Here is a 55,837-nt window from a genome sequence, read left to right on the forward strand (position 1 = left end):
GCAGGCGTAATCGCTGCGACCTGACGTCAGTGATTGTGGGAGTTGGACTTTCGCCAGTTCAACGGCGAGGCGTCGAATCGTCGACGGAAGGCGCGGCTGAACGCGGCATCGGATTCGTAACCGACAGATATCGCAATGGTTCCGACCGGCTCGGTGGTTTGCACGAGTAGTTCGGCGGCACGGTCGAGTCGGCGCTCGGTGATGTAAGCGCCGGGCGTCTGGCCGACCAGTCGCGAGAAGCGCTCCGCAAAAGACGATCTCGACAGGGTGGACAGCGTCGCCAGTTCGTCGATGGTCCAGTTGCGTGACGGGTCGTTGTGGACGGCCTCGAGGGCCTGCCCGATTCGTGGATCCATTGCTGCGGTCAACCATCCGCCGTTCGATCCGTCCGCTCGAGCCCACGCTCTGAGGATCTGGACGAAGAGAAGGTCGAGAATCCGGGAAACCATCACGGAGGAACCAGGTTTCGGATCGTCCACCTCGGCGCCCAACAGTCGGCTGCTCACATCGAGCCACTCGACCGGGGTCCCTTGTGTCGCGCGCAGTTCGACGAAGTCCGGCAGAACGGACAGCAGTCGCTGCGCTGCGACGTCGTCGAGTGTGAAAGTACCGAAAAGCCAACATGTTTCGTTTTTCGGGGGCATCGGCATCGCATTCTCGATCGTATGAGCATGCCCATGGGGTAGCAGTACGAGTTCCCCGGGGCCGAGTTCGATCGGGGCTTTGCCCTGCGTTCTGATCACGATGTCACCGTGCTCGGCAATGTGAAGTGCTCGCACCCCCGTGGGTACCTCCACGGTGAAGTTCTCGCCATGGACGCAGCGATGAATCTGATCACCGCGAAGGTGGACGACTTCGAGAACGTGCGAGAGGGTGTCCCGGGTTCGAGTCTCGTCGGTGGTGGGTACGTACCGCTGTGATGATGTTGTCCTCATGGATCGATCACTCCGATGTCTCGAGCATTCGGCGTTTCTGCACAAAAACTTGGCAATCTGGTCATGGTTATTGATCCAGGATCCCCTTAACGTGGGTAACAGGCAAGGTCTGGGTTTCGAAGGCTTGCCGATCGTCGGAGTATTCGTCGCACTGCGTATCTGGAGGAGTTGGTCATGACAGAGAAGGTAAACATCGTTCTGGTGCATGGAGCCTGGGGAGACGGTTCTCATTGGCGTCACGTCATACCCACCCTGCACAACGCCGGGCATCGAGTGGTTGCGGTCCAGAATCCACTTACTTCGCTCGCCGACGACGTGGACCGGACCAGGAAGTTGGCCGAATCGATGGACGGCCCGACCCTGCTGGTCGGACACTCGTACGGCGGCGCGGTGATCACAGGCGCGGGTCATGCGGAAAACGTTGTGGGACTGGTATATATCGCTGCCTTCGCGCCGGACGAGGGTGACAGCCTGGGAAGTATCTTCGCCCGCACGGATCAGCCGGCGGGCGCGGCGAACATCGCGCCGGACGCCGAGGGCTTCTTGTGGATCGCCCCGGACAAGTTTCAGGAGAGTTTCAGTCAGGATCTCGACGACACGGAAGCATTGGTCATGGCGCTGACGCAGAAACCCATTGCGGGTCAGTGCTTCTCGGACCCGTCAGGGCCGCCGGCATGGCGTGGGAAGCCCAGTTGGTATCAGGTTTCAGGGCAGGACCGAATGATTCCGCCGGAAACCGAGCGATGGATGGCAGAGCGTATCGGTGCCCGCGAGATCGAGGAACTCGACGCAGGCCATGCATCCTTGGCGTCCCACCCGCACGAGGTCACCCAGTTGATCCTGCGTGCTGCTGCAGATTTGTCGTGACGGCGTAAATCGTCCGGCTGTTCGAGTGGGCTGCCCATCACGACTAATTTGTCGTCAGTCCTCGGAACTGCCCAGTCGGTGAAGCAGCGCTGTCAGCGTGGTGATGTCGTCCGTATCCCATTTCGCGAGTCGGGCGCGCCAGCGATCTATCTGGTGATTGCGGATGGTCGTGAGCTTCGTTCGCGCCTCAGGGGTCAGAGCTACCAACTTGGCGCGAGCGTCGTCGGGATCGGGGATTCGTTCCACCAGGCCGAGTCGAGCTGCGGCGTCGATTTGCCTGGTCAAGGTGGACTTCTCGATATCGAGGGTGCAGATCAGGTCGGACATCCGCACCGCATCCGAACGGTTCAGGATGACCAGAACCGGGTAGAGCGCCGGATCGAGTTTGGGATGAATTGCGCGCGCATAGGTGCGCGCCTGGGCGCGTCCTCGTTGCCACATGTCGGCAAGTTCCATCTCCAGGCCCGTGATCGGATCTGAAACCACTGTCGTTTCCCCTTTGGTGCGATTCGTTCGGTGTTCATCAAACCAGAAGGGGGGCCGAAGTGATTTGGGTGAAGTCACGCTGAGCGAAAGGTACGTTCGGCGTACTGAAGGCGCCGGGCGTACCTTTCGCTCGCAAGGTGGGTGGGTCAAGCCACCGCATACGCCCGCACACACGTGTTCAGGTCGCGGGTGAGATCGGCCGCGGTACTGGTCGGAGAACCGAATTTCACGACGGACCCGTCGCTCCCGTGGAACAACAGCGTCGGAAACGAAGTGGCGCCGAGCCTGCGTGCTCGGACGAAATCAGCGCGGGCGGCATCCTTCGAGGCGGCGGTGAACAGGGAAGACACCGCGGCAGATGGGTCGAGTTCGAGGGATTCCGCGATGGATCGGTATGTCTCGGGATCGGAAAGGCTGCGCCCGTCTCGGTAGAACGCGATCTGCATGGCCTCCGCGATGTCGAGGGCGCGTGTCGGATCTTGCGCGCGCAGTGCGGCGAGTCCGATCGCTGCATCCGTCGAATCCATGACGAACCGCCCATCAGTCACCAGTTGTGAATATCCGTCACCGAAGACAGCGCCGGTCTGGGCGGCGATGGTGGCGTTGGCTGATTTCAGGTACGGAGCCGAAGACATGGGCGCGACGCGCTCACCGGTGAACAGTCCGCCGCTGACCACGGACAAGTCGACGGAATCGGCATTTTGACGGACGAACTCCGTCAACGCAGGGCCGAAGCCGAAACACCACCCGCAATAGGCGTCGAAGACGTAGGTGAGTTGCGTCTTGCCTGCTGTTTCCGAGCGTGATGTCTGCACTGGAAGATTCCTATCCGAGCGTGAACTGATTGATACCCTGACGGTATGTCGCATTCGGGTATTCGGTCACGGTGAAGATGAGTCCCGGACTAGTGAAAAACAGACAAGTACCCGTCCGGGACGTCGGGTACGCATCGTCGGTGGCTGACGCGACCGAGATCGAAGTACTCAGCCTGGACACCATTCGCATCAACGGGGGAAGCGCAGAGTTCGTCGGCCCCCAACGTCCGCAATTTCACTTGCTCGCGCTGGTGACCGAGGGCTCGGCGCTACACACCATCGACTTCGTGAACTACGCGGTGAGCCCGGGGACCGTGTTCTGGGTCAGACCGGGGCAGGTGCAACAGTGGGGGCGAATCCAGGACTTCGAGGCGACGGTTGTTCTGTTCACACCCTCGTCGCTCGATGCCGTCAGCCAGCAGTTGTTGGACGGGAACGCTCGCAGTCGGCAGGCAGCGTGGCAGTTGTCCGGCGAGAACCTCGAGACCATCAGCACGGGTATGAAACACCTGAACCTGAACTACGGCTGCCCGGATACTTCCGCGCCGGTCGTTCGCGCGGCCATTCTGCGGCACACGCTGACAGCAATTCTGTTGAAACTGACCCATCTCGGTGGACAGGAACAGAGTTCCGTGCTGGCGCACAATGACGTGTTCGAAAGGTTTCATGCCGTTGTCGAACGTGACTTCGCCACGGTCCGTTCGGTTTCGGAGTACGCCAACAAGATCGGGTACTCCGAGAAGACTGTGCTGCGGGCCACCCGAGCCGCTGCCGGGATGACGGCAAAGCAGTACATCGATCAGCGTGTGGTTCTCGAAGCGAAACGTCTGCTGTCTTTCGGCACGGACACGGTCACCCAGGTGGCGTCGAAGTTGGGGTTCGACGATTCTGCGAACTTCACGAAGTTCTTCGCCACCCGGGTGGGTGTTTCTCCGCTGACCTTCCGTCAGGACGTCAGAGCGCGCTGAATGCCGCCCATCGCGCGTCGGCGCTGTCGAGGGTTCCGATACTGTTCTGCCCCTTGCCATGTGCGATGCCGTCCAGATCCTGGATGATCCAGTAGATGGCAAAAGGATGGCTGCCGAACCAGAGATCACCGCTGACGTCCAGAGCGTGCGCCGGATCGGGTGTCAGGTTGTCGAACAGTGGAGTGTTTCGCACGATGGATGCGTCGTACTGCTGCCCGGAAAGTACGGCGACGGTCTGCGCCGCATGCTCGGGTAGGAGTTCCGGCGAGACGGGGGAAATCGTGCCGGTGTCTTGATTGTTGGTCGCGTTGACTTCCGATGCCGGCCTGGTGAATCCGGCCTCGGTGACCAGTGTGGAGATGGGAGTGGTCGGTGGCACGGTGAACAGGTTTCCGCTGTAGCCGAGAAGGATCGCAAGGCTCTGGCCGGCAGCCGCGGACTTGACGCCTTCGAGGCCGGATTCCAGCTTTCCGATCATGGCGGTAGCTTCGCTGCCTCGATCGAGCTGTGCCCCAGCGTGTTCGAGCACATCACGCCACGGCGCCGAGTACGGGAGGACCAAGGTTGGCGCCACGGAATTGATCTGCGCGAACAGGCTCGGTAGTGGACCGGCATTGCTCATCAAGATCTCGTCGGGTTCGACGGACGCGATCTCCTCGACGGCGGGGTTGGCGAAGAAAGTCGGCTTGTCGAGAACTTCGACGCCCTGCTCGCGCAGAATCGACTTGGCGACGTCCGATCGCAGGGTGCTGTAGACGACGGTGGGCTTCACGCCGAGTGCGAGTGCACTCAACCCCGCGTACTCGTCGAGCGCGAGAATGCGCTGCGGTGAGGCCGGAACTTCGACGGTGCCGAGTTCGTGGGTGACGGAGCGAGTTGCAGAGGCGGTGTCGGACTCGGCGGAGCTGCTGCACGCGCTTGCGCCGGCGACGGTCAGGAGAAGCGCCGAGACGATGCCGAATGCGGTTCGGGTGGTGAACATCTGAGGTCAACGATCCATTCGTGGGAAGAAGAAGGACAGGAGGGTACCGGCCAGCAGTAGGCCGGAGCAGACGAAGAGGGCCTGGGAGTATCCGGAAACCAGTGCTTCGGTCGGCGCGCTGTCCGAACGTGCCGTCGAGGAAGCGGCGACGCTCACGAGAACGGCTAGTCCGAGTGAACCGCCGATCTGACGCGATGTACTCAGTAGCCCGGATGCCATGCCGACTTCTTCGGGGGGAGCGTCGGCGGTGGCGACGTTACTGAGCGGCATGAACGACAGACCGATGCCGATGCTCGCCAGAAGCGAAGGCACCAGGATGACGGCCCAGAAGGGACTGTCGAGGTTCATGGTCGAAAACATGAAAGTTCCGATTGCGGCGACTGCTGTCCCGACTACGAGCAGCGGTCGAACTCCGTAGCGCGGAAGGAGTTTGGTGGACCCGAGGATGCCGATCACCAGGCCGAAGCAGAAGGGCAGGAAAGCCAGACCGGTGGTGGTCGGTGAATAGCCCAGCCCGCGTTGCAGGAAGAGTGAGACGAAGAAGAACGCGCTGAACTGTGCCGCGCACACCAGGCACATGATGGCGTTGGCCAGTCCGATTCGGGGTCGAAGCAGGGTGGACAGTCGTACCAGTGGTGTGGCGCAGCGGCTTTCGACCACAACGAACGCAGTGAGCAGCGCGATCGTGAGCGCGAATCCACCCAGCACGTAACCCGAAGTCCAGGAATGTGATTCCGTGGCGATCACTGTGCCGACAAGGGCGGTGATTCCGGCCGTCGCCAAGATGGCTCCGGGGAGATCGAGGGAGCCGCCTCTGGCGGCTTGGCCGGCCGGCAGGCCACGGGCACCGGCAACTGCGGCGATCAGGGCCACTGGTGCGCCGGCGAACATCACCCATCGCCAACTGAGCCCTTCGGTCAAAATGCCGCTCAGGACGACACCGAGTGCGCCGCCCAGTGCTGACGACATTGCGCCGATGCCGAATGCCTTGGCCCTGGCGCGTCCGGTGGGAAAGGCCTGACTGAGTGCGGCGAGCCCGGCTGGCGCGATCAGTGCAGCGCCGACGCCTTGAAGCGCCCGAGTTCCGACAAGCATTTCGGCGGACACGGAGAAGGTGCCGACGATGCTGACGAGGGCGAACAGCAGAAGCCCGGAAACCAGAACTCGACGAGTGCCCATCACGTCGCACAGACGACCGCCGAGAAGCAGCAGTCCGCCGAAGGCGAGGGCGTACGCGTTGACGACCCAGGACAACCCGGCGTCGGAAAAGTTCAGCGATTCCTGAATGTCGGGCAGTGCGACGTTGATGACCGACATGTCGAAGGCCACCAGGAACTGCGCTGCCGCGGCGGCTGTGAGGACCAGAGCCGGTGCGGCTACCGCTCGAGTTGTTGTTGTCATTGCAGGTACCTAATTTGTATACGCGTTCTCATAAGTAGTTAGGTTTACCTTGCTGGCGACTGAGATGCAAGGGGTTCCCCGGGCGAGAGCGTCGTAGCAGGGGCGCGCACAATCGACGGATGGCCGAAAAGATGGAACCGAGATCACCGCGGCTCGGACGTCCCCCGACGATCACGTCGGAGCAGATAGTCGACGAGGCGAAACGGCAGCTTCAGACCGGCGGCGCCGACGCGTTGAGCATGCGCGCGTTGGCGAAGTCGCTCGGCACCACGCCGATGGCGCTGTACCGGCACGTGGGCGACAAGGAACAGCTGATCAGCGCGGTGCTCGATGTGTACTCACAAGATCTCGGCGCGCTGGTCCTGCCGCAGGATCAGGTCGAACGGCTTCGCACGATCTTCACCGCGATCTTCGAAAAGCTGGCGTCGGAGCGCTGGATCATCGAGTTGCTTCAGCGCGGTGGCCGTGGTGGGAGCGGCGCTGTGGTCTTGGTCGATCGGGCGATGGCCGCGTGTGTCGAACTCGGTATGTCACCTCGTCGCGCACTGTTGGTCTATCGAGCGCTGTGGAACTACACACTCGGCGCATTGCTCAACATCTACGACACCACTACGCGACCGGAAGGCAGCGTGTCACCTCTCGCGGTCAAGATCCGAGAAATCGGGCCCGAGAAACTGCCGGTGCTCAGTGAGGTGCTCGAGGACTGGCCGGGAGGGACGACGACTGAGAGCTACTTGGAAGGACTGGAAGTCTTGATCAGCGGATATATGAACTCCGACTGAGTGTGTTCACAGCAGCCCGTGCCGCGGTGGGATTGTCCCGGACAGTGTCCACCGGCCGATGTGCTGGACCTTCCACCTCGTCGGATCGTGCAGGGTGTGCGTGCGCGCGTCACGCCAGAACCGCGAGAGGTTCGCCGATTCGCCTGCGCTTCTGGTGCCACCGATCTCGAACAGCGTGCTCGTGGCCGCCAATGACGCCCTGGCGCCGACCACTTTGGCAGTTGCAGCGTCGATGGATGCTCGGGCCGTGGAGTCCTCGGTGGGATCACGACGCGCCACGTCGATCGATCGCGCTGCTTCCGCCAAGAGGGATCTGGCAGCGCGAACCTCGATTGCCGCTTCGCCGGCGAGTTGAACGAGCAGTGGATCCTCCACCGCTGTATCGACTTTCGCCTCGAAGAAGGGACGCGCCTTTGCTGCGAGTTTCACGGATTCACGCAGTGCAGCCGACGCGATGCCGGTGTCGATCGCGGCGTGCAGGATCTGGGCCTGTGCTCCGTAGGTGGTCGGGTGAGTGAAGAGCGACGTGAATGGTACGACATTGAACCGCGGCACCGAAACGGATTCCAGGGTCACAGTTCCGCTTGCAGTTGTCTTCTGTCCCATGCCGTCCCAGTCGTCGACGATCGACAGTCCGGGAGTATTCCGGGGTAGGTAGACCGCGGATTTCACCTGTGCGCCGGTCTCGGTGAATTGATCCGCATTGGCGGCACGCACCACGATCCAATCTGCGAAAAGCGCTCCTGTGCAATAGAATTTTCGACCTTCGAGCACAAAGTCTTCCCCGTCGGGGGTGAGAGTGGTGCCGTCGATGTCGATGGTCTTGTTGCCGCGCTCGCTCTGGGCGTTGGCGAACTGCTTGCCCGACAATGCTTCGGCGTAGAAGAACTGCTTCTGCTCGTTAGACCCCTGGTACCGGAGCGCTTCCAGGAAAGTGAAGTGGCTGTGCGGAATCTGCGCGATGCTGGGATCGCCCTCGGCGAGTAGGCGGAAGACCTCGGCCAACGTCTCGGTGCTTGCGTCGATGCCACCGAACTCCTTCGGCACCGAGAGTCCGAGCAAGCCGGACCGCGCCAGGGTGCGAACCTCGTCGTGGGGAAGGAGGCGCTGCGCATCGCGGACTCCGGCACCTGCCGCGAACTCGTCGGACAGCTGTGACGCCACCGAGAGCGCCTCGTCCTCGCTGGTGATGCGGTGCGCGATCTCCTGAATGTCCACAGCAGTCATGCTGCCACCGTTTCACAGTCGCAGCACCCACCCAACACTTACAACCTGTGTGATCGCTACCCTGGAAACCACTGGGAACTGCATGTTTGCTGGGTTTCATGTCTACTGAACGTATCGCCGACGAGATCAAGTTCGCCTACTGGGTGCCCAATGTCAGTGGTGGTCTGGTCACCTCCGACATCGAGCAGCGGACCAGCTGGGACTACGAGTACAACAAGAAGCTGGCACAGACCGCCGAGAACAACGGCTTCGAGTATGCCCTGAGCCAGGTACGTTACGAGGCGAGCTACGGGGCCGAATTCCAGCACGAATCCACGAGCTTCAGCCTTGCGCTTCTCCTGGCCACCGAGAAGCTCAAGGTGATCGCCGCGGTGCATCCGGGACTCTGGCAGCCGGCCGTGTTGGCGAAACTGGGCGCTACCGCCGATCACTTGTCGAACGGTCGTTTTGCCGTCAACGTCGTCAGTGGTTGGTTCAAGGACGAGTTCACACATCTAGGCGAGCCGTGGCTCGAGCACGACGAGCGTTATCGGCGTAGCGCCGAGTTCCTTCAGGTTCTTCGGAAGATCTGGACGGAGGACGACGTCGATTTCCGCGGCGACTTCTACCGCATCCACGACTTCACGTTGAAGCCGAAGCCTCTCAACACTCCGGAGCGCCCCAATCCCGAACTGTTCCAAGGTGGTAACTCGGCGGCAGCCCGTGAGAACGCGGGCCGGTATTCGGATTGGTACTTCAGTAACGGCAAGGACTACGACGGCGTCACCGAACAGTTGGTCGACGTTCGCCGTGTTGCTCGTGAGAACGATCGGGAGGTCAAGTTCGGGCTCAACGGATTCATCATCGCCCGCGACACCGAGGCGGAAGCAAAGGACACACTGCGCGAGATCATCGCCAAGGCCAACCGCCCTGCGGTCGAGGGATTCAAGAATGCAGTCCAACAGGCCGGCGCATCGACCGCGTCCAAGGACGGGATGTGGGCGGATTCGACGTTCGAGGACTTGGTTCAGTACAACGACGGTTTCCGCTCGCAACTGATCGGCACGCCGGAACAAATCGCGCATCGGATCGTCGAATATCGCCGTCGCGGTGTCGATCTGATTCTCGGCGGATTCCTGCATTTCCAGGAGGAGATCGAATACTTCGGGGCCAAGGTGCTTCCGCTGGTTCGTGAACTCGAAGCAGCCGACAGCGACGAGCAGGTGCTCGTCACCGCCGGCTGATCGCCTGATCTCTCAGGACTTCGCGTGGCGTTTCGCCAGCATCCAACGTGAGATCTTCATGTCCCTGGCTTTTCGCTCGATGGTCAGCAGGTCCAGTGGAGCGCTGAACTTCTGAACGGCCAGTGATTTCACACTGCTGAACTCACGCAGCCCATCGGCTCCGTGGATACGGCCGAATCCGGAATCGCCGACCCCGCCGAACGGCAGGGCGGCGATTCCGGCGAAACCGAGAACCGAATTAACCGTGACGACACCGCAGTCGAGCTTCTCGGCAATCGTTCGGCCCTTCGACGAACTCTTGGTGAACACCGAGGCGCCCAAGCCGTACTTCGACGCATTGGCGCGCTCGATCCCCTCGTTCATGTCGGCGACCTTGTTCACCACGACGCTCGGGCCGAACGTCTCCTCGGTGATCGCCGTGGAATCCTCCGGAACATCCGTCAGGATGATCGGATCGATGAACGGACCGTTGAACGAATCAAGTCCGCCGAGTACAGCTTTCGCGCCGCGACTGAGAGCGTCTTCGATCTGGCCCCGGACTATCCCAGTCTGCTTTCCCAGCGTCATCGGCCCGTAGGTCGAGCTGTCGGTGGCGCCGGCGTGGGCGTCTCGTAGCGCGGCGGTGAGCTTGGACAGGAAGGCGTCGTACACGGGCGCTGCGACGTAGATTCGTTCGACGCCGGCACAGGTTTGTCCGCCGTTGCCCACTGCCCCGAATGCCGCGAAGCTCACGGCCGCATCGAGGTTGGCGTCGGAGTCCACCAGCATGGCGTCCTTGCCGCCGCATTCGGCGACCAGGGGGGTGAGGGTGTCCGCGCAGGCGGCCATTACGCGCTTTGCGGTAGCGGTCGAACCGGTGAATGCGATCTTGTCGACACCGGACGAACACAGAAGTGCACCGGTTTTTCCGTCACCGGTAATGGTCTGCAGGACAGGGTGTCCGGGTGCGGCGATGTTCCACAGCCGGGCCAATTCGACGCCGACGCCTGGTGAGAGTTCGCTCGGTTTGAACACGACGGCGTTACCGGCGGCCAGTGCGTAGCCGATCGACCCCATCGGTGTGTACAGCGGATAGTTCCAGGGGCCGATCACGCCGACGACGCCCATCGGCCGGTAGCCAACGGATGCAGACTGGTTGGCGCTGATCAGTCCTGCACCGACGCGTCTGCGGCGCAACACTTTCTGTGCGTTGCGTGCCGCCCAGTCGAGATGTTCGACGGCCAGCATGACTTCGAGTAGTGCGTCGTCGCTGGGTTTTCCGGTCTCGGCGGAAATGATCGCCGCCATCGATTCGGCGTGAGTGGCGATCGCGGCGCGGAAATTGCCGAGCACCTTCCGGCGGCCTTGGAATCCGAGTTGATCCCACCACTTCGACGCCGTGCGTGCTGCGGCGACCGCTTTCTCGATCTCTCGCTGGTCTGCAATGGGGTGCTGCGCGACCACGGAATCGTTGCGAGGGTCGAGGCTCGCGAAAGTGTGATCGTCCGATCTCGGATCTGTCGACGTGGACGTGCTCTGGCGGCCGAGCTGTTCTGTCATGTTCTTCAGATCCTCCACATGTCGGTGCATCACATATATGTGATGTGATTTACTGTGCTGGTAGTCACAGTATGCGTCGGACCGAGCTCCGACAAGCCTCCAGCCTCATCTCACTCGGGAGTTTTCGATGTACATGGATTTCACGCAGGAGCAGTCTGATTTCGCCAAGTCGGTAGCGTCGTTCTGCAAGAAGGAAAGTGGTACCCGTGAGCAGCGAGACCTGCTGACCGATCATGGCGCCCATAACCACAACCAGGCGTTCTACGAGAAGATGGCGGAATTGGGATGGCTCGGGCTGACTGTCCCGGAGGAATACGGCGGATCCGCCGGAAGCACGGTCGACCTGTGCATCTTTCTGGAGGAAGCCGCCAAGGGCATGGCGCCGATCGGTGGACTCGGCCCGACCGTCATCACCGGGGCTGCATACGAGAAGTTCGGCAGTCCGGCCCAGAAGGAGGCAGTGCTCGGCGGGATCGTCCGTGGCGCGTCTCAGTCGATCTCGATGTCCGAACCCGAAGCGGGCTCCGACGTGGGAAATCTGAGTTGCCGCGCCGAGAAGGTCGACGGTGGGTGGCTGATCAACGGCCAGAAGACGTGGTGCTCCAACGCGCACTTCGCCGAGAACATCCTTCTGGTGGCTCGCACATCCCGAGGTGAAGGCAAGCATGAGGGCCTGACGATGTTCCATGTCCCGGCCGACATCTCCGGATTGAAGATCAGTGGAATCGACACCATGGGCGGCAAGGAGGTCAACGATCTCTACTTCACCGACACATTCCTGCCCGAGGACGCGGTGGTTGGCGAAGTCGGCAACGGCTGGCGTCAACTCATGGCCGGACTCAACATCGAACGCCTCATCCTCGCGGCGATGATGCTCGGGACCGCGCAGCGCGCTTTCGACGACACCCTCGAATTCGTCACCACGCGTAAGCAGTTCGGCCGTCCGGTCGGATCGTTTCAGGCGCTTCGCCACCGGATCGCGGATCTCGCCACGGAGATCGAATGCGGCCGTCTGCTGGTCTACAGCGTGGCCCGAATGGTCGACGCCAACCCGACCAAGATGTTCCCGCGGGAAGCGTCGATGGCCAAGCTCAAGCTGACCGAGACCGCCAAGAAGGTCGCGCTCGAGGGGATGCAGATGATGGGTGGGTACGGTTACGCGACTGAGTTCGACATGGAGCACCATGTGCGAAAGACTCTTGTGTCCTCCATTTATGGTGGTACCAACGAGATTCAGCGAGACATCATCGGCAAAACGTACGGACTGTGAGGATCGGTTGTGGCAACGTCTGCACGCACTCGGAGAGCGACATCTGAGCTGAGGAGACGGCCACAGTTGTCGGAGGACGTGGCCAACCACGTTCGCAACCTGATCATGTCCGGCTCGGTCCGTCCGGGCGAGTTCGTCAGGCTGGACGAAACCGCGGCCGACCTCGGGGTCAGCGTCACGCCGGTGCGAGAAGCCCTCGTCGCATTACGCGGCGAGGGGATGGTCGAGTTGGTTCCGCATCGCGGCTATCTCGTCTCGCCCCTCAGTCGCCAGGACATCGAAGACATCTTCTGGTTGCAGGGGCAGATCGCGGTCAAGCTGGCGTTGCGGGCGATTGACAGAATCACCGCTGATCAACTCGCGGAACTCACGGAACTCAATGCCGATTTGCGAGCGGCGGTCGACGCTTCGGATGCAGCTGCGATCGAGCAGTGCGAATTCGAGTTCCATCGCCTGATCAATCGCGCTGCGGGTGGTGCGAAGTTGGCATGGTTCCTGTTCGGCGCGATTCGGTACACCCCTGCTCGTCTCTACGCGACGGATCCAGGCTGGGGTGAGCTTGCGGTATCGAGCCACGATGCTTTGATCGCGGCGTTCGAGAAGCACGATCGAGAACAGGTGGACGCGCAGATGAGTCTGCAGTTCTCCGACGGCGCTGCTCGACTTCTCGCTCACCTCGACAACATCGGGATCTGGGACTGAATGCAGGAGCTCAAGACGGCGGCAGGGCGGGTGCGAGCAGGATCGCCGCACATTCGGCGACCAGTTCTTCTTCCGTCACGTCGATGTACCCGTCGAGCCATGCACTGAGGGTCTGCGCCAGGCCGCCGACCAGGAACGTGGCCGTCAGGGTCAGATGACCGCTGTCGTTCAATCGGTAGAAGGTCTTCGCGTTGGCGGCCAGGAGACCGATGAATATCGTCGTCGACGCTTGGCGTTTCTCGGCCAGGACAGGGCTCGTCAGGGCGCTGGAGAACAGTAGACGTCCGCGACGGGGATCGTTCGCGATAGTGCGGACGATGTTCGCGATTCCAGCGAGCGCCTTGCCGCGTTCGGTCTCGGCGGCGTCCACTGCAGCCTGGGTTGAAACGGCGATGTCCGTGATGACGGTGTCGTAGACGGCCGACATCAGAGCATCACGATCGGTGAAGCTCTCGTAGAAGTACCGCGCCGCGACACCGGCCTTCTTGCACACTCCGCGGACCGTCAGTTCGGGCTCGGCGGAGCCCATGAGTTCCAGACCGGCCTCGATCAGCGCCTCCCGTCGTTGGGCTACCCGGAGCGCGCCGTCGACGCCACCGTACGAACGCGGTTGGTCATTCATGAAGACCATCTTTGCATCCCGAGATTGCTTGACATCTCGGCATTTCGGCGTTTCACTCATCTGAGAACATGCGTTCGCAGATATCGACTCGAAGGGGTTCTGCCATGACGGTGAGTAGGGATTCGATGGACGGGCGCGAGGAAGCGGTGGTAGGCGGCATCGGAGCGGTCGGCGTCCAGGCGGTCGACATCGACGCCGAGGTTGAAAAGGCGATGTCCGGGCTCGGACTGTTGGCCGCAGGCGCCAACGTCATCATGCAGTTGGCGCGCCCGGCGGTGGGGTACGGCGTGTATGAGAGCAAGGTCGAGACGGGTCGGTTGGATCGGCATCCGGTGAAGCGAACCCGGACGACGCTGACGTATCTCGCGGTGGCGAGCCTGGCGACGGACGAAGAAAAGAAGCTGTACCGACGCGCAGTCAACGGCTCTCACAAGCACGTTCGCTCCGATGAGAACAGCGCGGTCGAATACAACGCGTTCGATCCCGAACTGCAGTTGTGGGTGGCCGCCTGCCTGTACCGAGGCTTCGAGGACGTCTACAAAATCTTGTACGGGGATCTCGATCCGGTAACCCGGGATGCGTTCTATCAGCGCAGCGCCACGTTCGGTACAACCCTTCAGATGCGACGCGACATGTGGCCGGCGGACCGGGATGCGTTCGAGGTCTACTGGAACGAGAACCTCGACAAGGTGGCGATCGACGAGACGATTCGTGAGCATCTCTACGGGATCGCGTCGGCGACCTTCACTCCGAAGCTGTTGCATCCCGTGGTCGGTCCGCTCAACCGATTTGTCACCACCGGGTTCCTGCCCCAAGCCTTTCGTGACGAAATGCGGCTCCCGTGGTCAGTGCGTCAGCAGCGTAACTTCGATCGATCCATGCGCGTCGCCGCGCTGGTCAATCGGTTCAGTCCGAAGATTCTGCGGATGTTTCCCTACAACTTCTATCTCTGGGATCTGCGTCGGCGCATCGCCAAGGGAATCCCGTTGGTCTGAGCCGACTCTGGCACTTGAAGTGATTGACACCACAGGTGAATCGGACACATACTCAACGTAGTTGAAGTTGACGTCAAGTTTCATCATTCCTGTGGAGGCTGTCAGTGGCGAACATCGAAGGCGTATGTGACCAGCGATTCTCTGGCTTGAAGGAGGCGCTGGCACGCAATCTCGATTCCGGCGAGGACGTCGGGGCAGCGATCGCACTGACGATCGACGGCGAATCCGTCGTCGACATGTGGGGCGGTTGGGTCGACGTCGAGCACACTGCTCCTTGGTCTCGCGACACCGTTACCAATGTCTGGTCCTGCAGCAAGACCGTGACCGCACTGGCCGCGCTCATGCTCGTCGACCGCGGGTTGCTTGATCTCGACGCCCCGGTCGCGCAGTACTGGCCGGAATTCGCAGCAGCGGGCAAGGACCGAATTCGGGTCCGGCAACTGTTGTCGCACACCTCGGGTGTGTCGGGGTGGGATCAACCGTTCACCCTCGAGAACATTTGCGACGACGAATATGCCACCGCCCGGTTGGCGACGCAGGCTCCGTGGTGGGAACCGGGTACGGCATCCGGATACCACGCCCTCAACTATGGCCATCTGATCGGCGAGGTCGTCAGGCGCATCGACGGACGAACCCTCGGTAGCTTCATCGACGAGGAAATCGCCGGCCCGCTCGATGCTGATTTCCGCCTGGGCTTGCCGAAGTCGGAATACGGGCGAGTCTCGAATGTGATTGCGCCACCGCCTTTGCCGATCGACATCGCGGCACTCGGGATGGACAACATCATGGTGAAGACATTCACCGCGCCGCCGGCTGACGCTACAGGTTCGTGGACCGACGGGTGGCGCGCCGCCGAGATCGGTGCGGCCAACGGTCATTCGAATGCGAGGGCACTCGCAAGGATCCAATCGGTGATCGCGTGCGGTGGCAAGGTCGGTGACGTTCGCTTGCTGTCGGAGGAAACGATCGACAAGATCTTCGAGGAGCAGTCGTACGGGGTCGACCTCGTCCTCGGCGTGCCGGTCCGCTTCGGCGTCGGATTCGGATTGCCGACGCCCGAGTCCGTCCCGTTCATTCCGGAGGGGCGAATCTGCTTCTGGGGAGGTTGGGGTGGCTCGCAGATCATCATCGACACCGAGAAGCGCATGACGTTCTCGTACGTGATGAACAAGATGGGGCGGGGTCTGCTCGGTTCCGAGAGATCGGCGCAGTACGTATCGGCGGCCTACGACGCTTTGAGTTGATCGACCGATTCAAATCCGGCAGAACGGTTTTTGTCTGTCGCCGCTGACTATGCTGCCGGATATGCCAGTGTGCTCCGGGGGGAAATCAGCGAGTCCGTTTCGTCGAAGTACGCCCAAAAGTTGCGGAGCTGCATCGGCTGATCGGCGATGAACGGTTTGGTCGACGTCGTCATGCGCTGGTGGCAGTTGCCGGACCAGTTCCACAGTTTCAGCAGGTACCTCCAGGACCGCGGGTTCTTGACTTCCTGCCGGGCGCTGGTCGGCGGAACAGCATTCTGGATGGGGCTGGTGTTGCTGTCGGCGCGATTCAGTGACGTCGGTCCGCAAGGTACGTTCTGGCGAGCGGTCAATCTGGCGGTCATCGCGCTGTGCCTCGGCGCGGCCCTGATCTGGTGGCTGTTTCCGCCTACGCCGCTGTGGTCGTACACCTTTGTCGTGGGTTCCGACGTCGCGATTGCGGCGGCGGCCGCAACCGACTCGGAACCGCTGGGACGACTCATCGCGTGCGTCGTTTTCGCGTCGATCGGCGGCTACATCGCGTTCTTCCACAATCCGAAACTCCAAGTCGGTCACTTGGTCTTCGCCTCGACCGTCACGGTGCTTTCGGGGTGGACTTTGTTGTTCGGGCCAGCAGCGGACGTCGGCTTGGGACTGGCGAAGATCTCGGTTGTGCTGGCTACGATCATCGTGATTCCTGTTGTGTCACAGATTGTTCTGGCGGTCCTGGGTTCGGATGCCACTACCTCCGACATCGACCCGTTGACCGGACTGCTCAACCGTCGCGGATTGGCGCGTCGGGTGAACGACTTGATGGGCGCTCCGGTCACCGAAGCGGATGCACTGCTCGTAGTGGTGATCGACCTCGATCGCTTCAAGACGATCAACGACGTTCACGGCCATGACGTAGGAGACAGCACGATCATGCGAACTGCACTGCGCATCCGTTTGTGGACAACCCAGTCCGCCTTGACTGCTCGTATGGGCGGTGACGAGTTCGTCGTGGTCGAACGGGTACCGGTCAGCGTGATCTCCAGGCTGGAAGGACAGATCCGCTCCGCGATGGACGGAGCGAACGATGACCCTCCGACGAGCGCGAGCATCGGAATGGCGATCCGCACCGCGCCCCGGAATCCGGGTGAGTCCGTCGACGCTGCTTTTGCCGAACTCTTCCGCGTCGCGGACTCGGTGATGTACGAAGCGAAGCGCGAAGGTGGCAACCAGGTGCGGGCGAGCCTGGTCTGATGTGAGAGCTCAGTCGGCGAAGCTCAGACCACGTTCGGCGAGTGCTTCGCGCAGAATCCTCAAGGCCTTCGGTCCCATCCCGTGCAAAGCGCCGAGTTCCTTCTCGGACACGGACGTCAGCTGCGCGAGATGGGTGTAACCCGCTTCGATCAGCGCGCGCTGTGCGGGAGCTCCCGTCTTCGGGAAGTCGGTTTCCACTGTGCCCGGATCCGGTTCTGTCACTGGCCAACTCCTCCGTGTGGGTTTCTCACAGTTTAGCGAGCGTCGTGAACGATTTCGGGGCTGCCGATTTTGTCGGGCGTTCGCGGAAGTGCGCGAGCTGCCACGGCAATGCCGATGATCGAGACAGCGGCGAAGGTGAAGAGAAGCAATTGCGCAGAACGAAGCGTCGACGGTTCGCCGATGTTGACCAGCACTCCGGCCAGGGCTGCACCGAAGGCATTGGCGATCAGCTGAACGGTGTTGATGGCAGCGGAGGCACGCGCACCTTCTCCGGGATCGGTGACCGAGGTCATCGCCCCGACTGCAAGATGAGGCCAGGCGATGCCGATTCCGACGCCGGCGAACAGCAGTCCGATCACCCACGCGACCACCGCACCGGCGCCGGCGTGTTCGGTGAGAAATGCTGCCATGATGCCCAACCCGATCGCGACGAGGATCGGACCGCTGACAACGATTCGTCGCACGATACGAGGGGCTGTTGCCGAGGCGCTCGGGATTTCGCCGAGAGTCCAGCCGAGAGCGAGTGCGGCCCCGAGGAATCCGGCCGCGAGCGGCGCCAGGCCGGCAAGTCGTTGCCCGAAGAGTGGAATGAACGTCTCGACGGTCGACGCGACAGCGAGGACGACGATGGTCAGGTACACCCATTTGAGGGACGACGCGTTGAACGTCGACGGCGGTAGTACGCCGTGGCGCGAGCGACGGTCAGCGGCGACAAAAGCGATCAGTAGCAGCACAGCGGCGAGAACCATTGCGGCGGTCACGGCGAGGTTGGACAGAATTCCGGCAACGCTGACCAGCAAAGCTGCCGCAGTCAGCAATGCCAGCGAGAGGACCGGCACCGGGCTACTGGTGGTGCTGCCCGGTTCATGTGCCGGTAGCGCGCTGGGGACGAGAGCGGCGACTGCGATCGTCGCGATGACCAGGACGCCGAAAGCCCATCGCCAGGCTCCGAACTGAGCAAAGACACCGCCGATTGCAGGGCCGGCGAAGGTGCCGACTCCCCACATCGCCGAAACCAGCGCGGCCCCGCGAGTCCACAGATGTCTGGGGAGCGCGGCATTGATGACGGCGTAACCGAGACCGGCCAGCAGGCCACCGCCCGAACCCTGGATCGTGCGGCCGACCAACAGCAATTCCATCGTCGGGCTGACCGCACAGACAACGGTGCCGAGCGCGAAGATCGCGAGGCCGATCAGGTAGGCCCCGCGCGGTCCCCTGGCAGCGAGGACGTTGGTGACCAACATCGAAGAGATGACGGAAGCAATGAGGAAGACCGTCGCGGTCCAGGCGTAGTACTGCTGACCGCCGATGTCGTCGATGGCAGTCGGAAGCAGGCTGGTCGTCAGGTAGACGTTGGTCGCGTACAGCGCAACGCCGCCTGCGAGGACGGTAGCGGTGCCGAGGTATCGACCGCTCAGGAGTTGCCGCCAGGTTCCGGCGGGAGCATCGGTGGGGGAGTGCATGTTGTCGAAGGTAGAATCTCGAGTGCGCTTCAGGTCAATGTCGCGCAGCCATTGGGAGGCAGAATGATCCGTAAGAGTGACGAACTTCTCTCGATCGGCGAGGTATCGGAGCGCACTGGCGTCGCCGTGTCGGCTGTGCGCTACTACGAAACACTCGGTCTGGTTCCTGCGGAGCGGACGGCAGGAAATATGAGGAAGTTCCCGCGGCATTCGATCCGGCGGGTGTCGCTGATCCAGTTGGCAGTCAGATTCGGGATACCCCTGGCCGAAGTTGCCGAAGTATTCGGATCGTTGCCGCAGGGGCGAACTCCGACGAAGAAAGACTGGCGCAAGATTTCCACGGAGTGGAATCAGCGCCTCGAGGATCGCAAGCAGGCCATCAACCGGATGCAGGACGAACTGACGGGCTGTATCGGCTGCGGGTGTCTGTCACTGAAAACATGCAACCTGCTCAACCCTGGAGACGAACTGGGCCGGGAGGGACCCGGCGCCAGACGTCTCTGAAACTACTGTCGGTCACACTCTTTCGCGTGGCCGCGACTGAGCATTCCACCGACCACCACGACGCTCGATCTCGATGGGATGCGAGAAGCACTCGCTGATGTTCTGGGTGGTGATCACATCCTCGGCGAGGCCGCTGGCGGTCACGACGCCGTCCTTGATCAGAAGAGCATGTGTGGTGGTGCTGGGGATCTCCTCGATGTGGTGCGTCACGAGGATGCTGGCAAGTGACGGGTTCTGATTGCGGAGGTCGTCCAGTGCCGACAAGAGTTGTTCGCGTGCAGCAAGATCGAGCCCGGTCGCCGGTTCGTCGAGCAGAAGCAGGCGCGGTTCGACCATGAGTGCGCGGGCGATCAGGGTTCGTCCCCGTTCGCCTTGGGACAAGTTGGGCCACAGCGCGTCTGAACGCGGACTCATTCCGAGTAGATCGATCAGTGCGTCGGCATGAGCCTCTTGCTCCGGCGTCGGTGACCAGCGCGGCATCACCTCGGTGGTGTTGGTGAGGCCGGTGATCACGACGTTGCGGACGGTGATCGGAATTCCGATCGTGTGACGAGGGTTCACGTGCCCGATGTCCATCCGCAGTTCCCTCATGTCGACGCGGCCCAACTTGTGGCCGAGGACGTAAACGGAACCGCGAGTCGGGTGGGCGGTTGCTCCGAGCAGGCTCAGAAGCGTGCTCTTGCCCGCGCCGTTCGCGCCGAGGAGGACCCAGTGTTGTCCGGGTTCGATCGAAATGTTGATGTCTTTCAACAAGTATCGGCCGTCGCGGACGAGATCCACGTGTTCGGTCGACAGAACTGTGCCGGTGGGGTGTTGCACGAGAACTAACCTCTCTTAGGCGTCGAGCACACGCAGTCGTCGTAGGACGGTGTCGATGTTTGCTCGAGTTGCCGCTACCGCGGCTTCTGGGTCGGCGTCTTGAAGGGCCTCGACCAACTGATCATGGGCATGTGAGGTGTCGGGGACGCCGGCCTCGTGGGCCATCATCTCGACGAGGGATTCACGAAGGAGTGGACGCACCGACGTGAAAAGCGAGAGCAGAACTGCGTTTCCTGACAGTCGAACGACTTCGGTGTGGAAGTCGAGGTCGACGTCGACGAACTTCTCGACATCACCCTCGAAATGACTGTGTCGCATGGTCAGTCGCCGCCGCAGGCCGTCGAGGTCCTCGGGTTGTACCCGCTCCGCGGCCAGTCTGGCGGCCTCGATCTCGAGTGCGCGACGGACTTCGAAGACCTCGAGGATCCTCGAGCGTCGAAGAAGTTTGGTGAATTCGTCGACGTGCTCGAGTTCGGACGCGGCAGCCACGAAGGTTCCGACGCCGTGTCGGACTTCGAGTAGTCCGTCGCGAGCGAGGAGGCGGATTGCCTCGCGAATCGAGGAACGCCCGACGCCGAGTTCGACGGCGAGGGCCGCCTCGCTCGGTATGCGCTCGGACGGCGCCCACGTTCCATGCATGATTCGCCCGCGCAGCAACTGTTCGAGTTGCGGTACCAGCGGACCACTGCGAAGTGTGAATCCTGTGTGGTCGTCGGACACGGCTTGCCTCTCGGGTGGGTACCGAAAGAGTAACAACTCATCAGACGTCTGAGGACTCGGGTGGCCGGTGTGTCGCCGTAGTGTTCACGCGGTCGAAGCGTGTCAGTTGCGGGTGACGCCGAGGAGCAGTGCGATCAGGTCGAGGGCCGTCTCGATCTCGGCCTTTTCTCGGCCGAGCAGGGGGGCGTAGAGGTGTACGTCGCAGATGCGGACGAGGGCTTCGCCCAGCACTTGCGGCGAGAGCGTGATCGTCAGTTGGCCGGCGTCGACCTGGGATTGCAGGATTTCTGCGGTGATGGAGGCGGAGATCGATTCGATGGAGCCGGGCATCATCGCGAGTTTGATGAACACCATCGGTTCGCGTTTGGTCAGCGCGCGCAGTTCTGTCGACGATTCCACCGATCGCATAACGCGGCCGAAGACGTCGAGAATGTACTCCGGACCTTGCCCCGACGCCTGTGACATCGCCTTTCGGTATGTCCGTTCGGTGGCCTCGGCCAGCACTGTTCCGAGCAGTTCGTCGCGGTTGCCGACCCAGCGGTACAGCGTCGCGCGGCCTACGCCGAGACGTTCGGCGAGCAGTGACATGTCGAGTGGTTCCTCCGCGAGGTACATGCTCGCGGCGGTGTCGATCGCGCGTCGGCGTTCGAGGTCGGTAGGCATCGGGACATTCTCTCCGGTTGTCCGGTACTGCACAATTTCGGCCGTTGAAAAATGGTGAGCCTCGGGGGATCGAGCCTATTGACGAACCTGGCCACGTGAGACACACTAGCTCATTGTCTCATGTTAGTGATGGCGATCACAGTCAGGGGTTCGATCGATGAGTTCAGTACAAACCGTTCGTGGGCCGGTGGATACAGCCGATCTGGGAAAGGTGTTGATGCACGAGCATGTCTTCGTTCTGGGTGAGGAGTTGCGCCAGAACTACCCCGACTACCCCGAACCCTGGGACGAGGAAGTACGGGTAGCGGACGCGGTGGCAAAGCTGACCGAGGTGAAGTCCCGCGGAATCAGCACGATCGTCGATCCCACGGTGATCGGCCTCGGCCGGTACATTCCGCGCATCGTCCGGATCAACGAGCAGGTCGATCTCAACATCATCGTTGCTACCGGCATCTACACCTACAACGACATTCCCTTCCAATTCCATTACACCGGACCGGGATTGCTGTTCGACGGCCCCGAGCCGATGGTCGAACTGTTCGTCAAGGACATCAGGGAAGGAATCGCCGGAACCGGTGTCCGAGCCTCCTTCCTGAAGTGCGCCATCGAGGAGCCGGGCCTTACCCCCGGCGTCGAGCGGGTCATGCGCGCGGTCGGACAGTCGCAGGTGGAAACGGGAGTGCCGATCACCGTGCACACCAATCCGCACACTGAATCCGGGCTGGTCGCGCAGAAGGTTCTGGCCGAAGAGGGTGCGGATCTGACCAAGGTGGTCATCGGTCACTCCGGCGACACCACCGATCTCGACTATCTGTGTGCGCTGGCCGATGCCGGTTCGCTACTGGGGATGGACCGTTTCGGTCTCGAACCGTTCCTGTCGTTCGAGGATCGTGTCAACACCGTGGTGGAGATGGCCCGTCGCGGTTACGCGGAGAAGATGGTTCTGGCACATGACGCGTCGTGTTTCATCGACTACTTCCCCAGCGCGGCAAGAGAAGTGGCACTTCCGAACTGGAACTACACCCACATCAGTGATGATGTCATTCCGGCGCTGCTCGAACGTGGTGTCACCGAAGACCAGGTCAAGGCGATGCTGGTGGACAACCCACGTCGGTACTTCGAGAGCTGAGATATGACCAACGTGTACGAGAGCAAGCCCTGGCTCGCCAATTACGACGCCGACACTCCGCCGAACGTAGACATCGAGCACGTCGACGCCCTCGCGATGTTCCGTGCTTCGCTGGAGCGCGATCGCACTGCCCCGATCATCAGGTACTTCGACAGGACCGTCAGCTTTGCCGAGCTCGACGAGATGTCGGATGCGCTTGCCGTAGCCCTCGCCAAGGATGGAATCGGGTTCGCAGACAGAGTTTCCTTTGTCCTGCAGAATGTTCCGCAGTTCGTGATCGCGACAGTCGCGGTCTGGAAGCTCGGTGCCGTCGTCGTTCCGGTCAATCCGATGTACCGCGACCGTGAGCTGTCCACCGTACTGGCCGACAGCGGAGCGGCGGCAGTCATCTGTCTCGAGTCCTCGGCCGAGACCGTGGCGACTGCGTCCGAGGGCACCGCAGTGAGACGGGTGATCACCACGTCGGAACTGGATTTTCAGTCGCGCGACGATGAACGGATCTTCGGTTCGGCGTCCAGGATTCGGCACGATGGATTTCCGGATCTACTGGAATTGATCGAGGCTCATCGAGGGCAGAAGCCCGAGAAGGTCGATCTGTCCCCGGAAGACCTTGCCTACCTTCCCTATACGTCAGGGACAACCGGCCCGCCGAAGGGGTCGATGAACACGCACTCAAATGTCGTGTTCGCAGCGCAGATCTATCGGGACTGGCTGGGGTTGCGCCCCGGCGGCGCGATGTTCGCGGTGGCGCCACTGTTCCATATCACCGGGTTGATCGGGCACGTCGCGGCTCCACTCCTAGCCGGCGCGCCCACGATTCTGACCTGCCGATTCCATCCCATCGTTGCAGCGGAGTCAATTTCGGAGCATCGGGCTACCGCGATCATCGGAGCGATCACGGTATTCATCGCGTGGACGGACAGCGCCGCAGTCTCGAAGGAATCTTTGAGCTCTCTCGAGTCGGTGTATTCAGGTGGCGCGCCGATCCCGCACGCGGCGTTGGAAGCGTTCCGGGCGAAGTTCGGTCACTACATTCACAACGGCTACGGGCTGACCGAGACGAACAGCCCGGCAATCGTGGTGCCGAATTCGCGTGAAGCGCCGGTAGATCCGGCGTCGGGGGCCGTTGCTGTCGGCGTACCGGTATCGAATACGTACGCCGAGGTGGTGGACGAGAACGACAAGCCGGTACAGGTCGGGGAGTACGGCGAGATCGTGGTCTCCGGTCCCCAGGTTGCACTCGGATACTGGAACAAGCCGGACGAGACCGCACATGCCATGCCGGACGGGCGTTTTCACACCGGCGACATCGGATTCATGGACGGCGACGGTTGGTTTTACATCGTCGACCGGATGAAGGATCAGATAAATGCGTCGGGCTTCAAAGTGTGGCCACGCGAAGTGGAAGATGTTCTCTACGAACACCCCGCCGTACGAGAGGCTGCTGTCGTCGGTGTCATGGATCCGTATCGCGGCGAAACCGTGAAGGCCTTCGTGTCCTTCAAGGACGGTGCCGAGGCGACCACCGAGGATCTGGTCGAGTTCTGCAAGGAAAGGCTTGCAGCATACAAGTATCCACGCATCGTCGAGGTCATGAATGACCTCCCGAAAACAGTGAGCGGCAAGATTCTTCGTCGTGAACTGCGGGTACCGAACTAGATCTGCCTGACAAACGAATTGCCGGCCGCCGACAAGGTGAGCCGGCCATTCGTCGTGGTGGCTGACGAGCATCGGTAGGGGATTTAGTCCCCTATGCGGCAATGCATTTCAGTGATTGACATCACTCTTTTTGTATCGCAGACTGATCGCAACGCCACAGAGTTGAAGTTGGTGTCAGTTTCTACTTCTGGCCCGGTTCCGCTTCTCAACTCCCGGCGCGACGAGCGTCCGACCCATCGAGGAGTAACCCATGACGAGATCGGCAGTGGATTCGAGCACGCAGGCAGGGGGCCTGTCCGATCAGGAACGGAAGAAGAAGAAGGCGCACCGCAAACTTCTCGGCGCGGGACTGCTCGGCAGTTCCATCGAGTGGTACGACTTCTTCTTGTACGGAACGGCTGCGGCACTGGTCTTTCCGCATGTGTTCTTCCCCGATTCATCCGCACTGATGGGCACATTGCTCTCGTTCAGTACGTTCTGGGCCGGCTTCGTTGCCCGCCCCATCGGCGGTTTGGTCGCCGGACACTTCGGCGACAAGTATGGGCGTAAGCCCGCTGTCGTCACCTGCCTGTTGCTGATGGCTGTCGCGACGTTCCTGATCGGCGCGATCCCGAGTGCGTCGGCAATCGGCGTCGTCGCTCCGATTCTTCTGGTGACACTGCGATTCATCCAAGGTCTCGCCTGCGGTGGCCAGTGGGGCGGAATCGTCCTTCTCCTCACCGAATCCGCGAGTCCCAAGAAGCGCGGATTCTCAGGCACTTTCGGTCAGATGGGTGTCTCGTTCGGTGTAGTGCTGGGCAACCTGGTCTTCCTCGTCGCGACCGCGACCATTTCCAATGATGCATTCCTGAGCTGGGGTTGGCGAGTTCCGTTCTTCGCCAGCGCGCTGCTCTTCCCTGTGGTTCTGTACATCCAGACGAAGGTCGAGGACACGCCGGAATTCCTCGAGTTGCAGGAAGACGCCAAGAAGAACCAAAAGGACGTCGTCGTTCAGGCTCCACTGGCGCAGGCGCTCAAGGATCACTGGCGCAAGATTCTGCTCGGTTGCGGACTTCTGGCCGCCACCAATGCACTGTTCTACATCAGCATCGCCGGCGTGCTCAGCTACGGCACAACCGAACTGGGGTTGAAGCGGAACTCACTGCTCATCATCTCGCTCCTGAGCGCGTTGCTGACAGTCGGCGTGGTGCTGTGGTCCGGGAAGATGTCCGACAAGATCGGTCGTCGTCCGATGATCCTGATCGGCGCCGCGGCGATCGTGGTCTGGGCATTCCCGTACTTCTGGTTGATCAACACCAAGTCCCTGCCGCTGTTCTTCATCGCGGTGACGGTTGGCAGCGTGTTCCAGTCGATGACCTACGGGCCGATCGCGGCATACATGGGTGAGCTGTTCGCACCCAACGTGCGCTACTCGGCAGCATCGTTGGCCTACCAGTTGGCGGCGATCACGGTCAGCGGTGGCACTCCGTTCATCATGACAGCACTTATCGCGAAGACCGGAACCACGACATGGGTTGCCGTGTTCGTGGCACTCATGGGCTTGGTGACCTTCTTCAGTGCCTGGGTGCTGAAAGAGACCAACCCGAAGGAAGTTCGGGACGATCCGAACGCAATTCCGGGCGCGCACCTGTACGCCAAGTAACTCTTTCGGTTTCGAGCAGACGCCCGCTATCGGTCACCGGTAGCGGGCGTCTGACGTATAACTGGAGCATGGCTGCAGCACGCACAGGCTCCGAAGATGCTTCGTCGACAGTGTCACGGGAACTCCCCTCCACTCAGCGTGGTTTGCGTACGCGGCGAGCGTTGATCGATGCGGCCCGCACCGTTTTCGAACGGTCCGGCTATCTGGACTCGCGGCTGATCGACATCACTGTGGAGGCGCAGTGCTCGGCCGGTACCTTCTACACCTACTTCGCGAGCAAAGAAGAGATCTTCGCGGCAGTGATGGAGTTGGCACGCGAAGACATGATGCATCCGGGTATGCCGCACACTCCGAAAGGCGCGGATCCTGCTGAGGTCATCGCGGCGAGTAACCGCGCGTACCTCGAGGCGTACCGACGGAACGCGAAGCTGATGGGACTGCTCGAGCAGGTAGCAAGCATCGATCCGGAGTTCCGGGTTCTCCGCCTCGAGCGTGCTGACGCGTTTGTTCGACGCAACGCGCGCAGTATCGAGAAGCTGCAGAAGGCCGGACTGGCGGACGCGAATCTGGATCCGCTACTGACGTCTCGGGCACTCTCCGGGATGATCAGTCGACTTGCGTTCGGGTACTTCGTATCCCGCGGCGGCGAGGACGGCGCCGCCGGAGTGACCTTCGACGGTCTGCTCGATACCGTCAACCGGTTGTGGATCAACACTTTGCAATTCTCGCTACGCCGAAATTGATGTTGACGCCGGGTTCATGTTTGGTGTCTGATGGAGCAATGACACCTACGCGTACGGCAGTGCTCGTCGATTTCGGTGGAGTTCTCACCTCCAGTGTTCTTCAGGCCTTCGAAGACTTCGGGGCCTCGCTTGGCGGCGACCCACGACTTCCGTTGACCCTGCTCTCCCGCGACGACGTCTCGAAGAGACTGCTCTCCGATCACGAATCCGGAAAGATCGACCAGGAGGCCTTCGAAGCAGGATTCGGGGAACGGCTACGAGCGCACGGCGCCGTCGTGGACAGCGAAGGATTGGTCGACCGTATGCAGGCCGGGCTTGTCCGAGACGAAGAGATGGTGCGACTGATTGCGGACGTCAGAGCGGCGGGTCACCCTGTTGCGCTCGTGTCCAATGCTTTCGGGCGTGATTGCTACGCGGGTTTTGTGCTCGAGGACCTCGCCGACGAAGTGGTGATCTCCTCGGAAGTCGGGATTCGTAAGCCCTCTCGTCAGATCTACACCATCGCGTGCGAGCGGCTGGGTGTTGCGCCCGAAGGCGCCGTGATGATCGATGACCTGCAACAGAACCTCGACGGCGCGGCACGATTGGGGATCGCCGGCATTCTCCACACCGATGCGGAAAGCACTCGCAGTCAGTTGGAATCGACGTTCGGACTACTGCCCATGCAGTGAAACTGTAGGTTCTCGGTAACACTCGAATACTGCTGGAACACTTTTGGAGGAATGAATGATTGCTGTCATCGCGGATATCACCGTCAAAGACGGAAGCGGCGAACAGTTCGAAGCCGTAGTCGCCGAACTTGCCGAGAAGGTGCGCACGGAAGAGCCCGGAACGGTTCTGTATCAACTGATCCGCTCGAAGACGGATACGAATTCCTACAAGTTCATGGAGCTGTATCAAGACGGTGCTGCGATCAAGGCCCATGGATCGTCCGAGCATTTCCAGGCCGCGGGAAAGGCGATGGCGCCCTTCCTCGCAGGCGCCCCGCAGATCGAGTACTTCGACGCACTCTGAGCGCATGGACAGGGCACTCTGAGCGCATGGACAGGTGAACCCCGGCGAAATCTCGCCGGGGTTCACTTGTGTTTTCAGTTCTGCTTCTGGGCGAGGAGTTCGGTGCGGTCGATCGATCGCTTGAGGATCTTTCCCGTCGAACCCTTCGGGAGCGCGTCGATGAACTGGACCACCCGCGGAATCTTGTAGGCGGACAGACGTTCCCGAGCCCACGAGGTGACGTCATCTGCTTCGAGGTCGGAGCCTGGGCGCACGGCCACCACCGCCGCAACCTCCTCGCCGTAGTAGTCGTCGGGTATACCGATCACCGCGGCCTCGATGATGTCGGGGTGCTGGTAGAGCACCTCTTCGACCTCGCCTGGATAGACGTTGTATCCACCGCGGATGATGAGGTCCTTGACGCGGTCGACGATGCGAAGGTCACCGTCGGCGTCGGTCTCGCCGAGGTCTCCGGTGCGGAACCATCCGTCGTCGGACAGGACGGCGGACGTGTCGGCCGGGCGCCTCCAGTAGCCCTTCATGACCGTCGGTCCTTTGATGAATACCTCGCCCACTGTGCCTGCCTGGCAGACATTTCCGTCGTGATCACGGACCTCGACCTCGGTGCGCGGTACGGCGCGGCCGGTGTATCCGATCTTTGCGACGCGGTCGATGCTGTTGAAAGTTCCGAATGCGCTCGTCTCGGTCAGGCCGTAGCCCTCGAGGATTGTGCAGTTGAACCGTGCTTCGAAGGCGCGAGCGACTTCACCGGGAAGTGATGCGCCACCGGAGATTGCGATCCGCAGTTGTTCGAAGTCGGAGCTGTCCACGTCGGCTGCGGCGTGCAGCATGGCATTCCACATGGTGGGGACGCCCGCCATGATGGTGAGCTTGTCCCGACGCACCAGATCGAGCATGGCGGCCGGGTCGAACCGGGCGAGCAGGGACAGCGATCCGCCGCCGGTGAAGGTTGCCATCATGACCGAACCCTGGCCGAAGATGTGAAAGAGCGGCAGCCCGGTACCGGTGCGGTCCGAGGGATTTCCGCGGCTGCTCTCGGCGCCGATCTCACCGGCAGACAACAGATTCCCGACTGTCAGCTGAGCGCCCTTCGGACGTCCGGTGGTACCGGAGGTGTAGAGAATCGCCGTGGTGTCCGCTGCGTCGCGGTCGACCACCGTTGCCGGTGGATGGTCGGCCTTCGCCGATTCTTCGGTGAGCGTCCACACCGGGACGCCGCGCGCACTCCCTGCATCCTGAACTGCGGGACCGAGCTGGTGCCAGGCGATCGCCAGCGAAATCTCGGCGTCGTCCAGTACGTACTCGACTTCGGGTTGCGCCGACATCGTGTTGATGGGCACCACGACACAACCTGCAGCCTGAATCCCCATGTACGCCACGATGAATTCAGGCACCGACGGCGCCGCGAGCAGAACCCGGTCGCCGATGCTCAACCCTTCGTCGCGAATGCGGCCGGCAAACGCCAGAGACGCGTCGTGAAGCTGTCGGTATGTCCAATGACTATCCGTGCCGCGAATTGCAATATTTTCCGGAGTGGCTTCCGCGTGACGGGTCACCGGGTCGAGAACGCTAACCATGGTTCTGCCTTTCGGGAGGAATCGACCGATTGTGTGTCCTGGGTCTCACCAGAGCGTACACTTGAATCCGGCGTCAACATCGAGTCTGCTGGGATTGTCCCGAAAATGATGTTGATCGGAAGGATGAGGAGCGCACCGTGCTCGACGACGAATCGCGAATTGCCGCCTTACCGGTGGCTCCGCCCGCGCTGCTCCGGGATCGACCGACCACCGAGCGGGGTACACGCACGCGTGCGGCATTGGTTGCTGCTGCCCGTAAGGTTTTCGAGCGCAGTGGCTATCTCGATGCACGTTTGATCGACATCGCAAAAGAAGCCGGTTGCGCGACGGGATCGTTCTACACGTACTTCGCGAACAAGGAAGAGGTGTTCGCCGCCGTCCTCGAGGTCGCGCGAGACGACATGATGCACCCGGGCATGGGACGCGTTGCGAGCGCGGACGATCCGTACGCCGTGCTCGAGGCAAGTAATCGAGCGTATCTGGCCGCGTATCAACGCAATGCGAAGTTGATGGGGCTCATGGAGCAGGTAGCTCACATCGACCCGGAGTTCCGGAAGTTCCGCAGCGAGCGTGCCAATGCGTTCATACGCCGTAATGCCCGCGGGATTGCAGATCTGCAGTCCCGCGGCATCGCGGACACGACGCTGGATCCGATGACGGCGTCGATTGCTCTGTCCGGCATGGTGAGTCGACTCGCCTACAGTCTGTTCACCCTTCGTGAGGGTGAGGTGGACGGGCGTTCACCGGAGTTCGATCAGATTGTCGCCACTGTGACCGATCTGTGGGCGAACGCTCTGAAGTTCCCCGACCGTCTCTGACGAGGTGGGCCGCCCCGGCTGCATCGATGTTCGAGCGGCCGGGCGTCCCAGTCTCGGTTCAGCTCTTTTCGGTTCAGCTCTTTTCGACGACGCGAGCGACGGATTCGGCGACCACGACGGGCTTGTCGGAACCCTCGCGCTCGACCACCTGGCTCATCTTCACTTGGATTCCGCCGGGCAACTGCTCCGCGGACACGACGGTTGCGCGCATGCGGACCCGGGATCCCACGGGAACGGGAGCGGGGAAGCGAACCTTGTCGTAGCCGTAATTGAGGCTGTGGGCGAAGCCGTCGAAGTGGATGAGTTGGTAGGAGAACTGGGGTCCCAGTGAGAGGCTGAAGAGTCCGTGCGCGATCGTGCTGCCGAGCGGGCTCGATGCGGCTCGTTCCGGGTCGACATGAATCCACTGATGATCGTTTGTGGCTTCGGCGAACGCGTTGATGCGCTCCTGGGTGATGTCGTACCACTCCGTCGGGCCAAGTTCCTGGCCGATGAGCTTCTCGAGCTCGGCGAAGGTGGACGGGCGGACGGGCAATTGGTTTTCAGTCATCGTTATCCCTTTACTCGCAGTTCAGGAGGACGGAACGGGCCGTTCGGGTGACCGTCGCGATTCGACGGTTGAAACTGACGCCGGATTCAACTATACATGAGGGGAGACGTGGATCACTGTCAGCGCGTAGGTATGACGCAAGCGAGAGGAATCGCTCATGAAGGTTGCCCAGAAGGTAGCAATTGTCACCGGTGGCGGCGGGGGAATCGGCGGTGCACTGGCCGAGCGACTGGCTGCCGAGGGTGCTCGCGTCGTAGTGGCTGACCTGGACGGGGCAGCAGCTTCGGCAGTAGCAGAGGCGATCAACGCGGAGCGTCCCGGAGCGGCCGTGTCTGCCGGTGGCGACGTCTCCGACGAGACGGTCATTGCGGGCCTGATCGCGCAGGCGGAAAAGGAATTCGGCCCGGTCGACCTCTACTTCGCCAATGCCGGCGTTACCGGTGGCATGGGCCTCGACATCAGTGAAGACGTCTGGGACACGACGATCGACGTCAACGTTCGCGCCCACATTCGCGCTGCCAGGCTCCTCGTCCCCGGCTGGACGGAGCGCGGGGAGGGCTACTTCATCAGCACGGCCTCTGCGGCCGGCTTGCTCAGTCAGGTCGGGTCCGCCGCGTACTCGGTGACCAAACATGCCGCGGTCGCGTTTGCCGAGTGGCTCTCGATCACCTACGGAGATCAGGGTGTTCGCGTCAGTTGCTTGTGCCCGATGGGCGTCAACACCAAGCTTCTCTACGAAGGTGAGAACTCCGGCGATCCGGTCGGCAAGGCCGCAACCGGAGCCGTGCTTGCGGCAGGCAATGTTCTCGAGCCTGCCGAATGCGCCGAAATCGTTCTTGCGGCAGTGGATGCCGAAGAATTTCTCATCCTTCCGCACAAGAACGTGCTGGACATGTACCGGCAGAAGGGCGCCGACTACGACCGTTGGCTGCGCGGGATGCGCCGGTACCAGGCGTCGCTCCTCGCGGGAACACGATGACCGAGGAACTCGTCCTCTCCGAGCAGAGAGGAGCGGTGCTGGTTCTGACATTCAATCGGCCCCGCGTTCTCAACGCGTGGACCAACGAGCTCGAAGATCAGTACTACGACTTTCTGGCCGTGGCAGACGAAGATCCCAGTGTCCGAGCAATTGTTGTCACCGGCTCCGGCCGAGGATTCTGCTCGGGGGCTGACCTCGGCAATTTGAAGAACGTCGGCGAAGTTTCCGAAAGTGATCTTGTCCGGCCGCGAGACCGTCATTTCCCGACCACCATCCGCAAGCCGCTGATCGCTGCCGTCAACGGCGTCGCCGCCGGGCTCGGAATGGTCGAGGCTTTGTACTGCGACGTTCGTTTCGGTTCGAGCGCAACACGATTCACTACCGCGTTCGCGCGTCGAGGCCTGATTGCGGAGTACGGCATCTCCTGGATGTTGCCCCGCTTGGTCGGGCACAGTCGAGCAGTCGATCTTCTGCTTTCCAGCCGGATGGTGGACGCCGACGAGGCGTACCGCATCGGTCTGATCGACCACCTGGTCACCGGCGGTGACGTTCTGGATGCGGCGATTGCTTACGCCGAGGACATCGCGGCGAACTGCTCGCCGACGTCCCTCTCCGTCATCAAATCGCAGATGAGTGCCGACGCGCACTCGACCTTCACCGATTCCGCCAGGCGTGCGGAATCGCTGATGCTGAACGCATTTCACGGCCCGGATGTCGTCGAGGGTGTCAACAGCCATCTCGAACATCGAGCCCCCAATTTTCCTTCCCTCTCTGTCAGGAGTTCACATGTCAGTGTTTGAGTTCTCGGATCGCACCAAGAAGTACCAGGCCGAACTGCTCGATTTCATGGACAAGCACGTTTACCCGGCCGAAGCGGTCTACGAAGAGCAGATGCGTGAGTCCGGTAACCCGCACTTTCAGCCGCCGATCATCGACGACTTGAAGAAGGAAGCCAAGGCCCGCGGGCTGTGGAACCTCTTCCATCCCCATCCCGAATGGGGCCCCGGCCTGACCAACCTGGAATACGCACCGCTCGCGGAGATCATGGGCCGCAGCCACCTGGCCTCCGAGGCCACCAACTGCGCCGCTCCGGACACGGGAAACATGGAGGTGCTCACGCTCTTCGGCACCGACGAGCACAAGGAGAAGTACCTCAAGCCGCTTCTCGAAGGCGAAATTCGTTCCGCTTTCGCGATGACCGAGCCCGAGGTTGCCAGCTCCGACGCCACCAACATCCAGCTCCGTATGGACCGTGACGGCGACGAGTACGTGCTGAACGGCCGTAAGTGGTTCGCTTCCAACGCCTTGCACCAGAACTGCAAGGTTCTGATCGTCATGGGTAAGACCGACTTCAATGCCGCCACCCACCGTCAGCAGTCGATGATGGTCGTGCCGATCGATGCTCCCGGCGTCACGATCCTGCGCAACCTGCCGGTTTTCGGCTACCAGGACCGCGAAGGACACGGCGAGATCACTTTCGAGGACGTGCGCGTCCCGGCCAAGGACATTCTCGCCGGTGAGGGTGAAGGATTCGCGATCAGCCAGGCCCGCCTCGGCCCCGGCCGCATCCACCACTGCATGCGTGCAATCGGAATGGCCGAGCGCGCACTGGAACTGATGTGCAAGCGCGCATCCACCCGCATCACCTTCGGGAAGCCCGTCAGTGACAACGCGAATATCCAGGACTGGATCGCCGAGGCTCGTATCGACATCGAGATGGTTCGACTCCTCACACTCAAGGCCGCACACATGATGGACACGGTGGGCAACAAGGAAGCGCGCACCGAGATCGCAGCTATCAAGGTTGCGGCACCGAACATCGCGCTCAAGATCATCGACCGCGCCATCCAGGTTCACGGCGGTGGCGGCGTCACCGACGACTTCCCGCTCGCGATGGCTTACGCCCACATGCGCACCCTTCGCCTGGCCGACGGCCCGGACGAGGTGCACAAGCGCGCCATCGCCAAGCAGGAACTGCGCAAGTACCGCGAAGTCAAGGCGAACTGACATGGCAGGACTGGATCTCACCGGTAAGACGGCAATCGTCACAGGCGCATCGCGGGGCATCGGCCTCACGACCGCGCAGGCGATTGCGGCGGCGGGCGGAAACGTCGTACTGACTTCGCGCTCACAGGAATCCGCAGATGCGGCTGCCGCGCAGGTGAACGGCAACGCGATCGGCGTCGGCGCTCACGCGACGGACGAGGATGCTGCACGCAAGTGCGTCGAGCAGACGATCGAGCGTTTCGGCAGTCTCGACATCTTGGTGAACAACGCGGGCACCAACCCGTCGTTCGGGCCGATCATCAACCAGGATCACTCGCGCTTCGCCAAGACTTTCGACGTCAACGTGTGGGCTCCAGTCCTGTGGACCGGCCTCGCAGCGCGGGCCTGGATGGGCGAGCACGGTGGTTCCGTGGTCAACACCGCTTCGATCGGCGGCATGGCGTTCGAGGCGGGAATCGGTACGTACAACGCGTCGAAGGCTGCTCTGATCCACATCACCAAGCAGTTGGCGCTCGAGTTGTCACCGAAGATTCGTGTCAACGCCGTTGCGCCGGGAGTGGTGAGAACCAAACTCGCCGAAGCTCTGTGGAAAGAACACGAAGAAGCGGTGTCCGCGTCGACTGCTCTCGGACGCATCGGTGAACCCGAGGACGTGGCCGCTGCCATTGCCTTCCTGGTTTCGGATGCAGCCCAGTGGATCACCGGCGAGATCATGACCATCGACGGTGGCCAGTTGTTGGGTGACGCACTCCCGTTCCGGCAGGGAGCGTCCGTCGGTGGCTAGCGTCGGAGTAGTGGGACTCGATACCGAAGCGGTCACCGGGTGGATAGCAGGCCTGGGGATCGACTTCACCGGGCCGTTGTCCTTCGATCGAATCGGCCTGGGGCAGTCCAATCTCACGTACCTGGTTCGCGATCAGGACGGCAATCGCTGGGTGCTACGACGCCCACCGCTGGGGCATCTGCTGGCCTCGGCTCACGACGTGGCGCGTGAGGCTCGAATCCTGAGCGCTCTCGAATCCACCGACGTGCCTTCGCCGCGAGTATTCGGGTTGACCGAGGACCCGGCCGTCACCGAAGTTCCCCTGCTCCTCATGGAATTCGTGGACGGCGAAGTGGTCGATCGGATGCCTCTTGCGGAGGCGTTGTCGGAAGATCGTCGTCGGGCAATCGGCATCTCGCTGGCTCAGACGTTGGCGAAGATACACGCCGTGGATCTGAAGAAGGCCGGCCTCGACGACCTGGCAAGCCACAAGCCCTACGCTGCACGGCAGCTGAAGCGTTGGGGTGGGCAGTGGGAACAGTCGAAGACGCGGGAATGCCCCGATCTCGACGATCTCACGCGACGCTTGATTGCAGCTCAGCCGGCGCATACCGAAACCACGTTGGTGCACGGCGACTTTCACTTGCGCAATGTGATCACCTCCGCTCAGAACGGCGAAGTTGTCGCGGCCCTCGACTGGGAACTCTGCACTCTCGGTGATCCGTTGGCGGACGTCGGAAGCTTGTTGGCGTACTGGCCGGCAGCGGGGGAGAACACGGGCGGCGACTTCCCGGCGTCGGCACTCCCCGGATTCCCCTCGCGAGAGGAGATCTCCCGGATCTATCTCGAGGCCACCGGACGGGATCCAGCTGCGCTGAAGTTCTGGCACACCTTGGGACTGTGGAAGATTGCCGTGATCGCCGAAGGCGTGATGCGTCGTGCCCGCGACGAACCGCAGAATGCCGCCGAGAGCGGAACTCCCACCGTGGAACGTATTGACGCCTTGGTCGCCAAAGCCAGGGAAATTGCAGATCAGGCCGGGATCTGACGAGATCGTCCGGTGTCCGTCGAATCACGAAAGTATGGAGGGCCAGTGAGCCAGGAACGTAGAACCGCAATTGTCACGGGTGCAGCACGCGGAATCGGTGCGGCAGTAGCGAAGCGACTGTCGGAAGACGGTTTTGCCGTCGCCGTGCTCGACCTCGACGAAGCGGCGTGTGCCGGAACCGTCGACGCGATCAAGGCGGCAGGCGGACAGGCACTGGCCGTCGGCGCTGACGTCTCCGACGAGGCTTCGGTCGCTGCAGCAGTGGATCGTGTTGCCGCAGAACTGGGTGCACCCACCGTACTGATCAACAATGCTGGCATCACTCGCGACAACCTTCTGTTCAAGATGAGCGTTGCCGAGTGGGATTCGGTGATGAACGTCCACCTGCGCGGAGCGTTCCTCATGTCGCGTGCGGTGCAGAAGTACATGGTGGAAGCGAAGTTCGGCCGCATCGTGAACCTCTCGAGCACGTCGGCTCTCGGCAACCGCGGACAGGTCAACTACTCCGCAGCCAAGGCCGGCATGCAGGGATTCACCAAGACATTGGCCTTCGAGCTGGGCAAGTTCGGCGTGACCGCGAACGCTATTGCCCCCGGATTCATCGAAACCGAGATGACCGCCGCAACGGCCGCGCGCATGGGAGTCGGCTTCGACGACTTCAAGACCGCTGCCGCTTCGCAGATCCCGGTCAACCGTGTCGGTCAGCCCGAGGACATCGCGCACACCGCGTCGTTCTTCGTCAGTGAAGGCGCGGGCTTCGTTTCCGGTCAGGTCGTCTACGTCGCCGGTGGACCGAAGGACTGACCGTCCGCTCACCGCTCGAACCGAAGGAATGGGCATGGCTTTCGACGAAGAGGCAGTATCGCGTGATCTCACCGAGAAGGTGAACACGCTTCTCGCGGAGAACGATCCGAACAGTGTGTCGGTATCGGATTTTCTCGGCGCACGATTCGACGCCGGGCTGGCGTGGGTTCACTTCCCCGAAGGTCATGGGGGACTCGGTGTACCGCAGAGCTTTCAGCGTCAGGTGAACGCTCAGCTGGAGGCCGCCGGCGCACCCGGCCCGGCCACCGGCAAGAACGGGATCGGACTCGGCATGGCGGCACCGACCATCGCCGCCTTCGGTACCGAGGAGCAGAAGCAGAAGTTCCTGCGCCCGTTGTGGACTGCGGAGACGGTCTACTGCCAGCTGTTCAGTGAACCGGGCGCAGGTTCGGACCTCGCGGCCGTCGCTACCCGCGCCGTCCGCGACGGCGACGACTGGATAGTCAACGGGCAGAAGGTATGGACGTCGGGCGCGCAAAATGCGCAGCTGGCGATTCTCGTGGCCAGGACCGATCCGTCGCGCTCCAAGCATGCGGGTCTGAGCTACTTCATCTGCGACATGACCGACCCGGGCGTCGACGTCCGGCCGCTGCGTCAGATCACCGGCGAGGCCGAATTCAACGAGGTATTCCTCACGGACGTCAGGATTCCGGACGCCAATCGCCTCGGAGCCGAAGGCCAGGGGTGGAAGGTTGCGACCACCACCCTGAACAACGAGCGTGTTGCCATCGGTTCGGGCGCACCGCGTGAGGGAGGCATGATCGGAAAGGTCGCTCAGGCCTGGCGTGACGAGCCCGAGCTGCGTAACCCGGCGATGCACGACGAGTTGATGCGGCTCTGGACCGAATCCGAAGTTGCGCGTCTGACCGGTGAGCGACTGCGCCAGCAGCTCGCCGCCGGCCAGCCTGGCCCCGAAGGCTCGGGAATGAAGCTCGCGTTTGCCGGTTTGGCTCAGCAGATTTCGGGTTTCGACCTCGAGCTGCACGGCGAAGCCGGTCTGCGCTACGACGACTGGACGCTGCGTCGACCGGATTCCGTCGACTTCACCGGGCGGGAACCCGGATACCGGTACCTGCGAGCCAAGGGCAATTCGATCGAGGGCGGAACGTCGGAGATCCTGCGCAACGTCATCGCAGAACGCGTACTCGGGTTGCCACCCGAGCATCGCGTCGACAAGGACATCGCCTGGAAGGACCTACCCCGATGAGCGCCGATCTGTTGTACTCCGAGACCGAACAAGATCTGCGAGCCAGCGTCAGACGACTGCTGAGCGAGCGCGCCGGCGCCGACACCGTGGTCACGGCGTACGACGACGTGTCCGCCGACTTCACCGGGCTGTGGAAGTCGCTGGCGTCGGAACTCGGTTTGGCGGGACTGCTGGTATCCGAGGAACTGGGCGGGGCAGGTGCGTCGACGCGTGAGGCGGCGGTCGTGATGGAGGAGATCGGACGTGCGGTCGCTCCCGTTCCGTTCTTCACCAGCGCGGTGCTGGCGACGACGGCGTTGCTGAAGGCCGGCGAGACCGAGGTGCTCGGTCAATTGGCAGCGGGGGATTCGACGGCTGCTCTGGTCGTCCCGTTGTCCACTGCACCAGGAACTTTCACACCTACTGTCAAGGCAACGGCGAGTGGACTCGTCGGCAGCGTCACGACGGTTGCCGGCGTCGCCGAGTCCGACGTTCTTGTTGTTCCGGTTGCGGGTGAAAGCGGTCTGGAGCTGCATACCGTTCGGATCGCCGACGCTACCGTCACGCCGGTTCTGTCCCTGGACATGACGCGCCGATTGGCGGACGTCGAGTTCTCGGGGTCGTCGTCGGTCCGTGTCGACAGCGGCAATGCGGCGCAAGCGGTTGAGGAAGCGTTGCTCTGTGGAAGCGCACTTCTGGCGTCCGAACAGTTCGCTGTAGCTCAGTGGTGCCTCGAAACGACTCTCGCGTATGTGAAGGAGCGCAAGCAGTTCGGCCGGGCGATCGGTTCGTACCAGGCGATCAAGCACCGCCTCGCCGATCTCTGGCTCGAAGTCAGCTCTTCGGGAGCGGCAGCACGATATGCGGCGGACACCTATGCACGCGGCGACGCCGATGCGGCGATCGCAGCGACGGTGGCCCAGGCATTCTGCAGCGGCGTCGCGGTTCATGCTGCCGAGGAGTGCGTCCAACTTCATGGTGGTATCGGAATGACGTGGGAGTATCCGGCGCACCTGTACCTCAAACGGGCGAAGAGCGATCAGCTGTCGCTGGGAACCGCGTATCAGCATCGGGCACGCCTCGCCGAGTTGGTCGACCTCCCGATCTCGTCCTGAAACTCACCCACTATCTGTCTGGAGAATTGCTGTGAAGGCTTGGCGCGTCAACGAACTCGGTCAACCCCGCGATGTGCTCGCGTTGGAGGAGACCGCGGATCCCACCCCGAATGCGACGGAGATGTTGGTCAAGGTGCTGGCGGCTCCGGCCAACTTCCCCGACGTCCTCATGTGCCGGGGTGAGTACCAGATCAAGCCGCCGCTGCCCTTCACACCCGGTGTCGAACTGTGTGGTGAAGTGGTCTCGGTCGGTGAATCGGTGACCAAATTCGCAGTGGGGGACCGGGTGATCGGTAATCCGAGTCTGCCGTCCGGCGGATTCGCCGAGTACTCGGTACTGGATCAGAACAATACGTTCCCGGCGCCGTCGGCTCTCGACGACGCGGAAGCATCCGCTCTGAGCATCGGCTATCAGACAGCGTGGTTCGCTCTGCATCGCCGCACCCAACTGCTTGAGGGTGAGACGTTGTTGGTCCACGCTGCTGCGGGTGGTGTCGGTAGTGCGGCAGTGCAACTCGGCAAGGCGGCAGGCGCCAAGGTGATCGGTGTCGTCGGCGGCCCGGACAAGGCCGAGTACGCGCGCAAGCTCGGCGCAGACCTCGTCGTAGACCGTCACAGTGAGGACTTCGTGGCAGCGGTCAAGGAGTTCACCGGCGGCAAGGGCGCCGACGTGGTCTTCGATCCGGTCGGCGGCGACGCATACGCGAAGTCCACCAAGTGCATCGCCTTCGAGGGACGGATCGTCATCATCGGCTTCGCCGGTGGCACGATCCCGCAGCCGGCACTCAATCACGCTCTCATCAAGAACTATTCGATCATCGGACTGCACTGGGGGCTGTACAAGGCCTACAACCAGCAGGCCATCGACGACTGCCACGTCGAGCTCACCAGGCTCGCCGATGCCGGCTTGGTCAAACCACTGATCAGTGAGCGGCTGTCGTTGACGGACGTTGCCGACGGTATCGGTCGCCTCGGCGACGGCACCACGGTCGGTCGCGTCGTGTTCCAGCCCTGATTCTTGCTGTGCGCCTTTATTAACCCCCGGCGGTTAATAAAGGCGCACAGCACTTCGTGTTCGACGAAAGGATTCCCCGATGAGGCAAGCTGTCATCGTTTCCACCGCCCGTACCCCGATCGGTAAGGCGTACCGCGGCGCGTTCAACAACACTCAGGCTCAAGAGCTTGCTGCACATGCCATTTCGAATGCAGTTCAGCGCGCGGGCCTCGAGGGCGGCGAGGTCGAGGACGTCATCCTCGGCGCCGCGCTGCAGCAGGGCTCTTCCGGCGGCAACGTCGCGCGGCAAGCGGTACTGCGGGCCGGGCTTCCGGACTCGGTGTCCGGAATGACGATCGATCGTCAGTGCTCGTCCGGGCTCATGGCCATCGCGACCGCAGCAAAGCAGATCGTGGACGACGGAATGCAGATCGCGGTCGGCGGCGGAGTCGAATCGATCTCGTTGGTCCAGAACGATCACATGAACAACTTCCGCGCGGCTGATCCGTGGCTGAAGGAAAACAAGCCGTCGATCTACATGCCGATGCTGCACACGGCCGAGATCGTCGCCGAGCGCTACGGAGTCACCCGCGAGCAGCAGGACGAGTTCGCGCTCGTCTCCCAGCAGCGGACCGCAGCGGCCCAGGACGCAGGTCGGTTCGATCTCGAGATCGTCCCGCTGCCCTCGATCAAGCAGGTGCAGGACAAGGAGACCGGTGAGATCCGCAGCGAGTCCGTGACGCTGACCCGCGACGAAGGCAACCGCGCTTCCACCACGTTGGAAGGGCTGTCGAGTCTGCGACCGGTTCTGGCCGACGGGACTGTCAGTGCTCATTCGTCCATTACTGCGGGCAACTCGTCTCAGCTCTCCGACGGCGCTTCGGCGTCGGTGCTGATGGAGGCAGGCGAGGCGCAACGCCGCGGGTTGGCTCCTCTCGGTATCTACCGTGGCATGGCTGTCGCGGGTTGCGCTCCCGACGAGATGGGCATCGGACCGGTGTTCGCGATTCCGCGTCTGCTGGATCTTCATGGGCTGAAGGTCGACGACATCGATCTCTGGGAACTCAACGAGGCCTTCGCCTCTCAGGCCCTGTACTGCCGCGACAAGCTCGGGATCGATCCCGAGAAGTACAACGTCGACGGCGGCGGTATCTCCGTCGGCCATCCGTACGGAATGACGGGGGCTCGTCTGGTCGGCCATGCTCTTCTTGAAGGAAAACGGCGCGGAGCCAAGCTCGTGGTGGTGACCATGTGCATCGGCGGCGGTATGGGTGCTGCCGGGCTTTTCGAGGTCGCATGAGCTTGATCGAGGGACTGTTCGACGTCAGTGGCAAGACCGTTGTGGTCACCGGTGGATCACGCGGCATCGGATACATGATCGCTCGCGGGTTTGTCGAAGGCGGAGCGACGGTCGTCATTTCGGCCCGAAAAGCCGAAGCCTGTGACGAAGCCGCGCGAGAGCTTTCGGAGTTCGGCACCTGCATTTCGCATCCGGCCGATCTGTCCACGGACGAGGGGGTCGAGAGCCTCGCTGCGAAGGTCGCCGAGATTTCGCCGACGCTCGACGTACTGGTCAACAACGCCGGTGCCACGTGGGGAGCTCCCGTCGACGATTTTCCGGCCGCAGGCTTCGACAAGATTTTCGACATCAATGTCAAGGCAATCTTCCTCCTGACGCAGAAGCTGTTGCCGCAGTTGCGGTCTGCAGCCACGGCGGAAGATCCCGCGCGCGTGATCAATATCGGATCGATCGACGGACTCGTGGTGTCGGGTTCGGAGAACTTCTCGTACGGAGCCAGTAAGGCTGCGGTGCACATGTTGACGCGCAAGCTCGCGGCAACGCTTGCGGGGGAACAGATCACGGTCAATGCCATTGCGCCGGGCCCGTTCCCGTCGAAGATGATGGCATTCCTCCTCGAGGACGAACAGAGTGCAAAGGCTGTGGCGGACTCGGTCCCGTTGGGCCGGGTCGGAACTCCCCAGGATGCCGCAGGTCTTGCCATCTTCCTGGCTTCACGTGCCGGGGCTTATCTGACCGGCGCGGTGATTCCACTCGACGGCGGTGCGAGCGGAGCGCGCTGACCTACTGACTGATCTTCTCTGTCCGAAAAGGCCTGAAAGTCTGAACTACTATGACTTTCAGGCCTTTTCGCGTCTTTGTCTGATTGGGTTATCTGTGACTGCAGTTGCTAGATTGTCCGAGGTTCGGGGGGAACGACGACGACAACACCAACAATCCCGGCCATGGGGGAGTCATGTTTCGCGCGGGGAGATCGTTGGGGGTGTTCGGGGTAGTTGCTGCTCTGGCAGCTGCTGCCGTCACGGCGGTGGCTTCGCCGGCGATGGCTGCGCCGGGCTGCGTCGGAGTCAGTGGCGTCGGTAGTAGCGGTGGTCCGGCCAATGCGGCGCCGTGGCTCAACGGCAACACCGGAGGGTTGCCAGGTCTGTCCGGTCGTACTACCGCGATCGAAAAGGTCACCGGCACATATAGTCCCAACAAGACAGTTGATCGCTTCAATGTCCTGGGTACCGACCTCGGCATCATGTGGGACAACGGTGCGGGGCAGATTCTGACGGCTTTCGGCGATACCACCGGGCTAAGTCGTAACCCCACCTGCGACGGTTTGGTGGGCGAGTGGCGAAGTAATGTGCTCTTCCGCAGCTCGGATCGGGTACTGGCCGACGGGATGCGCATCGACAGCGCGCCGAAGGACGGTACCGGTCAGGCGCGTGAGATCATCTCCGGTCTGAAGATTCCGGGCGTCGAGGCCTCCAGCATCCCCACGAGCGGCATCGCAGTGAACGGTGTGCAGTATCTGAGCTACATGTCGGTGCGCAACTGGGGCGAGGCCGGGCAGTGGAGTACAAACTACTCACAGATTGCCACCTCCTCGGACAACGGCGAGACGTGGACCACTCGTCCGGAAACTCTGCGCCCCAACATCGGTGGGGTTCTTCCCGCGGGTGTCGCCCCCGTCGCCGGTAGCGAGAACTTCCAGATGAGCTCGATGGTGAAGGACGGCGGGTTCGTCTACAACTACGGAACCCCCGCGGGACGATCCGGCGAGGTTCGACTTTCTCGCGTGCCCGAGGGGGCGATCCTCGATCTTTCCGCCTACGAGTACTGGAACGGAAACGGCTGGATCCTTGCCGATCCCGCTGCGGCCGTACCCGTCATGGACGGCCGCATCGGGGAGATCTCGGTTCAGTACAACGAGTTCCTCGGCAAGTTCGTGGCGATGTACGCCGACGCGTTCAGTTCGATCGTGATGCGAACCGCTCCCAGTCCGGTCGGTCCGTGGACGGCACCGGAAACATTGGTCAATCTGGTCGAGGTTCCCGGTATCTACGCTGCATACATCCACCCGTGGTCCAGTGGTTCGGATCTGTACTTCCTTGCCACCACGTGGGCCGACTACAACGTCATGTTGATGCGTACGACGCTCCTTCGCTGATCCGGCTCACGCTTGCGTTTGCTGGAGATACACGATCTCCTCGGTGATCGGCGCGTCGTCGTCGGTCGGCGGTTCTTGTCGGCGGCGCCACCAGATGGTGAACAGGACGGCTCCGATCACCAAGGCAGCCAGAGCGATTACCGCCACCCAGAATTTCGGGCCGTAGTATCCGACAAGGACCATGCGCATGGCGTTGCGCGCCCACGTGAGTGGCATCAGAGCGTGCAGCCACTGCAGAACCGTCGGCATCTGTTCGATGGGGTACACCGCGCCGAAGGCGAAGATCTGAATCATCAAGGCGCCCAGAGCGATGAAGGTTCCGTTGACGGCTCCGAACACAACGGTGAAGAGCCTGCCCGAGCTGACCGCGGCGGCACCCACCAGGATCATCACTGCGATCATCGCCAGGACACTAGGTGGTTCGACGTTTGCCACGGTCAGTGACACCACCGACAACACGAGCGCCGCGACCAAGGTGACCAGGGCGGGAATGCGGTAGCGGCGCAGCCCCTCACGCACCACGCTGGTGTGCGAGTTCAGTGAACGTCCGCGTCGTGGACGGACGACGAACCACGTGAGAATTCCGCACAGGAACAGTGCCACCGAGATCACGGCAGGGACGGCTCCCGGTCCGAAACCGGCTGCGGGATAGTTGTTCCGCGCGTCGACGGCAACCGGGGACGAGAGCAGATTGGCCGTGGTGGCGCGCTCGTCGTCCGAGAACTGCGGCACCTGGGCGGCACCGTCGGACAAACCGGTGGCGAGTTCCGCGCTACCCGCGTCGAGCTCGCCGACGCCGGCCGATAGCTGCCCGAGACCGTCACGGAGCGCAATACTTCCAGTGTCCAACTGCCCCAGCCCGGTGGAGAGTTCCTGTGCACCGGTAGCGAGTTGGCCTGCGCCGTCGGACAGTTGGCCCAGGCCGGTGTTGAGTTCACCTGCACCGGCCGCGGCGGCAAGGAGCCCACCACGGTAGTCGCTGCTCGGATCAGTGAGCTGCCGCGAGATTTCCCGCGCGCCGTCGCGAAGCTGGCCGAGCTGACCGATCACGTCGTCGTCCGACGGTTGTGCAGTCAGGGAAGCCCGCAGTCCAGCCAGGGCTTCGACGAGTCCGGCGGAGACCGGATCGGCCGAGTTTCGAAGCATCGACGTGAGGGCGTCGATCTGACCGACGACGGCGTCCGAGGACCCCGCGAGGTCGAGTACCGGGGTGGTGACCATGTCGACCACTTCGCTGATCTGTCGGGCGCCTGCGCCGAGTTCGTCGGTGCCCCCGACCAACTGGTTGAGTCCGCTGCTCAGCTCGCCCGAGCCTGCAGCAGCTTCGCCAGCTCCGGCAGCCAGCTCGCCGGCTCCGGCGGCCAGCTCCTTGCCGCCCTGATTTGCTTCGCCCATGCCGGTGGCGAGTTCCTTGCTTCCAGCGTAGAGCTCGTTGGTTCCGGCAAGCGCTTCGGAGGATCCGTCGGACAGCTGTTGCGCTCCTGCTGCTGCTTCACCGAATCCTGTTCCGAGTTCACCCAACCCGACCAGCACCTGGTCGATGGACTGCTCGCTGATCGACTCGGAGACCGCCGAGCGCACCTGAGCGATGATGCTTTCACCGACCGGGCCGGCGACCAGACTGTTGTAGTCGTTGTATAAGACGTCGAGCTCGGCTTTGCGGCCCGAACCCGATGCGGCACTGGCCACATCCGCGCTGAAAGTCTTCGGAATGACGACAGAGAAGTAGTAGGTGCCGTCGTTGACGCCGTCCGCGGCTTCCTGTTCCGAGACGACCTTCCACGCGACGTCTCCGCTCTTGACGAGCGCGGCAACAACCTCGTCTCCGGCTTGGAGACTGGTGCCGTCGAGTTCTGTGCCCGCATCCGCGTTGACGATGGCGACGGGCAAGCGGTTGACCGTGTCGCCCGGATCCCACAGTGCCCACATGTAGAACGCCGCAATCGACAGCGGTGCGATGACGAGGACAGCGAGAACTGTCCGGATGATGTGCGTGCGTCGCGTCGTGGTCAGGTTGTCGACTACGGATTGTGGCGCCATGTGGAGCTCTCTTCTCGTGGACCGAAGCAGTTGTGGCACGAAAGAAAGCCACCAAAACTGCTGGACATACGTCCAGCTCGGTCACGATACAAAGCAAACGGCCATCCTGTGACCGTTTTCGAAGAATTGGGCGTTACCGGCCGCCGTGCTCTTCCTCGATCTTTGCCCACTCCCACCCGCGGAAGTTGGCCAGACGAAGCTCCTCTGCTTCGTCGAAGGTGTACCACTCGGTGCTCGGCGCATCAGGGAGAGTGCCGCGCAGGTATTCGCCCAGGTAATGAAGCGGGCCTTCCCATCCGGTTCCGACGCCGTAGCAGCCGGTGTCCGGGTCGTTGCGGAAGACATCGGCGACGGAGGCGTGCTCCAACTCGAGCCAGGTGGCGTCGGGGCCGTCTGCAGTCAGCCGGATCTCGACCTGATCGCTGTATCCGCGATCGCCGGGTGGGGTCCACTGCAGTCGCAGCAGGTGTGGAGCGTCGCAGGCCAGGATCTCGCCACTCGCCTGGCCTTCGAAGGCGTACGAGCCGCCCACCTGGAAGTCTCCGCTCACCGGAAGGAAGAAACGGTTGATGCGGTCAGGGGTCGTGATGGCATCCCAGACGTCGTCGACCGACGCGTTGTAGCGGCGCTTGAGTACGGCAGTTCGAGCCGAACCTTCTGCGATGTCGCGGTTACCCATGCTCCGCTCCACCGCGGTGAGGCTGGTGTCCTGGTTCGCGATCTCGGTCATTGTGAGTCTCCTTCGTCGGAAGAATTCGATTGTGAAGATCTGCTCCGCTTCGAGTCGCGTCGTTTCCCGCGTGCGAGTTCTGTGGCCAATGCGTCGAGAGGGCCGCTCCAGAACTGCCGGAATCCGTCGAGCCATTGGTCCACTTCTTGCAATGGCGCGGGCTCGACGGCATAGAGACGCCTGGTGCCTTCGCTGCGGACGGTGGCGAATCCGTTTTCTCGGAGTACTCGCAGGTGTCCGGACGCGGTCGGTTGCGAGATTCCGAACTCCGCTGCCACGACTTCGGCGATCTGACCCGCCGAGCGCTCGCCGCCGGACAGGAGTTCCATGATTCGTCGCCGCACTGGGTCTCCGAGAACGTCGAATGCATGCACCAGTCATTTATATCGGCAATGACCAATATAGGCAAGCGCCGAAGCTTGTACCCGGACTCGGTCAGTCCGAGAGCGCGAACTCGTCGGCGTCGAAAAGTTCGCCGATCAGCCCGCCGAGATGGCGTCGATGTTCGGCTGACAGCGTCGCTGCCGCCTCGGCATCGTGGTCTGCGCACAGCTTGATCAGTCGGTTGTGATGATCGACGGAGTCCTGGCTCCCGAGGAGGCTCGAGAACTTGCGGTAGTAGATGCGGTGAATTTGTGGGTGAACCTGATGAATCAGCTTCTTCAACAGCGGATTCGCCGCAGCATCGATGATGACGCTGTGTAGGCGATCGTCAGCGGTCAGGGCTCGGCCTATGTCGTTTCGCTTGACGGCGGCAGCGAAGTCCTTGTTGGCCGAACGCATCGCCCCGATCATCTCGTCGGTGAGATTCGGTACAGCGGTGACGACGGCCAGTTGGTCGAGAGCTTCGATGACTGCGAGTGTTGCCTCGACGTCGCCGCGGTCGAGGGTGGTGATGCGCGTGTACGCACCGGGTTTCGCTTCCACGAGTCCGGTGTCGACCAGCCTTGCGAGCGCTTCGCGGACCGGAGTTCTGCTCAGTCCCAGGTACTCGGCGAGTTCGCTGTCCTTGATCTTCGAGCCCGGCGCCAGTTCACCGGTGACGATCGCTTCGCGAATGCGTTCGAGAGCGATGTCGCTCATTCGTGCTCGCTCAACCGGTTTACCGCCACGCAACATACTGGATATCGTACTCTGCAGCCTCCCTGCTGCAGGTCAGCCCGAAACGACCATCGAAGGGTGTCTCCGGGCATCTGCAACCCGCCGGAGCAGAGCGCGGGCGAGAATTGTTGCCGGATCGATGATCTGACAGGTTGTGGCGTCGGCGGGCAGTCCGAGCGGAATCTCGGTGCATCCGGCCACGACGACCTGCGCGCCCGATTCGACGAGAAGATCAGCGGCCCTGACGAGCTTGTCGGTGGTCTCGTCTCCGACGTTGCCGCTCTTGATTGCTCGGATCGCCGGCATCACCAGTTCGTCCTGGATCGCAGGTCCGGGCACCAGGACGTCAATCGAGTGTTCCGACAGCCATTGTTGATACAACCCGGTGCGGACCGTCCCCGTGGTGGCCAATAGTCCGACGGATGTGACGGCGGGTGAGAGCGTCCGGATGTGCCGAGCGACTTCGTCGATCATGTGGACGACGGGAAGTCCCAGTTGGGACGAGATGGCGGGCAGGAAGGCGTGGGCGGTATTGCATGGGATGGCGAGCGTCGTCGCGCCCGACTCTCGGAGAACGCGCGCACCGCGGATCAGCCACGGAGTGGGGTCAGGGCCGTTCTCGGTGAGTGCCAATGTCCGGTCGGGAACGGTGGGATCGGCCCAGATGACAACTTTGGGGTGCTCCTGATCCGTCGAACCTGGTGTCAGCGCAACGAGTTTGGAGTAGAAGTCGGCAGTAGCGGCGGGCCCCATGCCTCCGAGTATTCCGATGACGGGGTCGCTCATGGACGCCGGAGAGCTGGCGCTCTGCCGTATTCGTGGCACCTTCATGCTGCAATCCAACCTTTCGCATCCAATATATTGGATACTCGTAATGTTGACTACAGTGAAGGAGGTCGGAGGTAGTTGTCAAGTAAGGCGCAGTGTTCCCGGAATTGCGAAGTTCGAGAACTCAGCCGATCAGCAGGGGTTCGGTTCGCCGATCTTCACGGCCGAGAGCACGGCTTCGATTTCCCCGAAAGGACTTCCGGCAGAGGGTGTCTGATCGACGACAATCCAGTTGGAATCGACCAGTTGGCGTCGACCCGCGCCGGTTGCGTCAGCACTTCTGGAGAAGAAGACTCCGGCCGACTGAATGGTGTCCTGTGCGTCTTGAAGATTCATGCACACGACGTTGGGCATGACCGCGGGAGCTGCAGCGGGCGTCACTTCCGCGGCGACTGGGGTCGTGGCCAGTGGAGAATTCGTCGTACCGATCACCGAGGTGGTCAATGGAGCCTGAGTCGTCGTGGGTTGAGTTGTCGAGGTTGCAGTGGTGGTCGCGGTGGATGTTGATTCGGCCTCGCTGTCGGTGCTTGTTCCTGAGCACGCGGCAAGTGACGCCAAGGCGAATGCGCTGAGTCCGATGCGAACGGCAGTTGAGGGCGGGCGAATCGATGTCGAAAAGTGGTGTGGTGCGCGCACAGACGTTCCTTGTCGGTAAAGGGGCGATGAAAGCGGAGATTCGAGCGCAGAGCACATCCGACGCCGTCGATGTGCCTTATGTCGAATAGAACCATAGGCTTTCGGCACCGGATTCGAGAGGAATTGCCTACATGCATTTTCTGGAACTACGACACGCGCAGTGTGAACCCCCAGCGGCGTATTCGCCTGTCCTGGAGAGCTACGGAGACGTGCAGACTGTTCTTCTGGGCACCGACCCGCTTCCGGCACATCGACGGTTCGACGCCGTGATCGTGATGGGCGGGCCGATGGGCGTCGGCGATCAGGGCGAGGTCGAGTGGTTGGCATCCGAGATCGAATACATTCGCGATCTGGTCGAGAGCGACGTCCCGGTGTGGGGAGTGTGTCTGGGTTCGCAGTTGCTCGCCGCGGCGCTGGGTGCTCGCGTCTACACGGGCGCTGTGCCTGAAGTCGGAGTTGAGGAGATCACCTTGACTGTCGAGGGCCGGCAAGATCCCGTGTGGGGAGATCTGCCCTCCACATTTCCTGCAATGCAATGGCATTCGGATACCTTCGACATTCCGAACGGCGCGGTGCGGCTCGCTGGTTCAGCCAAGTATCCGAATCAACTCTTCCGATACAAGCAGAGTTACGCCGTTCAGTTTCACCTCGAAGCGTCCTCCGCGGTGGCGCGCGAGTGGATGGAACTGGCCGAGTACCGCGATTCGCTGCATGCTTCGCTGGGAGCGGACGGTCCGCGCATCTTCATGCAGCAGTTGAGTGCAGCCGAGTCGCAGGGGCTCGAGATTGCCGCAGCCGTGATGGAGAAATGGTTGAAATCCATCTCCACCGAATAAGCCCGTTTTGTCCTGATTGACCGATTTACCTGTTACCTTGTGTTCTCGTGGGTGGATGAACCGATCCGGTCGAGCAACACACCTCGTAGAGTCCGGATCTCCCCCGCGAAAGGGGAGCGATGCGCCGGATGCGGAAGATATCGACAGCAGCAGTGACGTGTGTACTCGCGTCGACCGCGGTCTTGGGGGCGACCCAGGCCAATGCATCCCCGTGGGATTGCAATGTCACCGGGAGCTTGGATCAATCAGGTGGGCCGACCAATCCGATTCCCTGGCTCAACGGCACGGATGGCAAACTGCCGGAATTGCAAGGCCGCACCTCGGCGGTCGAGTACATCACGGGCGCGCTGAGCCCCAACCAAACCGTCGAGCGGTTCAACGTTCTCGGCACGGATCTGGGCATCATGTGGGACAACGGCGCAGGTCAGGTCCTGACAGCTTTCGGTGACACCGTCGGTATCGGATCTGACCCTCTGTGCTCCGGGGTGGTCGGCGACTGGCGCAGCAACGTCCTGTTCCGTAGCTCGGACGGAAATCTGTCCGACGGCATGAACATCGACTCCTCACCGACCGACCGACCGAATCACTCGCGCGAGATCATCGGAAGTCTGAAAGTCACCGGCGTCGAAACCAGCAGCATTCCGACGACGGGTATCTCCGTGGGCGGCGTTCAGTACGTCAACTACATGTCGATACGTTCGTGGGGAGGGTCGGGCGAGTGGGTCACCAACTTCTCGCAGATCGCGTCCTCGCACGACAACGGTGAGACCTGGCAGATCGAACCGGCCTCGTCCCGGCCCAATCTGCCGTTGACAGGTAACGACAACTTCCAGATGGGGTCCTTCGTCAAAGACGGTGGTTACGTCTACAACTTCGGCACCCCCGCCGGACGCTTTGGCGAGGGGCGTCTCTCGCGAGTCAAGGAAGCCTCCATCGCGGACGTCGCGGCGTACGAATACTGGGACGGAAAGGCATGGGTCCCCAACAATCCTGCTGCCGCTGCAGTAGTTCTCGACGGGGATGTCAGCGAACTGTCGGTGCAGTACAACAACTATCTCGGAAAGTTCGTCGCGATGTACTCCAACGAGTGGGGAGCGCTGGTGCTGCGGACGGCCTCGGACCTGACCGGCCCGTGGAGCGCACCGGACGTCGTGATCGGCACCGACGCGGTTCCGGGACTCTACGGCGCGTACATGCACCCCTGGTCGCAGGGGCAGGACCTCTACTTTCTCGCCACCACGTGGTCCGACTACAACGTGATGCTCATGAAGACCACGCTGCACCAGTGAACCGGATGGTTATCGTTGAACGGTGAGCACCACCGACAATGCGCTACTGATCACCGCCCTTCGAGACGTGTTGGTGGGACCACTTCCCGAAATCGGCCGACGATTTTCGACGTTGATCGCGGACATGGCGCCGCACACTTCCCTGGTGATCTTCACCCGTGAATGCACCGGTAGGCCGCGCAAGGTCGCTGGGGATCCAGCCGTCGTCGATAGTGTGACCATCGCCGAACTCGACCGTATCCGTACGGATCTCACTGTCGGACAGATATTTCGGGGAAAATGCGCTATCGCCGGCCGGGATCGTGAAGTGCTTGCGATGCTTGATCGAACCGATACGCTTCTCGTTTTGACACCGCACCCCGTACCGGTGAAGACAGCATCCCTCGAATTGATCCAGGCACTGTTCGCAGTGACTTCAACCGGAATTCAGCTCCAGGTCCGGAACGCGAGCCCGGCATATCTCGCCGAGTCGCGGGCAGCGTCGTCCGAGCGTGCACGCACCGTGGCAGAGATGACGGAGGTGCATGCGGCCACCCTCGAGACGATGCTGGCGACGCTGCGCTCGGCGGATCTCGACGACACACGTGCGCGAACCTCGGCCAGGGAGACTGCGGCCTCGGCTCTGATCGGCCTGCGTTCGGCCGTCGACGTGCACCGCGAGTTGGCCGAAGAGTCGACCACCACCGCTTTTGCGCGGATGCGTGGGGAATTGCGTTCGCTGCTCAAGCATCGGGAAATCGCGTTGGAGTTGGTGGAGCCACCCGTCGACGGGCGTGGGTTACCCGGTGAAGTGGCGCACGGCGCCCGCGCGGTCGTCCGCGGCGCGGTCTTGGCCTTGTCGGATCAGCAGACGCTCTCGCGAATCCGGGTGGCCTGGACCCTCGACGCGGCTTCGCTCTCGATCGACATCCGCGACGACGGTGGTGGTGAAGCCGACGTGATCGACGTGGAACGCCAATTACGTTCGAGGGTAGAGACTTTGGGTGGAACCGTCGAATCCGAGTCGACGCCCGGGTGGGGGAACCGGATCAGCGCAACCATCCCGCTCGACGCGCCCGTCGCCCTACCGAACCGCGACGTCCTGACGGAACTGGCTCCGCGGGAGTTCGAGGTACTCGAGCATCTGGTGGCCGGACGGCGCAACAAGGCAATCTCGGAGCGACTCGGCGTCAGTGAGAGCACAGTCAAGTTTCATGTTGCCGGGGTCCTGCGGAAATTGGGCGTCGAGAGTCGGGGTGCGGCGGCCGCCGCGGGCGCCGAGGCCGGCGTGAAGCCTGCACCCTAGTCCTTTCGGCCAGGTCGGTCAGTCAGTTCGACCAGGGTTGCGGGCACCTACTTCGGGCTAACCTTTCAACGAGTGCACATATCGCAATGTGAAAACACGGCGCCATGTGACGACACGTCCTCAATCGCACGAAGCCAGGAGCAAAGCCATGCCACAGCAGGTACGCGGCGTCATCGCCCGATCCAAGGGTGCCCCCGTCGAAATCGTCCCCATCACGATCCCCGATCCCGGCGCCAACGAGGTAGTGGTCGCCATTGCAGCGTGCGGTGTGTGCCACACCGACCTGACCTACCGCGACGGCGGAATCAACGACGAGTACCCGTTCCTGCTCGGGCACGAGGCGTCGGGCATCGTCGAGAGCGTCGGCCCCGGTGTCACTCACGTCGAGGTGGGCGACTTCGTCGTGCTCAACTGGCGTGCAGTATGCGGGCAGTGTCGTGCGTGTAAGCGTGGCCGCCCGCAGTACTGCTTCGACACGTTCAACGCCGAGCAGAAGATGACGCTCGAAGACGGCACCGAACTGACGCCGGCACTCGGCATCGGCGCATTCGCAGACAAGACGCTCGTTCACGAAGGCCAGTGCACCAAGGTCGACGCCTCGGCCGATCCGGCTGTCGTCGGACTGCTCGGTTGCGGCGTCATGGCCGGCATGGGTGCCGCGATGAACACCGGCAACGTCGGACGCGGTGATTCGGTGGCTGTGATCGGGTGTGGCGGCGTCGGCGACGCAGCGATCATGGGTTCACGCCTGGCCGGTGCCAATACCATCATCGCCATCGACCGGGATCCACGAAAGCTGGAGTGGGCCACGGAACTTGGTGCCACGCACACGATCAATGCGACCGAGGTCGACGACGTCGTCGAAGCAGTTCAGGAGCTGACCGGAGGTTTCGGCGCCGACGTGGTTGTCGACGCAGTCGGCCGTCCCGAGACCTGGAAGCAGGCGTTCTACGCCCGCGACCTCGCGGGAACCGTAGTGCTGGTGGGAGTTCCGACGCCGGACATGAAGCTGGAAATGCCGCTGGTGGACTTCTTCTCGCGCGGCGGAGCCCTCAAGTCGTCGTGGTACGGCGATTGCCTGCCCGAGCGTGACTTCCCCGTTCTGGTCGACCTGTACCAGCAGGGGCGTCTGCCGCTCGAGAAGTTCGTCAGCGAGCGCATCAAGCTCGACGAGGTCGAGAAGGCATTCGAGACGATGCACCGCGGCGAGGTTCTCCGTTCGGTGGTGGTCCTGTGACATTGCGAGTCGATCGCGTCGTCACCTCGGGCACGTTCAGCCTCGACGGCGGAACATGGGACGTCGACAACAACATCTGGCTGATCGGTGACGACAACGAAGTGGTGATCGTCGACGCAGCTCACACCGCGCAGCCGATCATCGACGCTGTCGGTGGACGCAAGGTGATCGGAATCGTCTGCACCCACGGCCACAACGACCACGTCACCGTTGCGCCGGAGCTGGCCGAGAAACTCGACGCTCCGATCTACCTGAACCCGGCCGACGATGTCCTCTGGGAGATGACTCACCCCGGGGTGAAGCATCTGAGCTTGGAAGATGATCAGCGTATTGCTGTGGCGGGTACGGACATTCTGGCCATCCACACACCGGGCCATTCCCCGGGGTCGACCTGCCTCTACCTGCCCGAGGCGGGGGAACTGTTCAGCGGCGACACCTTGTTCTCCGGTGGACCCGGCGCAACGGGGCGGTCGTACTCAGACTTCCCGACCATCATCGGGTCCATTCGCGACAAGCTGTTCGCGCTCCCCGCCGAGACCAAGGTTCACACCGGTCACGGCGACGGCACGACGATCGGTACCGAGGCGCCGCATCTCGAAGAATGGATCCGCGCCGGATCCTGATGTGGTCAGAAGCGAAGTGGGGACGCCGGTACCGGCGTCCCCACTTTTGTCACAACGCTGATGCCCAACCGGCGGTGTCGTTCTCACCCGGGATTGCCATCAGGCCGTGCCACAGTTCGAGGATCTCGAACCATTCTGTCTCGGATCGGCTGAGGGGACGGACGGATTCGTAGCCGGCGCGCAGGCTCTGCCGTACCGCGATCGGTGTCGGTCGCCAATCGGTGAACAGGGTGCCCAGATAGACGCTTGCCTTGGCCAGGTCGCTCACCCGGTGGTCGATCACCACGTCGTCGAAGTCGAGTACTCCGGTGGTCCGAGAGTTTCGAGTCAAGATGTTGGCTGCACGGAAGTCGTTGTGTACCAGTTGAGTTTGGTCATCGAGCTCGGACGCACGCGCCAGGAGGCCCACGAACCTACGCGTTGCCTCAGGCGCGAACCCGCGGTCGAAATTCTCGAGCCAACCACCGATGCGCTCCTTCAACCCGGTGCTGCGCGACGAGAAAACCGATCCGTCGACATGGGTGGCGCCGAGCGTTCGATGTATTTCTGCCAGACATGCTCCTGCCGAACGGACCGCCACGCGGTCCTGCACGTCCAACCAATCTCCCGCCAACTCCGGCAGTACGGTGAACGACACTGCGCACGAAGGCCCTTCCAGTGTTTCCCGGTCCAGCAGTGTTTCCCGGTCCAATCCGTTCAGGGAAGTGATTGGCGACGGAACGGGCGCACCCTGCCCGGCGAGTGCGCTCAGCAGTCGCGTCGACGCCTCCAGGTTCGCGAAGCGCTCTGTGGCGCGCGACCACTTCACCACCAGCCCACCTCGGTCGCTCGCAACCCACACAATCGCGTTCTGGTCACTGATCGCCATTCGCGAGCACTCGAGGGCCGTCAATCCCCAAGTCTGCTCGAGTACCGCCGAGACCCAATGGGTGGCTGCGCCGAAGCTGTTGAATCCGAATCGCTGCTTCAGAGCGGCTTCCGACTCCACCGACTCCCAGAGCATGGACAACCCGAGTGGCAACATGCCGTTCGACTCTAGTGGGGGAAGTTCGAATCGAGGTGTCGATCTCGGAAGCACCCGAAGACGCCTTGGCGACAGCTGCAGTTCAGCCGCCTTGACTCAGTTCGCTGAAGATCAGGTTGGTCTGGGTATTGGCGATGGCCGGATCGTTGAGGTGCGCGCTGACGAAATCGCGAAGCCGAGTGGGGGATTCACACGACACGTGCACCAGGAGATCACGGTCCCCACTCATCAGGAACACTCGCTGAACGGAATCCAATCCGCTCAGGTGCTCGGCAATTTCCGTCATCCGACTTCTGGCGTGGGAGTGAATCAGAATCGACACCATCGCCGAGATCTCGAGGCCGAGTAGCTCGAGGTCTATGTCTGCGTGAAACCCCTTGATGACGCCCGATTCGCGTAGAGCGCGCATCCGCGCCAGAGCGGTCGACGGCGCTATCCCGACCTTCTCGGCGAGTGCGTTGTTGGGGATGCGTGCATCCCGGACGAGTTCGCGGAGAATCGCCGTATCGACGTCGTCGAGCCGAACATGATTCGGCCGAGCTGCGGCAGCTGCCCGTTCGATCGCATTTATCATCCGATTTCTCCCTGCCGTCGCGAAAATATTCAGCATCTATTGACCGCGCCCGTCGATGATCCTAGCTTTTGCCAAACACATCGAATTATCAAACGGTCGAGATCTACACAGTCGACTGTTGCGACGAAGGGGTCTGGATGCTTCCGAGGATCGGCCGACACGCGGGCGACGGACACACGGGCGACTGGAGGGCGCGGTTGATCGACATCAGCCCGCCGATCTCCGAATCGACGCCCGTGTGGCCAGGCGATACCGCCTTCACCCGCGCTGTCACGTCCGACCTCGGCGGCAGTGACGCCGTCACCATCAACCGAATCACCACCACTCCGCATATCGGTGCTCACGCCGATGCGCCGGCGCACACTCGCATCGACGGCGCGACCATTGGTTCCGTTCCCCTCGAGCCCTATCTCGGCGAAGCACTGGTGGTCGACATGAC

Annotated in this window: 60 protein-coding genes (2 of these 60 only partly in view); 37 read left to right on the forward strand and 23 right to left on the reverse strand. The window is 62.2% G+C overall.

All coding sequences use genetic code 11. From position 1 onward, the window contains the following. Window positions 1-24, forward strand: partial view of a YdcF family protein gene (locus ABH939_RS21940; protein WP_030536059.1) — the 3' portion only. 705 nt of this gene lie to the left of the window's left edge; 24 of the gene's 729 nt are visible here — the last part of the coding sequence; the start codon falls outside the window, past its left edge; it ends in the stop codon at window positions 22-24. A gap of 2 nt (window positions 25-26) precedes the next feature. On the opposite strand, the gene ABH939_RS21945 is transcribed toward ABH939_RS21940, so the two are convergent. Beyond that, window positions 27-830 (reverse strand): AraC family transcriptional regulator, encoded by an 804-nt coding sequence (locus ABH939_RS21945; protein ID WP_404650174.1) that lies wholly within the window; start codon window positions 828-830, stop codon window positions 27-29. Between ABH939_RS21945 and ABH939_RS21950 the strand changes: the two genes are divergently transcribed. After that, complete coding sequence (locus ABH939_RS21950) at window positions 753-920, forward strand: hypothetical protein (RefSeq protein ID WP_275231933.1); 168 nt, start codon at window positions 753-755, stop codon at window positions 918-920. The genes ABH939_RS21945 and ABH939_RS21950 overlap by 78 nt on opposite strands. 189 nt (window positions 921-1,109) lie before the next feature. Then, window positions 1,110-1,802 carry an alpha/beta hydrolase gene (locus ABH939_RS21955; protein WP_404650132.1) on the forward strand — a complete coding sequence of 231 codons (693 nt, stop codon included), beginning with the start codon at window positions 1,110-1,112 and terminating at the stop codon, window positions 1,800-1,802. Between the two features lie 54 nt (window positions 1,803-1,856). On the opposite strand, the gene ABH939_RS21960 is transcribed toward ABH939_RS21955, so the two are convergent. Beyond that, a complete protein-coding gene (locus ABH939_RS21960; RefSeq protein WP_003942924.1) occupies window positions 1,857-2,288 on the reverse strand; it encodes a MarR family winged helix-turn-helix transcriptional regulator in 432 nt (143 codons plus the stop codon). A 146-nt stretch (window positions 2,289-2,434) separates the two neighbouring features. Beyond that, window positions 2,435-3,103: a DsbA family protein gene (locus ABH939_RS21965; RefSeq protein WP_064074996.1), complete on the reverse strand. Its 669-nt coding sequence runs from the start codon at window positions 3,101-3,103 to the stop codon at window positions 2,435-2,437. 140 nt (window positions 3,104-3,243) lie between these two features. On the opposite strand from ABH939_RS21965, the gene ABH939_RS21970 reads away from it, so the two are divergent. Further along, a complete protein-coding gene (locus ABH939_RS21970) occupies window positions 3,244-4,071 on the forward strand; it encodes an AraC family transcriptional regulator (RefSeq protein ID WP_030536057.1) in 828 nt (275 codons plus the stop codon). Here ABH939_RS21970 and ABH939_RS21975 read toward each other — a convergent pair. After that, complete coding sequence (locus ABH939_RS21975; RefSeq protein ID WP_007730787.1) at window positions 4,058-5,053, reverse strand: ABC transporter substrate-binding protein; 996 nt, start codon at window positions 5,051-5,053, stop codon at window positions 4,058-4,060. The genes ABH939_RS21970 and ABH939_RS21975 overlap by 14 nt on opposite strands. A 6-nt stretch (window positions 5,054-5,059) precedes the next feature. Further along, window positions 5,060-6,454, reverse strand: coding sequence for an MFS transporter (locus tag ABH939_RS21980; RefSeq protein WP_404650134.1), 1,395 nt, complete (start codon window positions 6,452-6,454; stop codon window positions 5,060-5,062). A gap of 119 nt (window positions 6,455-6,573) precedes the next feature. Here ABH939_RS21980 and ABH939_RS21985 point away from each other — a divergent pair, with 119 nt between their 5' ends. Further along, the gene (locus ABH939_RS21985; protein ID WP_003943078.1) at window positions 6,574-7,236 is read left to right on the forward strand and encodes a TetR/AcrR family transcriptional regulator; all 663 of its coding nucleotides are present in this window, start codon (window positions 6,574-6,576) and stop codon (window positions 7,234-7,236) included. 6 nt (window positions 7,237-7,242) lie between these two features. Here ABH939_RS21985 and ABH939_RS21990 read toward each other — a convergent pair whose 3' ends face one another. After that, window positions 7,243-8,463 (reverse strand): SfnB family sulfur acquisition oxidoreductase, encoded by a 1,221-nt coding sequence (locus ABH939_RS21990; RefSeq protein ID WP_058038329.1) that lies wholly within the window; start codon window positions 8,461-8,463, stop codon window positions 7,243-7,245. A gap of 98 nt (window positions 8,464-8,561) precedes the next feature. Here ABH939_RS21990 and sfnG point away from each other — a divergent pair, with 98 nt between their 5' ends. Beyond that, entirely contained in the window at window positions 8,562-9,686 is a 1,125-nt protein-coding gene (gene sfnG / locus ABH939_RS21995) for a dimethylsulfone monooxygenase SfnG (RefSeq protein ID WP_007730790.1), read from the forward strand. Window positions 9,687-9,698: 12 nt separating this feature from the next. On the opposite strand, the gene ABH939_RS22000 is transcribed toward sfnG, so the two are convergent. Then, window positions 9,699-11,225 carry an aldehyde dehydrogenase family protein gene (locus ABH939_RS22000; RefSeq protein WP_404650136.1) on the reverse strand — a complete coding sequence of 509 codons (1,527 nt, stop codon included), beginning with the start codon at window positions 11,223-11,225 and terminating at the stop codon, window positions 9,699-9,701. Window positions 11,226-11,352: 127 nt separating this feature from the next. Between ABH939_RS22000 and ABH939_RS22005 the strand changes: the two genes are divergently transcribed. Together ABH939_RS22005 and ABH939_RS22010 are read left to right on the forward strand one after the other, a co-directional pair. Further along, complete coding sequence (locus ABH939_RS22005) at window positions 11,353-12,495, forward strand: acyl-CoA dehydrogenase family protein (protein WP_007730792.1); 1,143 nt, start codon at window positions 11,353-11,355, stop codon at window positions 12,493-12,495. 9 nt (window positions 12,496-12,504) lie between these two features. Beyond that, window positions 12,505-13,197, forward strand: coding sequence for a GntR family transcriptional regulator (locus tag ABH939_RS22010; protein ID WP_404650137.1), 693 nt, complete (start codon window positions 12,505-12,507; stop codon window positions 13,195-13,197). 10 nt (window positions 13,198-13,207) lie between these two features. Here ABH939_RS22010 and ABH939_RS22015 read toward each other — a convergent pair whose 3' ends face one another. Continuing rightward, window positions 13,208-13,828, reverse strand: a complete 621-nt coding sequence (locus ABH939_RS22015) for a TetR/AcrR family transcriptional regulator (RefSeq protein ID WP_007730794.1) — start codon at window positions 13,826-13,828, stop codon at window positions 13,208-13,210. A 116-nt stretch (window positions 13,829-13,944) separates the two neighbouring features. Between ABH939_RS22015 and ABH939_RS22020 the strand changes: the two genes are divergently transcribed. The 3 genes from ABH939_RS22020 to ABH939_RS22030 all read left to right on the forward strand — a co-directional run bounded on the left by ABH939_RS22020 (window position 13,945) and on the right by ABH939_RS22030 (window position 17,300). Then, a complete protein-coding gene (locus ABH939_RS22020; protein ID WP_042446353.1) occupies window positions 13,945-14,814 on the forward strand; it encodes an oxygenase MpaB family protein in 870 nt (289 codons plus the stop codon). A gap of 104 nt (window positions 14,815-14,918) precedes the next feature. Continuing rightward, complete coding sequence (locus tag ABH939_RS22025) at window positions 14,919-16,058, forward strand: serine hydrolase domain-containing protein (protein ID WP_404650138.1); 1,140 nt, start codon at window positions 14,919-14,921, stop codon at window positions 16,056-16,058. A 147-nt stretch (window positions 16,059-16,205) separates the two neighbouring features. Next, a complete protein-coding gene (locus ABH939_RS22030; protein ID WP_083056378.1) occupies window positions 16,206-17,300 on the forward strand; it encodes a GGDEF domain-containing protein in 1,095 nt (364 codons plus the stop codon). Between the two features lie 9 nt (window positions 17,301-17,309). Here ABH939_RS22030 and ABH939_RS22035 read toward each other — a convergent pair whose 3' ends face one another. Together ABH939_RS22035 and ABH939_RS22040 are read right to left on the reverse strand one after the other, a co-directional pair. Then, window positions 17,310-17,522: a DNA-binding protein gene (locus ABH939_RS22035; RefSeq protein ID WP_404650140.1), complete on the reverse strand. Its 213-nt coding sequence runs from the start codon at window positions 17,520-17,522 to the stop codon at window positions 17,310-17,312. Between the two features lie 32 nt (window positions 17,523-17,554). Then, entirely contained in the window at window positions 17,555-18,985 is a 1,431-nt protein-coding gene (locus ABH939_RS22040; RefSeq protein WP_058226893.1) for an MFS transporter, read from the reverse strand. A 63-nt stretch (window positions 18,986-19,048) separates the two neighbouring features. On the opposite strand from ABH939_RS22040, the gene soxR reads away from it, so the two are divergent. Then, complete coding sequence (soxR, locus tag ABH939_RS22045; protein ID WP_003943238.1) at window positions 19,049-19,489, forward strand: redox-sensitive transcriptional activator SoxR; 441 nt, start codon at window positions 19,049-19,051, stop codon at window positions 19,487-19,489. Between the two features lie 12 nt (window positions 19,490-19,501). On the opposite strand, the gene ABH939_RS22050 is transcribed toward soxR, so the two are convergent. From ABH939_RS22050 to ABH939_RS22060, 3 genes are all read right to left on the reverse strand, one after another. Then, window positions 19,502-20,308, reverse strand: a complete 807-nt coding sequence (locus ABH939_RS22050; protein WP_058038325.1) for an ABC transporter ATP-binding protein — start codon at window positions 20,306-20,308, stop codon at window positions 19,502-19,504. A gap of 15 nt (window positions 20,309-20,323) precedes the next feature. After that, entirely contained in the window at window positions 20,324-21,028 is a 705-nt protein-coding gene (locus tag ABH939_RS22055) for a FadR/GntR family transcriptional regulator (protein WP_003943086.1), read from the reverse strand. A 102-nt stretch (window positions 21,029-21,130) separates the two neighbouring features. Then, window positions 21,131-21,691 carry a QsdR family transcriptional regulator gene (locus ABH939_RS22060; RefSeq protein WP_003943195.1) on the reverse strand — a complete coding sequence of 187 codons (561 nt, stop codon included), beginning with the start codon at window positions 21,689-21,691 and terminating at the stop codon, window positions 21,131-21,133. A gap of 157 nt (window positions 21,692-21,848) precedes the next feature. On the opposite strand from ABH939_RS22060, the gene ABH939_RS22065 reads away from it, so the two are divergent. The 6 genes from ABH939_RS22065 (at window position 21,849) to ABH939_RS22090 (ending at window position 27,878) form a co-directional block, all read left to right on the forward strand. Then, complete coding sequence (locus ABH939_RS22065; RefSeq protein WP_003943005.1) at window positions 21,849-22,820, forward strand: phosphotriesterase; 972 nt, start codon at window positions 21,849-21,851, stop codon at window positions 22,818-22,820. 3 nt (window positions 22,821-22,823) lie between these two features. Further along, the gene (locus tag ABH939_RS22070) at window positions 22,824-24,479 is read left to right on the forward strand and encodes an AMP-binding protein (protein WP_063315557.1); all 1,656 of its coding nucleotides are present in this window, start codon (window positions 22,824-22,826) and stop codon (window positions 24,477-24,479) included. A 250-nt stretch (window positions 24,480-24,729) separates the two neighbouring features. Beyond that, entirely contained in the window at window positions 24,730-26,121 is a 1,392-nt protein-coding gene (locus ABH939_RS22075) for an MFS transporter (protein ID WP_030536042.1), read from the forward strand. 68 nt (window positions 26,122-26,189) lie between these two features. Beyond that, window positions 26,190-26,864, forward strand: coding sequence for a TetR/AcrR family transcriptional regulator (locus tag ABH939_RS22080; RefSeq protein WP_007730817.1), 675 nt, complete (start codon window positions 26,190-26,192; stop codon window positions 26,862-26,864). A 38-nt stretch (window positions 26,865-26,902) separates the two neighbouring features. Beyond that, window positions 26,903-27,535: an HAD family phosphatase gene (locus ABH939_RS22085; protein WP_064687843.1), complete on the forward strand. Its 633-nt coding sequence runs from the start codon at window positions 26,903-26,905 to the stop codon at window positions 27,533-27,535. A 55-nt stretch (window positions 27,536-27,590) separates the two neighbouring features. Beyond that, entirely contained in the window at window positions 27,591-27,878 is a 288-nt protein-coding gene (locus tag ABH939_RS22090; protein WP_042446304.1) for a putative quinol monooxygenase, read from the forward strand. Window positions 27,879-27,952: 74 nt separating this feature from the next. On the opposite strand, the gene ABH939_RS22095 is transcribed toward ABH939_RS22090, so the two are convergent. After that, the gene (locus ABH939_RS22095; RefSeq protein ID WP_404650142.1) at window positions 27,953-29,455 is read right to left on the reverse strand and encodes an AMP-binding protein; all 1,503 of its coding nucleotides are present in this window, start codon (window positions 29,453-29,455) and stop codon (window positions 27,953-27,955) included. A gap of 137 nt (window positions 29,456-29,592) precedes the next feature. On the opposite strand from ABH939_RS22095, the gene ABH939_RS22100 reads away from it, so the two are divergent. Further along, window positions 29,593-30,273: a TetR/AcrR family transcriptional regulator gene (locus ABH939_RS22100; RefSeq protein ID WP_007730821.1), complete on the forward strand. Its 681-nt coding sequence runs from the start codon at window positions 29,593-29,595 to the stop codon at window positions 30,271-30,273. Window positions 30,274-30,346: 73 nt separating this feature from the next. Here ABH939_RS22100 and ABH939_RS22105 read toward each other — a convergent pair whose 3' ends face one another. Next, window positions 30,347-30,823 carry a MaoC family dehydratase gene (locus ABH939_RS22105; RefSeq protein ID WP_003942878.1) on the reverse strand — a complete coding sequence of 159 codons (477 nt, stop codon included), beginning with the start codon at window positions 30,821-30,823 and terminating at the stop codon, window positions 30,347-30,349. A 157-nt stretch (window positions 30,824-30,980) separates the two neighbouring features. On the opposite strand from ABH939_RS22105, the gene ABH939_RS22110 reads away from it, so the two are divergent. The 12 genes from ABH939_RS22110 (at window position 30,981) to ABH939_RS22165 (ending at window position 43,195) form a co-directional block, all read left to right on the forward strand. Then, window positions 30,981-31,802 (forward strand): SDR family oxidoreductase, encoded by an 822-nt coding sequence (locus ABH939_RS22110; RefSeq protein ID WP_003942864.1) that lies wholly within the window; start codon window positions 30,981-30,983, stop codon window positions 31,800-31,802. Next, window positions 31,799-32,602, forward strand: coding sequence for an enoyl-CoA hydratase-related protein (locus tag ABH939_RS22115; RefSeq protein WP_003942852.1), 804 nt, complete (start codon window positions 31,799-31,801; stop codon window positions 32,600-32,602). The genes ABH939_RS22110 and ABH939_RS22115 overlap by 4 nt, the downstream gene beginning before the upstream one ends. Continuing rightward, a complete protein-coding gene (locus ABH939_RS22120; protein WP_019745701.1) occupies window positions 32,589-33,809 on the forward strand; it encodes an acyl-CoA dehydrogenase family protein in 1,221 nt (406 codons plus the stop codon). The genes ABH939_RS22115 and ABH939_RS22120 overlap by 14 nt, the downstream gene beginning before the upstream one ends. Before the next feature lies 1 nt (window position 33,810). Then, entirely contained in the window at window positions 33,811-34,593 is a 783-nt protein-coding gene (locus ABH939_RS22125; RefSeq protein WP_211921664.1) for an SDR family oxidoreductase, read from the forward strand. Beyond that, on the forward strand, window positions 34,586-35,620 hold the full coding sequence (locus ABH939_RS22130; protein WP_208690160.1) for a phosphotransferase family protein: 1,035 nt from the start codon (window positions 34,586-34,588) through the stop codon (window positions 35,618-35,620). The genes ABH939_RS22125 and ABH939_RS22130 overlap by 8 nt, the downstream gene beginning before the upstream one ends. A gap of 45 nt (window positions 35,621-35,665) precedes the next feature. Beyond that, complete coding sequence (fabG, locus tag ABH939_RS22135) at window positions 35,666-36,424, forward strand: 3-oxoacyl-ACP reductase FabG (RefSeq protein ID WP_003942881.1); 759 nt, start codon at window positions 35,666-35,668, stop codon at window positions 36,422-36,424. A gap of 34 nt (window positions 36,425-36,458) precedes the next feature. Next, a complete protein-coding gene (locus tag ABH939_RS22140; protein ID WP_003943047.1) occupies window positions 36,459-37,652 on the forward strand; it encodes an acyl-CoA dehydrogenase family protein in 1,194 nt (397 codons plus the stop codon). Beyond that, on the forward strand, window positions 37,649-38,746 hold the full coding sequence (locus tag ABH939_RS22145; protein ID WP_404650143.1) for an acyl-CoA dehydrogenase family protein: 1,098 nt from the start codon (window positions 37,649-37,651) through the stop codon (window positions 38,744-38,746). The genes ABH939_RS22140 and ABH939_RS22145 overlap by 4 nt, the downstream gene beginning before the upstream one ends. Window positions 38,747-38,777: 31 nt before the next feature. Next, complete coding sequence (locus ABH939_RS22150) at window positions 38,778-39,761, forward strand: NADPH:quinone oxidoreductase family protein (RefSeq protein WP_003943088.1); 984 nt, start codon at window positions 38,778-38,780, stop codon at window positions 39,759-39,761. A 79-nt stretch (window positions 39,762-39,840) separates the two neighbouring features. Next, window positions 39,841-41,040 carry an acetyl-CoA C-acyltransferase gene (locus ABH939_RS22155; protein WP_003943187.1) on the forward strand — a complete coding sequence of 400 codons (1,200 nt, stop codon included), beginning with the start codon at window positions 39,841-39,843 and terminating at the stop codon, window positions 41,038-41,040. Next, the gene (locus ABH939_RS22160; RefSeq protein WP_007730838.1) at window positions 41,037-41,822 is read left to right on the forward strand and encodes a RhlG family 3-oxoacyl-ACP reductase; all 786 of its coding nucleotides are present in this window, start codon (window positions 41,037-41,039) and stop codon (window positions 41,820-41,822) included. The genes ABH939_RS22155 and ABH939_RS22160 overlap by 4 nt, the downstream gene beginning before the upstream one ends. A gap of 173 nt (window positions 41,823-41,995) precedes the next feature. Then, window positions 41,996-43,195 (forward strand): DUF4185 domain-containing protein, encoded by a 1,200-nt coding sequence (locus ABH939_RS22165; RefSeq protein WP_166502733.1) that lies wholly within the window; start codon window positions 41,996-41,998, stop codon window positions 43,193-43,195. Between the two features lie 6 nt (window positions 43,196-43,201). Here the strand turns inward: ABH939_RS22165 and ABH939_RS22170 are convergent, their stop codons facing one another. From ABH939_RS22170 to ABH939_RS22195, 6 genes are all read right to left on the reverse strand, one after another. Then, window positions 43,202-45,235, reverse strand: coding sequence for a YhgE/Pip domain-containing protein (locus tag ABH939_RS22170; RefSeq protein ID WP_166502732.1), 2,034 nt, complete (start codon window positions 45,233-45,235; stop codon window positions 43,202-43,204). A 133-nt stretch (window positions 45,236-45,368) separates the two neighbouring features. Beyond that, window positions 45,369-45,965, reverse strand: coding sequence for an SRPBCC domain-containing protein (locus ABH939_RS22175; RefSeq protein ID WP_404650144.1), 597 nt, complete (start codon window positions 45,963-45,965; stop codon window positions 45,369-45,371). Then, entirely contained in the window at window positions 45,962-46,339 is a 378-nt protein-coding gene (locus tag ABH939_RS22180) for a helix-turn-helix transcriptional regulator (RefSeq protein ID WP_054187497.1), read from the reverse strand. Before ABH939_RS22180 ends, ABH939_RS22175 begins: the two co-directional genes overlap by 4 nt. A 61-nt stretch (window positions 46,340-46,400) precedes the next feature. Beyond that, window positions 46,401-47,084: a GntR family transcriptional regulator gene (locus ABH939_RS22185; RefSeq protein ID WP_003942830.1), complete on the reverse strand. Its 684-nt coding sequence runs from the start codon at window positions 47,082-47,084 to the stop codon at window positions 46,401-46,403. A 36-nt stretch (window positions 47,085-47,120) separates the two neighbouring features. Further along, window positions 47,121-47,897, reverse strand: coding sequence for an aspartate/glutamate racemase family protein (locus ABH939_RS22190; RefSeq protein WP_223304559.1), 777 nt, complete (start codon window positions 47,895-47,897; stop codon window positions 47,121-47,123). A gap of 129 nt (window positions 47,898-48,026) precedes the next feature. Continuing rightward, entirely contained in the window at window positions 48,027-48,530 is a 504-nt protein-coding gene (locus tag ABH939_RS22195) for a PASTA domain-containing protein (protein ID WP_065351522.1), read from the reverse strand. A 209-nt stretch (window positions 48,531-48,739) separates the two neighbouring features. Here ABH939_RS22195 and ABH939_RS22200 point away from each other — a divergent pair, with 209 nt between their 5' ends. The 5 genes from ABH939_RS22200 to ABH939_RS22220 all read left to right on the forward strand — a co-directional run bounded on the left by ABH939_RS22200 (window position 48,740) and on the right by ABH939_RS22220 (window position 53,800). After that, window positions 48,740-49,366 carry a type 1 glutamine amidotransferase gene (locus ABH939_RS22200; protein WP_007730853.1) on the forward strand — a complete coding sequence of 209 codons (627 nt, stop codon included), beginning with the start codon at window positions 48,740-48,742 and terminating at the stop codon, window positions 49,364-49,366. A gap of 119 nt (window positions 49,367-49,485) precedes the next feature. Beyond that, on the forward strand, window positions 49,486-50,655 hold the full coding sequence (locus ABH939_RS22205; protein WP_050655976.1) for a DUF4185 domain-containing protein: 1,170 nt from the start codon (window positions 49,486-49,488) through the stop codon (window positions 50,653-50,655). A 22-nt stretch (window positions 50,656-50,677) separates the two neighbouring features. Further along, complete coding sequence (locus ABH939_RS22210; protein WP_404650145.1) at window positions 50,678-51,940, forward strand: LuxR C-terminal-related transcriptional regulator; 1,263 nt, start codon at window positions 50,678-50,680, stop codon at window positions 51,938-51,940. A 148-nt stretch (window positions 51,941-52,088) separates the two neighbouring features. Further along, the gene (locus tag ABH939_RS22215) at window positions 52,089-53,177 is read left to right on the forward strand and encodes an S-(hydroxymethyl)mycothiol dehydrogenase (protein ID WP_007730860.1); all 1,089 of its coding nucleotides are present in this window, start codon (window positions 52,089-52,091) and stop codon (window positions 53,175-53,177) included. Continuing rightward, window positions 53,174-53,800: an MBL fold metallo-hydrolase gene (locus ABH939_RS22220; RefSeq protein WP_007730862.1), complete on the forward strand. Its 627-nt coding sequence runs from the start codon at window positions 53,174-53,176 to the stop codon at window positions 53,798-53,800. Before ABH939_RS22215 ends, ABH939_RS22220 begins: the two co-directional genes overlap by 4 nt. A gap of 49 nt (window positions 53,801-53,849) precedes the next feature. On the opposite strand, the gene ABH939_RS22225 is transcribed toward ABH939_RS22220, so the two are convergent. Both ABH939_RS22225 and ABH939_RS22230 read right to left on the reverse strand, forming a co-directional pair. Next, entirely contained in the window at window positions 53,850-54,824 is a 975-nt protein-coding gene (locus ABH939_RS22225; protein WP_269610710.1) for a phosphotransferase enzyme family protein, read from the reverse strand. An 82-nt stretch (window positions 54,825-54,906) separates the two neighbouring features. After that, window positions 54,907-55,398 (reverse strand): Lrp/AsnC family transcriptional regulator, encoded by a 492-nt coding sequence (locus ABH939_RS22230; protein ID WP_007730865.1) that lies wholly within the window; start codon window positions 55,396-55,398, stop codon window positions 54,907-54,909. 137 nt (window positions 55,399-55,535) lie between these two features. Between ABH939_RS22230 and kynB the strand changes: the two genes are divergently transcribed. Beyond that, on the forward strand, window positions 55,536-55,837 hold the beginning of the coding sequence (gene kynB, locus ABH939_RS22235) for an arylformamidase (RefSeq protein ID WP_051649548.1). The gene runs 430 nt beyond the window's last position; 302 of the gene's 732 nt are visible here — the first part of the coding sequence; the start codon lies at window positions 55,536-55,538; the stop codon falls past the right edge of the window.

Origin of the sequence: Rhodococcus sp. 27YEA6 (assembly GCF_044908235.1) — a bacterium.
Classification (GTDB): Bacteria; Actinomycetota; Actinomycetes; order Mycobacteriales; family Mycobacteriaceae; genus Rhodococcus_F; species Rhodococcus_F qingshengii.

Coding starts and splice junctions, on each gene's coding strand:
- ABH939_RS22105 (WP_003942878.1), bottom strand. CDS start 30,823: ATGACTGAAAACCAATTGCCCGTCCGCCCGTCCACCTTCGCCGAGCTC.
- ABH939_RS22140 (WP_003943047.1), top strand. CDS start 36,459: ATGGCTTTCGACGAAGAGGCAGTATCGCGTGATCTCACCGAGAAGGTG.
- ABH939_RS22030 (WP_083056378.1), top strand. CDS start 16,206: ATGAACGGTTTGGTCGACGTCGTCATGCGCTGGTGGCAGTTGCCGGAC.
- ABH939_RS22190 (WP_223304559.1), bottom strand. CDS start 47,897: ATGAAGGTGCCACGAATACGGCAGAGCGCCAGCTCTCCGGCGTCCATG.
- ABH939_RS22065 (WP_003943005.1), top strand. CDS start 21,849: ATGAGTTCAGTACAAACCGTTCGTGGGCCGGTGGATACAGCCGATCTG.
- ABH939_RS22000 (WP_404650136.1), bottom strand. CDS start 11,225: ATGACAGAACAGCTCGGCCGCCAGAGCACGTCCACGTCGACAGATCCG.
- ABH939_RS22020 (WP_042446353.1), top strand. CDS start 13,945: ATGGACGGGCGCGAGGAAGCGGTGGTAGGCGGCATCGGAGCGGTCGGC.
- ABH939_RS22090 (WP_042446304.1), top strand. CDS start 27,591: ATGATTGCTGTCATCGCGGATATCACCGTCAAAGACGGAAGCGGCGAA.
- ABH939_RS22215 (WP_007730860.1), top strand. CDS start 52,089: ATGCCACAGCAGGTACGCGGCGTCATCGCCCGATCCAAGGGTGCCCCC.
- ABH939_RS22095 (WP_404650142.1), bottom strand. CDS start 29,455: ATGGTTAGCGTTCTCGACCCGGTGACCCGTCACGCGGAAGCCACTCCG.
- ABH939_RS22125 (WP_211921664.1), top strand. CDS start 33,811: ATGGCAGGACTGGATCTCACCGGTAAGACGGCAATCGTCACAGGCGCA.
- ABH939_RS22060 (WP_003943195.1), bottom strand. CDS start 21,691: ATGCCTACCGACCTCGAACGCCGACGCGCGATCGACACCGCCGCGAGC.
- ABH939_RS22005 (WP_007730792.1), top strand. CDS start 11,353: ATGTACATGGATTTCACGCAGGAGCAGTCTGATTTCGCCAAGTCGGTA.
- ABH939_RS22115 (WP_003942852.1), top strand. CDS start 31,799: ATGACCGAGGAACTCGTCCTCTCCGAGCAGAGAGGAGCGGTGCTGGTT.
- ABH939_RS22170 (WP_166502732.1), bottom strand. CDS start 45,235: ATGGCGCCACAATCCGTAGTCGACAACCTGACCACGACGCGACGCACG.
- ABH939_RS22165 (WP_166502733.1), top strand. CDS start 41,996: ATGTTTCGCGCGGGGAGATCGTTGGGGGTGTTCGGGGTAGTTGCTGCT.
- ABH939_RS22075 (WP_030536042.1), top strand. CDS start 24,730: ATGACGAGATCGGCAGTGGATTCGAGCACGCAGGCAGGGGGCCTGTCC.
- ABH939_RS22185 (WP_003942830.1), bottom strand. CDS start 47,084: ATGTTGCGTGGCGGTAAACCGGTTGAGCGAGCACGAATGAGCGACATC.
- ABH939_RS22175 (WP_404650144.1), bottom strand. CDS start 45,965: ATGACCGAGATCGCGAACCAGGACACCAGCCTCACCGCGGTGGAGCGG.
- ABH939_RS22225 (WP_269610710.1), bottom strand. CDS start 54,824: ATGTTGCCACTCGGGTTGTCCATGCTCTGGGAGTCGGTGGAGTCGGAA.
- ABH939_RS21985 (WP_003943078.1), top strand. CDS start 6,574: ATGGCCGAAAAGATGGAACCGAGATCACCGCGGCTCGGACGTCCCCCG.
- ABH939_RS21975 (WP_007730787.1), bottom strand. CDS start 5,053: ATGTTCACCACCCGAACCGCATTCGGCATCGTCTCGGCGCTTCTCCTG.
- soxR (WP_003943238.1), top strand. CDS start 19,049: ATGATCCGTAAGAGTGACGAACTTCTCTCGATCGGCGAGGTATCGGAG.
- ABH939_RS22205 (WP_050655976.1), top strand. CDS start 49,486: ATGCGCCGGATGCGGAAGATATCGACAGCAGCAGTGACGTGTGTACTC.
- sfnG (WP_007730790.1), top strand. CDS start 8,562: ATGTCTACTGAACGTATCGCCGACGAGATCAAGTTCGCCTACTGGGTG.
- ABH939_RS22155 (WP_003943187.1), top strand. CDS start 39,841: ATGAGGCAAGCTGTCATCGTTTCCACCGCCCGTACCCCGATCGGTAAG.
- ABH939_RS22085 (WP_064687843.1), top strand. CDS start 26,903: ATGACACCTACGCGTACGGCAGTGCTCGTCGATTTCGGTGGAGTTCTC.
- ABH939_RS21990 (WP_058038329.1), bottom strand. CDS start 8,463: ATGACTGCTGTGGACATTCAGGAGATCGCGCACCGCATCACCAGCGAG.
- ABH939_RS22230 (WP_007730865.1), bottom strand. CDS start 55,398: ATGATAAATGCGATCGAACGGGCAGCTGCCGCAGCTCGGCCGAATCAT.
- ABH939_RS22070 (WP_063315557.1), top strand. CDS start 22,824: ATGACCAACGTGTACGAGAGCAAGCCCTGGCTCGCCAATTACGACGCC.
- ABH939_RS22080 (WP_007730817.1), top strand. CDS start 26,190: ATGGCTGCAGCACGCACAGGCTCCGAAGATGCTTCGTCGACAGTGTCA.
- ABH939_RS22040 (WP_058226893.1), bottom strand. CDS start 18,985: ATGCACTCCCCCACCGATGCTCCCGCCGGAACCTGGCGGCAACTCCTG.
- ABH939_RS22110 (WP_003942864.1), top strand. CDS start 30,981: ATGAAGGTTGCCCAGAAGGTAGCAATTGTCACCGGTGGCGGCGGGGGA.
- ABH939_RS21980 (WP_404650134.1), bottom strand. CDS start 6,454: ATGACAACAACAACTCGAGCGGTAGCCGCACCGGCTCTGGTCCTCACA.
- ABH939_RS21955 (WP_404650132.1), top strand. CDS start 1,110: ATGACAGAGAAGGTAAACATCGTTCTGGTGCATGGAGCCTGGGGAGAC.
- ABH939_RS22120 (WP_019745701.1), top strand. CDS start 32,589: ATGTCAGTGTTTGAGTTCTCGGATCGCACCAAGAAGTACCAGGCCGAA.
- ABH939_RS22015 (WP_007730794.1), bottom strand. CDS start 13,828: ATGGTCTTCATGAATGACCAACCGCGTTCGTACGGTGGCGTCGACGGC.
- ABH939_RS22160 (WP_007730838.1), top strand. CDS start 41,037: ATGAGCTTGATCGAGGGACTGTTCGACGTCAGTGGCAAGACCGTTGTG.
- ABH939_RS22145 (WP_404650143.1), top strand. CDS start 37,649: ATGAGCGCCGATCTGTTGTACTCCGAGACCGAACAAGATCTGCGAGCC.